The following is a 57,671-nucleotide window of genomic DNA, read 5'->3' on the forward strand; positions in this document are numbered from 1 at the left end:
ACACCACCCGTAACGAAAACAAATTTGGTCATGGAAAGACAGGCTGCGGGAAAGCAGAATGATAGCCGATAAGGTGACCAAAGCCAAAGCACGTCGATCAAAATCCTGCTTGCATATGGAATATCGACTCAATAAACGATGTGGTGAATTTGATAGAATCCCAAGTTAATCAAGCCATCGGAAGCATCTTGAAAAGAGTTCTCGTCGTCAATTATTCGCAAACCGGACAGCTTTCGGATATTGCCGAACGGGTTGCAGCCCCTTTGCAAGCGGCCGGATATCAAGTGCATTTCGAAACGCTGGCGCCGGAAACCCCATACCCGTGGCCGTGGCCGATTGTCGATTTTTTTGACACCTTCCCGGAATGCGTGCAACTTGATGCGCCCCCCCTGCGCCCGCTGAGCATTGCCTCTGACACAGATTTTGATCTGATCATTCTGACCTATCAGGTCTGGTATCTCTCCCCCGCCCTGCCGATGACCGCTTTCCTCCACAGCAATGACGGCAAACAGCTGATCAAGGGCAAACCGGTTGTCACGCTGGTGGCCTGCCGAAACATGTGGCTATCCGCGCAGGAAACGATGAAGCATCTGATCTGCGACGCTGGCGGCCATTTGATTGATCATCTGGCCTTCGTCGACCAAGGTCATCCGCTAGCGACGTTCATAACGACGCCGCGCTGGGTATGGACCGGCAAACGGGACCGTTTTCTCGGCCTGCCCCCTGCTGGCGTGTCACCCGAAGAAATTCGCAATGCCAGCCGTTTTGGCCAAGCGCTGGCCCAAGGACTGGCAGGTAACATGGAAAAATCCGGCCAGCCCATGCTGACCGGATTACGTGCAGTGACCGTCAATCCTCGACTGGCCATCAGCGAACGCGCTGGCATGCGCGCCTTTCGCATCTGGTCAAAACTGATCCGGCTGTTTGGCAAACGCGGGCAATGGCGGCGCCGACCGGCACTATTATTGTTCGCGCTATACCTGATCACTTTAATCCTGTCCGTCGTTCCATTAAGCCTCTTGTTACAATGGGTATTTTCTCCGTTGCTTAAACCTCGACTTGAACGGCTCAAGGCTGAGCTCGAATTGCCTTCCGGCTCGCAGGAATTCAACTTACAAAAATATGCACCCTAGCGGCAAGGTCTACATCAACGGCACCTCGGTCTTTCTGCCCAACGCGCCGGTCGGCAACGACGACATCGAGAATGTACTCGGCATGGTCGGCGGAAAGCCCTCGCGCGCCCGACGCATCGTCTTGCGCAACAATGGCATACAGGCGAGGCATTACGCGATCCACCGTTCAACAGGTGAAATCACGCACACCAACGCCCAACTGACGGCTGAAGCCATCCGTGGCCTGGCTAATGATCATTTTTCCCCGAACGACATCGAATGTCTGGTCACCGGCACCTCGCGCCCGGATCAACTGATGCCAAATCACGGCGTCATGGTCCATGGCGAACTAGGCATTCCCGCCTGCGAAGTCGTATCGACCGCCGGCATCTGCGTATCCGGCATCACCGCCCTGAAATACGCCTGGATGTCAGTCCTGAGCGGCCAGACGAAAAACGCGGTTGCTACGGGATCGGAACTCGCCTCGCTGGGTCTGCATGCGCGCAATTTCGAAGCGGAATCAGTGCATCGCATCGCCGAACTTGAAGCCAATCCGGAAATCGCCTTCGAGAAGGATTTCCTGCGCTGGATGCTTTCCGATGGCTCCGGCGCCTTCCTTTTGGAAGGTAAGCCACGGCCACAAGGCATGTCACTCGCCATCGACTGGATTCATATCCTGTCGCAAGCCGATACGATGCAAGCCTGCATGTACGCCGGGGCCGAAAAGCTGGAAAACGGAAGACTGAAAGGGTGGCAGGAATATTCGCCGGCCGAGTGGAGCCACCGCTCCATTTTTACCGTCAAACAGGATGTTCGCCTGCTCAACGAAGCCGTGGCTTACCAGACGATCGGCAAGTCACTGGAAAGAATCATGGCGACCAGCCATCTGAAAGCGGACGAGATCGACTGGTACCTGCCGCACATGTCTTCCGAATATTTTCGCAAACCGATGGCCGATTGCATGGCTGCCGTCGGCTTCCCGATTCCCGAAGAAAAATGGTTCACCAACCTGCAGACCAAAGGCAATACAGGCTCGGCCTCAATCTACATAATGATCGACGAACTCCTGAAAAGCGGCCGCCTGAAACACGGTGATCGCCTGCTTTGTTTCATCCCGGAAAGTGGCCGATTTACCGGCTCGCTGATGCACCTGACAGCAGTCGAACATGCTTGATAACGAAGTCCCGCAGGAAGGCAACAGCACGCTGGGCGGTCATCGCAAGGCGATCTACGCCCGTGGCGCTGATGGCAAGCTGCACATCGTCCAGTCAGCCGGCTGGGAGGTCGAGGAAATCGTCACCATGCAGGCGGTGGAAGACCTCAATCGACTGGCTGAAGACGCCCGCCAGCGCGTCGTCGCCGGCCAGACCTCACCGCTCGAATACCACATGCACCGCGTGCGCATGGACGTGCCGCTGCTCTCGCAGGTCACCGGCCTGTGGCAGTGGCGCATCCGCCGTCATTTCCGGCCGGACATTTTCCAGGGCCTGTCGGAGGGCCTGCTCCGTCGCTACGGTGAGGCCATGGGCCTGACAGGCGAACAACTGAAAAAGATCGATTGATGGAATTCCAGCATAGTCACGCCTCCCATTGCGAAAGCGGCGTCATGTCGTCTATGCTGCGCCATCAAGGTTTGCCGATGTCGGAGCCTATGGCTTTCGGCCTGTCATCGGCGCTCTCGTTTGCCTACCTGCCGATCATCAAGATCAACGGCCTGCCGCTGGTCGCCTACCGGATGCCGCCGAAATTCATCATCAAGGGCCTGCAGAAGCCGCTGGGCATGAAGATGCATTTTGAAACCTTCCGCAGCCCGGAAGCTGGCGAAAAGCGCCTGAACGAACTGCTCGCCGCCGGCAAGCTGGTCGGCATGCAAACCTCCGTGTTCTGGCTCCCTTACATGCCGAAAAACCTGCGCTTCCACTTCAATGCCCACAACGTGCTGGCCTATGGTCGCGATACGGCAAGCGGCGATTACCAGCTATCCGACCCGGTAGTTGAAACGACCGTCACCTGCGCCCCGGCCGATCTGAGCCGCGCCCGCTTTGCCAAGGGCGTGCTGGCGCCCAAGGGCTTGCTTTACTACCCGGAAGGCAAGCCGGTCGCGCCCGACTGGGCCAAGGTATTGCCCAAGGCAATCAAGAAAACAACGCGCATCATGCTCGACTCGCCAATCCCCATCATCGGCGTGCGTGGCATCCGTCGTCTGGCCAATGCCATCGAACGGCTGGATGGGCAAGGCAAACCGGCCGCAGCCAAGATGTTCATCGGCCAGGTTGTGCGCATGCAGGAAGAAATCGGCACGGGCGGCGGCGGCTTTCGCTTCATCTACGCATCCTTCCTGCAGGAAGCCGCCGAGTTGCTGGCCCGCCCCAGCCTCAACGAACTCTCCGACACGCTGATCGACATTGGCGACGAGTGGCGCGAGTTCGCGCTGGCCACCGCCCGCATGATCCGCGACCGCGATCCGCTTGATCCGTCCGGGCTGGCCGACAAGCTGCGCGCCATCGCCGACCGCGAGCAAACCTTCTTCCGCGATCTGCGCCGCGCCGCCTGATGCTGCACATCGAGGGCATTTCGTACCGTTATCGGGATGCCGCCAGCCCCGCGCTCGATCAGGTCACGCTGAACATTCCCGCCGGTGGCGTCTACGGTTTATTGGGCCCGAATGGCGCTGGCAAGACGACATTGATTTCGCTGCTCGCCGGACTGCTGACCAGCGCAAACGGAAAAATCTCGCTGAACGGCCAAGCGCTGGCCGAAGCCCGCGCCGCCAACACCCGGGCTATTGCGCTGGTGCCACAGGATTACGCCTTCTACCCGATGCTGACCGTGGCCGAAAATCTGCGTTTCTTCGCAGGTGTGCTCGGCCTGAAGAGTGCCGAAATAAAAACCCGGAGCGAAGCCGCCATCAGCTTCGCCCGACTCGAACAGGTAGTCGACAAGCGGGCCGAGCAACTCTCCGGCGGCCTGCGTCGGCGCCTCAACCTGGCCATCGGCCTGCTCGGCCAACCCCAACTGTTGCTACTCGACGAACCGACGGTTGGCGTCGATCCGCAGTCACGCCACTTCCTCCTTGAGGCCATCGCCGCCCTACCCGCCGCTGGTACGACGGTGATCTACACCAGCCACTACATGGAAGAAATCGAAGCCATTTGTCAGCGCATTGCCATCATTGATCAAGGTCGCGTACTGGCCGAAGGATCGCTGGCCGACATCCTGCACAACCCGGAACCGCAGCTTGATCTCGAACTGAATTGCCCCTTGCCGGCCGATATCGCCGAACGCTACGCCGCAACGCCCCTCGGCGATTTCAAATTTCGCCTTTTTTTCCGGTCGACCGTGGGAATGGACCCAGAACTACCGCGTTTGCTCGACGAACTGGCTGCTGCCGGCTGCACAATAAGCCGCCTCAACCTCGGCCAGCAAAATCTCGAACAGGTGTTCATGAACCTGACCCAACGCTCACTCCGGGACTAAGCAATGACGCCCCGCCTCTTCGCCCTCTGGCTCAAGGAAAGCATCGCCCTGCTGCGTGACAAACACGGCCTGATCGCCCTTTTCGTCATGCCGACGCTGTTCATCCTGGTCATGACCATGGCCCTGCGCGACGCCTTTTCGCCGGGCATCACCGTCGATGTCGGCTATGTCATCGTCGATCTTGACCACAGCGAGCATTCGCAGGCCTTGAGCAAGCGCCTGGCCAAAGCCGCCACCTTCAAATTGCAAGCACTCACCGCCGACGCCCAGACACCGGAAGCGGCACGCGAAGGCATCCGCACCGGTCGCCATGCGCTGGCATTGATCCTGCCCAAAGGTTTCGGCAGTCGCCTGCTCACCCCGGCCGGGGCCGATGGCCAAGCCACCGAAGCGCTGACCCTGCTCGTTGATCCAACGCTCAACCCCGCCCTGCAACTGGCCTTCCGCAATCAGGTCATGGCCGCCCTCGGCGCCTTGCGCGCCGACGAACTGACCCACCGCGCCGGCAAACTGTTCGGCCTGCCCACCGCCTCCGGCGCCAGTGCTGAACGCGACTGGCCCGACGAAATCACCAGCGTCGCCGTGCGCAACGACCAGAGCATCAAACCGCCTTCGTCAGTGCAGCAAAACGTCCCGGCTTGGCTCATATTCGCGATGTTCTTCGTCGTCATTCCCATTTCCTCCATCTTCATCATCGAGCGCCAGCAAGGTACACTGCAGCGCCTGCGCGCCATGGGCGTGCCATTCCGCCTGCTGCTCGCTGGCAAGTTGCTGCCCTTCTTTGTCGTCAACCAGTTGCAAGCCTTGCTGATGGTGCTGGTTGGCCTCTTCCTCGTCCCGATGTTCGGCAGCGAAGCGCTGGAAATGCCGAGCGGAGTCGGCCTGCTCAACTGGTGGGCGGTGTCTGTCGCTGTCAGCCTGGCCGCCGTCGCCTGGGCGCTACTGGTCGCCAGCCTTGCCAAAACCTCCGAGCAAGCGACCATCGTTGGCGGCGTCAGCAATATCCTGATGGGCGCCATCGGCGGCGTTATGGTGCCCAAATTTGTTATGCCAGCCTTCATGCAAAAACTCGCCGCGCTGTCGCCGATGGCCTGGGGCCTCGATGGTTTCCACACCGTCATGCTGCGCCACGGCAGCTTCGCCGACCTGCTGCCCAGCCTGCTGCCGCTGCTTGCCTTCGCCATCTTCTCGCTGGCACTGGCTGCCTGGCTTAACCAACGCTCCCTCGCCGCCCGCTCATGAACACTGCTCTCTGCCTCGAACTCAAGGCCTTGATCGTCGAATCCTGCGACAAGGATTGCGCCCCGGAAAGCATCACCGACGACGAAATCCTCTTCGGTCCGGAAGCGCCGCTGCAACTCGATTCGCTTGATGCCCTGCAAGTTTCGATGGCGATCAAGAAAAAATACGGCCTGCGCCTGCCGGACAGCAAGGAAACCCGGCGCATCTTGTCCAGCGTCGCCAACCTGGCCGAACATCTCGATGCCTGGCTGGCCAGCCGCGCATGACGCGTCCGGTCTTCATCGCCAAAACTGCCCTGCTCTGCTCTCGCGGCGAATCGCCGTCGGCCGTCGCCGGTGCCCTGTGGAATGGCGAATGCAACGCCGGACAGCGAAAGATCGGCGAGCGTGCTTTCCCCTATTTTGGCCTGCCGCTTAACGAAGCTGACTGGATGCTTCGCGCTGAACAAGCGATCCGTCAGGTTGGCATTCAACTCAGCCAACTGGTGCCAGAAACGCCCCTCTTCATCGCCTCGTCCTCCTTCCAGATCGGCCAATTCGAACAACTCGGCGCACCATTTGACTTGCCGCTCGCCGCCGCCTCATTCAGCCGAAACATCGCGGCATGGATGGGACTCAACGGAGCCCGCTACAGTTTTTCGAACGCCTGCATCGCCGGCTTTTCCGCCCTCGACGCGGCGCGCAGCCTGATCGGCGCCGGACTGATCGACGACGCCATCGTCCTCGGCGTTGAACTGGCCAACAACAGCACGCTGGCCGGTTTCGCCGCCATGGAATTGCTCTCGCGTACCGCCGGTCGCCCCTTCGATGCGCGACGCGACGGCCTGGTTCTTGGCGAGGCAGTCGCTGCCGTTTACCTCAGCGCAAAGCCTTCCACCTGGCGCATTGCCGGGCTGCGCACTGGCCTCGACGGTTATTCGACCACCGGACCTAATCCAGACGGCTCGCGGATTGCCAGTGTTGCGGTCGACTGCCTGAAAGAGGCAAATTTGCCAGCCGCCGATATCGAGTTGATCAAGTTGCAGGCTGCCGGATCACCCGGCACTGACCTGGCCGAAGCCAACGCCCTGCGCAGCGTGTTTGGCCAGCGCATGCCGCCGCTTATTTCGCTGAAGCCAGCCCTCGGCCACACGCTGGGCGCCAGCGGCATGGCCGAACTGGCCGCCCTGCTCGCCTGCCTGGATGCTGACAAAATCCCGGCCACCGCCGGTTTCTCCAAAGTCGATCCGGAAATTGCCCTGTTTCCGATGGTCGACCGTAGCACTGCCCATATCGAACATGCCCTGCTCAACCTGATCGGCTTTGGCGGCGGTCTGGCCTGCCTGATCGTCGAGCGCCAACGATGATTACGCTGACCAAGGCGCTGAGCCAAAGTTTCGCCCCCGCCGACCTGCCGGCTGCCGTGCGCGCCGCGCTCGGCAAGCCGCTGCGCCGCGCTGCGCCGCTCACGCAGTTGGCACTGGTCGGTGCCCTGGCCTGCCTGCCGCCCGAACGTCGCCATCTGCCGACTGCCCTGCTTTGGCAATCGACCAGCGGCCCGCGCCTGGAAACGCTAGCTCTGCTCGATGAAGTTTGCTACGGCAGCGCTGAGCCCATGCCTTATGATTTTCTCGCCACACAACCAGCCATTGCCGCCGCCCAGGTCCAATCCTTCCTGCCCGGGCTGCAGTCAGCCATGCACCTGCCGCTGGATTGTGAAGGAATAGCGAATTGGTCACTACTGCTCAGCCTCGCCATCATCTGGCTGAACGAAGGCCGCTGCGCCCAAGTGCTGTGCGCCCAGCTCGACCACACCGCCGATGCCGCCAGCAGCCACTGGCTGGCGCTGAGCAATCCGCCTCTTGAAAATTCGCCGGCCAGCCTCCAACTAGTAAACAGCGCTCCATGCAATCCCCTGCCTGATACACCCGATTTCCCGACAAAACTCACCGAATGGCTGGCCTCCAGCGACGCACAAGCCATTTCCCTGCATTCTCCCGTCGCCATGAGCCAGACGGTAGAATTCGCCCGACTCTAATTTATACAGGCCCCACCATGTCCGAATTTGCTTTTGACACGTCCATTCAGGATTTCGAAACCAAGGTTATCCAGCCGGCCGAAACCGTGCCGGTCGTCGTCGACTTCTGGGCGCCGTGGTGCGAGCCGTGCAAGGTACTCAAGCCCCTGCTGGAAAAGCTGGCCGAAGAATACAAGGGCCGTTTTTTGCTCGCCATGGTCAACGCCGACGAAAACCCCGAGCTCTCGCAGCACTTTGGCGTGCGCAGCATTCCCTCGGTCAAGGTGTTGTTCCAGGGCCAGCTGGTCGATGAATTCAACGGCGCCTTGCCCGAGGGGCAGCTTCGTGAATTTCTCGACCGCATCGCCCTGCCAGCCGGCCCCGGCGGCAACCTGCGCGAGGAAGCAGCCGCGCTGGTTATTGAAGGCAAGCTGGACGAAGCGCTTGCCAAGCTGGTCGAAGCCAGCAAGGCCAAGCCGGAAGACCAGGCCATCCAGCTCGATGCGGTGGATGTCATGATTCAACTCGGCCGCAACGATGAAGCCGGCCAACTGCTGTCCGGCGACTACACCCAGGAAGCCGACCGCGCCAACGCCCTGCGCGCCCGCCTGGCCCTCTCTGCCGGTGCTGCCGACACGACCGAACTGGAAGCCAAGCTGGCTGCCAACCCTTCCGATCATGGCGTTCGCCTCGATCTCTCCCGCGCTTACGCGGCACAAGGCAACTTCCGTGCTGCCATGGAAGCTGCGCTTGAAGTCGTGGTCCGTGACCGTGCCTTTGACGAAGGCGCTGGCCGCAAAGCCTTGCTGACCTTGTTCGAAGCCCTGGGCGGCAGCGAGCAGTACGATGACCTGATCCGCGAGTTCCGTCGCAAGATGTCCGCCGCCCTCAACTAGGCATTTCATCGAAAGACATCGGTCGTGCGGCTTTTCTACACCGATGTCTTCGTCTTGCCACTGCCGGCCGGGCATCGTTTTCCCATGGAAAAATATTCCCGGCTGCGCGAGACGCTGCTCGCCAGTGGTGAGTTCAGCCCGGCCAATTTTCACCTCCCCCACGCCGCATCCGACGAAGAACTGGCCCGCGCCCACGATCTGAAGTACATCCACGCCGTCTCCCACGGTCAACTGGAAAAATCGGCCGAAAAGCAAATCGGTTTTCCGTGGAGCGCAGGCATGGTTGAACGCTCCCGCCGCTCGGCTGGTGCCACCATCTGCGCCTGCCGGGCCGCACTGGAAGACGGCGTCGCCGCCAATCTGGCCGGCGGTACGCATCACGCGTTCCGTAACCGTGGCGAAGGCTTCTGCGTCTTCAACGACGCCGCCGTTGCCGCCCGTGCCATGCAGGCCGAAGGTCGGGCTAAACGGATATTGATCGTCGATTGCGATGTCCATCAAGGTAACGGCACGGCCAGCATCCTGCGTGGCGACGACAGTATTTTCACCTTCTCCATCCACGGCGCCCGCAATTATCCCTTCGACAAGGAGCAGAGCGACCTCGATATCGAACTACCGGACCGCTGTACAGATGAGGTCTACCTGCTGCACCTGACCCACGGCCTGAACACCGCCTTCGATCTGGCTCGTCCCGATCTGGTGATCTATTTGGCCGGCGCCGACCCCTATCACGATGACCGACTGGGTCGCCTGGCCCTGAGCTTCGAAGGACTGGCCGAGCGCGACCGGCATGTGTTCGAACACGCTCGCGCCCAACAGACACCAATTGCCATCGTCATGGCGGGTGGTTATGCCCGCCAGATCGAAGATACAGTCAGCATTCACGCCAAAACCATCGTTCTGGCGAAATCCTGCATGACGGCTTAAGCTACCGTTATATGGTCAAAACTCCAGCGATGGCGACGCCAACCCGGCTGATCAACCTGCGCTCCTTGCAGGTCCGGCTCACGCTTGGCGTATTGTTGGTGAGCCTCATTGTGCTTTGGAGCGCGGTCCTGATTCTGGACCGGACGTTGCGTCAGGATATGGAAAACAGCATCCTGGCGCAGCAGTTTTCTACGGTTTCCTTGATTGCGACCGAAGTCGACCGCTCAATTCGCGAACGCCAGCAGATCGTCGAGGCGATCGCTGATGATTATCAATCTGCCTTGCTCAATGATCCTCTCTCTGCTCAGGCCATCCTTGAGCAATACCCGCTACCCCAAGCCATCTTCAACTGGGGGCTGATCATTCTCGATCAACAGGGCGTCGCCGTCGCCAGCGTGCCACGGAACATCCAGCGCACCGGCGTCAGCTTCATCGACTATCCGGGTATTCGCGACATTTTGGCGGGCGGCAAGAGCCTGGTCACCGACCCGTTGTTCAGCGAACACAGCCAACAACCCGTTATCGCCATGGAAGCCCCGATCCGCAACCAGCATCAACATGTCATCGGCGTTGTGGTCGGGGTCGTCAACCTGCAACTGCCCAATTTCCTCGATCAGATCGGCAACTCGAAATACGGCACGACAGGTGACTTCCTGATCACCGCCCCGAAGACCCGCAGTTATGTCGCCGCATCCGACAAGAGCCGGTTGCTGAAACCCGGCCCGGCACGCGGCGTCAACCCCATCTACGACCGCTACATCGACGGCTACGAAGGCTCCGGCCTGGCCCGCAGTTCACGCGGCGTCCTCGAACTGTCATCGAGCAAACAAATTCCCGCCACCGGCTGGTTAATGCAATCGGTACTGCCAGCGGATGAGGCCTTCGCAGCCATCAATGCCATCGAACGACACGTTTTCATCGTCTCATCGGCGCTGACGATGCTACTCGGCCTGCTGTGCTGGTGGTGGCTGCGTCGACAACTTCAGCCCCTGGCCGAAGCCTCGAAATTGCTGACGCAAATGAGCAATGGCGAAATACCGCGCCAAGCCTTGCCGGTACACAAAAACGATGAAATCGGTCAGTTGACATCCGCTTTCAATGATTTGCAAGACTTCATCATTTCCGAGGAATCCAAAGCTGCCGAACATGCCGCTAATACGCGCTTGCGCCAGATCGTTTCCGAAGTTCCCGGCGTCGTCTTCGAGTATCGACTCCATGCCGATGGCCACGGCAGCTTTCTGTTCGCCAGCGATGCCATCAAGGCGCTCTTTGGGGTCTCCCCGGACGATGTCGCTGAAACCACTGAACCCATACGCAAGATGGTTTATGCGCCGGACAACGAAGCTTTCGTCAACTCCCTGCAAGCCTCAGCCAGAAATCTGACGCCGTGGCAGCACGAATACCGCATATGCATGCCCGATGGCCAGATCAAGTGGTTGCTCATCCGTGCAGTTCCCGAACCAACTGTAGACAACAGCATCACCTTTTGCGGCTTCGTCGCTGATATCACTGAAATCAAAGTGATGGAAACGAAGCTCCGCAACGCCCTCGCCGAACATGCGCGCATGGATGCCGAAATCGCGAGCTATCGCGACCATCTCGAACAGCTGGTGGGTGAGCGTACTGCCGACCTTGAAAAGGCGCGTGCCGAGGCAATGCAACTGGCCATGGCGAAGAGCGAATTCCTGGCCAAAATGAGCCACGAAATACGCACACCATTGCATGGTGTTCTTGGCATGACCCATATCGGTCTGCGGGCCAGCGAAGAGGGCAGCAAGGCCCATGATGCCTTCGTCAAGATCCAGCACTCCGGCAAGCTGCTGCTTGGCATCATCAACGACATCCTCGATTTCTCGAAGATGGAAGCCGGCATGCTGAAGATCGACTGTTTGCCCGTCGACCTGGGAACAACGCTCGATGAGACCGTGGAACTGTTGCAGGAACGTGCCACGAGCAAGGGACTGGAACTGCGCCTTGTTCGCAGCGAAAATTTTCCGTCGCATTGCCGCAGCGACGCCCTGCGCCTGCGTCAGATATTGCTTAATTTGCTCTCCAATGCCGTCAAATTTACCAGCACGGGTACGGTGACCCTTGAAGCCCATCTCGAGGACAATCAGTTGAAATTCATGGTCCGGGATACCGGCATTGGCATTTCAGCGGACCAACTGTCAAATATCTTCAACCCCTTCGAGCAAGGTGACAATTCAACCACACGGCGCTTTGGTGGCTCCGGCCTGGGGCTAGCGATCACCGACCATCTCGTCAACCTGATGAGCGGCAGAATCGAGGTTGAAAGTACGCCTGATATCGGCAGCTGCTTCACCGTTCGACTACCCTACCAAGCGCTGGAACGCAGAAAAGTAGTCAGACAGGAAGCCGTCGTTGTCATCCCGCCCAATACAAAAGTCCTCGCCGGATTGCGGATTCTTGTTGTCGAAGACATCGACATCAATCGCCATATTATGGGCGAGCTATTGGGTGAAGTCGGAGCTGAAGTCAGTTTCGCAGAAGATGGCCAGCAGGCGGTTAACGCCGTTCGCCAACACGGATGGCAAGCCTACGATGCTGTGCTTATGGACGTACAAATGCCGGTGATGAACGGTATCGATGCAACACTGGAAATCCACGGCTTTGCCCCTGACTTGCCGATCATCGGCCAGACCGCCCACGCATTGGTCGAAGAGCGGACGGCGTGCTTCGTGGCCGGCATGGTCGACCATGTTTCCAAGCCGATTGACCCCGATACGCTGTTTGCAATCATTCTCAAACATGCACGCCGATCGTCCGGTTCTGGCCTATCCTCTCCATCATGACTCACAACGCCCTTTACCTGAGCGCCAGTCTGCGCGAGATCGAAGCACGGCATGCCAGCGAACCACTGATGCAACGTGCCGGTGCAGCCGCCGCCGAATACGCTCGCGAGCTGGCCGGCGAACGCAACGCCCCCATCCTGATACTGGCCGGCCCGGGCAATAACGGCGGTGATGCATTCGAAGCAGCCCGCCTGCTGCGCGAGCAATTTTTCGATGTCCATGTCGTCTTTGCCGGTAACTGCGAACGTCTGCCGACTGATGCTGCGGCCGCCTTCCAGCGTTTTTCTGCGGCTGGCGGTTCGCCAATCGCCCACATCCCCGACAAACGCCGCTGGTCACTGATCGTCGACGGACTGTTCGGCATCGGCCTGACCCGTGCCCCGGAAGGTGACTACGCGCAATGGATCGTCGCTGCCAATCGACTGGCCGAACGCGACCATTGCCCACTCCTTGCGCTCGACTGCCCTTCCGGCCTCAATGCAGATACCGGCACCACCTTCAGCCCGAGCATTTGTGCCAGTCACACAATTACTTTCATTTCGGCCAAGCCCGGACTATTCACTGGCGATGGCCCTGACCATTGCGGCGAAATCAGAGTGGCGGGCCTGGGCCTCGACCCTGCCCGGGAAATCGCCCCGGATGGCCACATATTGGCTATTCAGGACTTTGCTGATTGTCTAAAGCCACGTCGCCTCAACACCCACAAAGGCAGCTTCGGCAGTGCCGGCATTCTGGGCGGCAGCAAATCCATGGTCGGCGCTACCTTTCTGGCCGCCCGCGCTGCACTCAAACTGGGTGCCGGCCGCGTCTACCTCGGCATGCTCGACAGCGATGCGCCCAGCGTTGATCTGGTTCAGCCAGAATTGATGATGCGTCAGGCCGATACCGTGCTGCAGGCTGACCTTCAAGCGCTGGTTTGCGGTCCCGGTCTCGGCCGCTCATCTGAAGCACTTCAGCTGCTTGAGCAATCGCTCAAGGCTCCCCTGCCCCTCGTACTCGATGCCGACGCCCTGAATCTGCTGGCAGAAAACACCCCCCTGCAACGGGGCCTCCATAACCGCCTTGACGCGACTATCCTGACACCCCATCCGGCCGAAGCTGCCCGCCTGCTGGACTGCTCGGTAAGCGACATCCAGAGCGATCGCCTCACGGCAGCGCGCAAGTTGGTTGAGCACTATCACAGCCACATTGCTCTCAAAGGCTGCGGCACCATTATTGCCACGGTCGACGGCAAAATCTGGCTGAATTCCACAGGAAATCCAGGCATGGCCACAGCCGGCATGGGCGACGTACTTTGCGGCTTGATCGTCGCCCTGCTCGCCCAGAACTGGCCGCCTGAATACGCACTGCAGGCCGCCGTTCACCTGCATGGGGCAGCGGCTGATCGGCTGGTCGCCAACGGCATCGGCCCGATCGGCCTGACAGCCGGCGAAGTCATTGATGCTGCCCGCCAACTTTTCAACGAATGGGTCGGCAACAGCGGCACGCTGTAAAATTCCGTCCTCCGTGACTGCCACAACACTGCCATGACCATCGAATTTGATACCCCGCTCGCCGCTGAAATTTCCCGCAACGTCGACGCTGCACTAACCGAAGACGTTGGCGCCGGCGACCTGACCGCCAGCCTTGTTCCCGGCGACCGCCAGGTCAAGGCCACGGTCATTTCCCGCGAAGCTGGTGTGCTGTGTGGCTGCGCATGGTTCGATGAATGTGTCAGCCGCCTCGACCCAACAGCTCGCGTCACCTGGCATGCCGCCGATGGCGACCGCCTTGTGGCCAACCAGCTACTTTGTGAAATTGACGGCAATGGCCGCGCCCTGCTCACCGCCGAGCGCAGCGCCCTCAACTTCCTGCAACTGCTTTCCGGCGTGGCCAGCAAGGCACGCATCTACGCCGACGCCATCGCAGGCACCAAGGCGCAGGTGGTTGATACCCGCAAGACACTGCCGGGGCTGCGCATTGCCCAGAAATATGCGGTTCGCGCAGGCGGCGGCGGTAATCACCGTCTGGCCCTGTGGGACGCCATCCTGATCAAGGAAAACCACATTCACGCAGCCGGAAGTATTGCCCTGGCCATGGATGCAGCCAGGAACGTGGCGGCTGGCGCGGCTGATCGCTGCAAGTTCATCCAGGTTGAAGCCGAAAGTCTCGACGAATTGAACCAGGCCCTCAATGCCGGCGCCAGGATGATCCTGCTCGACAATTTCGACAACAACCTGCTTCGTCAGGCGGTTGCCATCAATGCCGGTCGCGCCGTGCTCGAAGCTTCCGGCAATGTCACGCTGGATACGATCCGCGCCATCGCCGAAACCGGGGTTGATCGCATCTCGGTCGGCGCTCTGACCAAGGACGTCAAGGCGCTTGACCTGTCAATGCGCTTCGTCGGCTAGGCGTTTCATTTATTTGTAGTCATAATCGTTGCCGAACGATCAAATAAATAAATAATCAAGGGGCCTTTGATGTTGTTTGCGCTGTTTTATATCGTCGCCATTTCCATCCTGGTACTGCATTTCACGGGCTTTCTCGCCCGCCGCAATCTGGAATGGCTGGTGCTGGTGCTGGCAGTGGCCGTTTTTCCGGCCGTCATCTACCTTTAAGGCTTGCGGGCGACGAGGTCGATCAGGGCCGAGCGCCCGGCATGGGCCGACCCTTCGGTGATCGTATCTTCGTGCTCATGGAGCGCGATAATCTCCCAGTCGGCAAAGACCTCGGCCAGCATCTCTGCGGTATAAAGATTTTCCACTGCTGACGGACCACCCGTCCGGTATTCCAGCTGTTTCGGGGTATAGCCCTCCAGGAACAACAAGCCCCCCGACTTTACAGCCTGTTTCATCCCCGCCAACTGACGCGGCCGCTCGGCCGCAGTCGCAAACTGGATGAAGATACCGACCACCGCATCGAATTCGGCATGCGGCCAGTCCCAATTCAAGATATCGGCCAGCAAAAAATCCACCGTGACGCTTCGGGCACGCGCCAATTTGGCCGCTTTTTCGAGTGCCACCGGGGAAATCTCGGTAGCAGTCACCGTACAGCCCTGCTCGGCCATCCAGACGGAATTGCGTCCTTCGCCGTCAGCGACAGAGAGAACGCTTATGCCAGCGCCAAAATGCTCCGCCTGCGCTGCGAGAAACTTGTTCGGCGCGGTGCCGAACAAGTACTCATCACCCGCATCACGATAGCGGGCCGACCAGTGAGCTTCGTGGTCAAAACTCATACGTGTTCCGCGACAAACTGCTTGATGGCGTCGACGTCAGGCGCCATGACCACCACGCGCTGCGGCAAATTTTCGATGCCAGCCAGATCAGCCGGACGAACCGGTTCGGTGCCCAGCGCTTCGCGAATGGTTTCCTCGAACTTGGCCGGCTGCGCAGTTTCGAGCACGATCATCGGAATATTCGGCAAACGATGCTCGAGCGCCACCTTCAGGCCATCCGCCGTATGGGTGTCGAGCATGACGTTGTAGCGCTGCTGTGCCAGGCGGATGGTGCTGATGCGATCACTATGCGTACTCTTGCCGGAGATAAATTCGAATTTCGGCATATTTTTCCAGTAGACCGTGGCGGACAGATCAAAAGCCTCGCCCTTGTCCACCTTGGCCCACAATTCGCGCACGACCGCCGGATCGCGACCGACCAGGTCGAAGACGAAGCGTTCAAAGTTGGAGGCCTTGGAAATATCCATCGACGGGCTGGAGGTAATGCTGGTTTCCGCCGTGTTGCGCGGGCGATAGACGCCGGTGCGGAAAAACTCGTCGAGCACGTCGTTTTCGTTGGTGGCCAGCACCAGCTTGGCAATCGGCAAGCCCATCTGGCGGGCGATATGGCCAGCGCAGATGTTGCCGAAGTTTCCGGACGGCACGGTAAAGGCCACCTGCTCGTCGTTCGATTTCGTCGCCAGGAAATAGCCCTGGAAGTAATAGACAATCTGAGCCGCGACACGCGCCCAGTTGATCGAATTGACGGCGCCGATCTTGTACTTGGCCTTGAACTCGGCATCGTTGGACACCGCCTTCACGATGTCCTGCGCGTCGTCGAACATGCCGGTGACCGCGATGTTGAAGATGTTGGCGTCCTGCAGCGAATACATCTGGGCGCGCTGGAAGGCGCTCATCTTGCCGTCCGGCGAAAGCATGAAGACCTTGACGTTGTGCTTGCCACGCATGGCGTATTCGGCCGCCGAACCGGTATCGCCGGAGGTGGCGCCGAGGATGTTGATCGATTCGCCGCGCTTGTCCAGCACGTACTCGAACAGGTTGCCGAGCAACTGCATGGCCATGTCCTTGAAGGCCAGCGTCGGGCCGTTGGACAATTCCTGCGTGTAGAGGCCGTCTTCCAGCTTGGTCAGCGGTGTAATCTGCGTGGCATCGCCGCCGTTGCGGGTGTGGCAATAGACCTGGGCGGTGTAGGTCTTGGCGACCAGCGCCTTGAGGTCAGCAGCCGGAATATCGGTGATGAACTTGGACAGGATTTCGTAGGCCAGGTCGGCATACGACAGCGTGCGCCAGGCATCGAGTTCTGCCCGGGTGATCTGCGGATAGCTTTCCGGCAGGTAGAGGCCGCCATCCGGGGCCAGGCCGCCGAGGAGAATGTCGCAAAAAGCTGGAGTTGCGGCATGACCGCGGGTCGATAGATAGCGCATGGCAAAGCCCTGAAAAGCGAAAAACCGTGATTTTACCGCGTCGACCGTGGCACGCGCACAGCTTGCAGCAAGCCAATGACAAAGAGAGCCAGGGCAAAAGCCAGCAGAGCCGCTCCCAATTGATGCAGACCGGTCATCATGGCCATCGCAGCCAACAGAAACAAGGCCGCTCGCACCAGACCGGAGGCCGCAAGTTTTTGCCGCATCATCAGGCGAGCCGGGATCTGCGGCCCCGGCCAGCGCCAGACCGGGAGCAACTGGCTGAGCGCTCCGGTAACCAGCGGTAGCAAAAATCCACATGCCCAGGCAGGCAAAGACGGCTGTGTCGACATCAGGCCTGCGCCATGCAGCAAACCGAAAACCAGCGCCAGCAAGAGTCCGAGTACCGCCGCCAGCAAGGATGCGGTCACGCCATCCCGCAGCAATGACGCGAGGCCAAATCGTCGCACCCATTGACCAAGCAGGCCAAGCGCGGCAACCAGCAACAGAGCTGTGCCGGGTGCGGCAAACTCCCATTTGGCTGCCGACCCCAACGCGATGATCAGAACACCGGAAGCAGCCAACCACCAGCGCCAATGCAGCCAGCTACCAACCTCCGGATCGGATTTCCCTAATGCCGTCGGCAGCAGAAGCGGCAAAGTGCCCAGCACCGCCAGTCCAACAAAGCCAAGGGTATTCAGATGCAGATGAAAAAGTCGCAGGCTACGCCACCAAGACGGCCAGATGGTCATTAGCAGGATGGCCAGCAAGGCCAGCATCAGACAGCCCGTGGCTGCCAAGTACCAACGCCAGCCAGGATGCGGGGAACCCAGCGATGCCCTCGCCCGCCCGATCATCCAGTAAATCAAGATCGCTGCCAAAATCAGGTCGACCGTCGCGGCCAAATGCACGCCCCCATAAGGCAGCCAACCCTGCATCGCCGTCACCGCCAGCAGGCCACTGGCCTGTGCTGTCGATGGCAGCAGCGCCAGATGGTGTGCCGGATCGCCGGTGCGCGTCAGCACGGGCACAAAATGGATCATTGCCGCAAAAACCAACGGCACAATGCTGACGGCAAAAGCCAGATGCGCAACCGCCAACGGCGAACCCAACCCGCTCAGCGCCAGGGCGGCACTGGCTATCAAAGACACGATGGTCAGGCTCGCAGTGAGTATCACTCAGCCAACGACAGTAAAGTCGATCACGATGGCACCCGTTTCACGTTGCTTGTATTCAATGCTCAGGTTGGCACCATAGCGAGCCTGCAACTGAGCCAACAATGGCAAGGGATCGTGATCATTGCAAAAACGCATCGTTTCGCCGGGCTGTAGCGCGTCCAGTGCGCCAAAGATGGCCGCATGACGGAAACGCTTGGCGATTCCTCTGGCATCAAACGGATACAAGGCTTCTGGGGTGGTGTGGTTGCAGGCGTGAATGGTTTGCATGGTAGTTCCTTGACAGGCTTGCCGGATTGGCAATTGCCTGAGATTTTGCGCGACTGGAACGCCCATTTCCTTGATTCTGATTGGAATAGCCTCACGGCTTTCAGGTGATCTGTACAAAAAGCCGACGATTGATTATTTCTCTGTCCTCGACTTGCGCGCTTCTTCTAGTGCCTTCTGAATCTGCTTCCGATCCCTCGCCCTCAAGCCTTCCACCATCGCCCGCGATGCGTCCCGCTGCTGTTCTGCATAGTTCCGCAAATGCTCTGCGGTCTGCGCAGAAGGTAAGCGGGCATCCTGCGGCAGCGAGGAAAGCTCTTCAAAGCTATGCTCATAGCGTTCGACGACGACCGACTCGATGACATCGGCCAACTCATCGAATGAAACCCCTTTTCGTCTTCCCTGCAGCAACAGGCTTTCCCAGGCGCGACTGATTGCCGCATCCTGTTGGAGAAATTCGCCAATCTCCTGCCTTACCTGCTTCTCGTCGCTCCAGCGATAGGCCGGCTCGGGAATTCTCGCCACCATACCACCTACCAAAAGTACCAGCGCGCCCCCCGAGAACCATTGACCACGTCGTCGAATGACGAGGTCTTGTTCCTCCGACTTGACCAACAACACGCCCATCAACAGGCCGGCAATCAGGCCACCGATATGCGCCGCGTTATCAATACCGGGAATCAAGAAGCCGAAAACAATGGTGGCCACGGAAAAACCGATCGCTGCCCAGAACAACCAGCGGAATTCACCACGGTGTATGCGTGAGCGCTCCAGCCAGAGATAACTAAGCAAGGCACCATAGAGCCCGAAGATCGCACCGGATGCCCCTCCGGACACAGCATGGCCGGCATGAATCACCAGAGACAAAAGGTTACCGGCTAGCCCGGCAGAAAAATAGATTACTGCGAAACGAAAATGCCCGTACATGCGCTCGACCCATTGGCCAGCGTCCCACAAGGCAAACATATTGAGAGAAATGTGAAGCAGACCAAAGTGCAGGAAAAGCGCACTGCCCAGACGCCACCACTGACCATCCTGCGTTGCTGGCCCAAAGTTGGCCCCCCAGGCAAGCTGGACGCCGTTTTGGGAATGCCACAAGCCTGCACCATTGAACAACATCGCGACAAAGACGATGACGTTGGCCGCAATCAACAACGGGGTAATCCGCAATTGAGGCATGCGCAGGCGAAGCTGGTCGTAAAGTGAGGTCATGTTCCAGAGAGGCTGACAATCAAAGAGTCTCGAGGCGAGATTATGCGCGACAATCCACTCTAGACCGATCAATAGACCCGCCATGACCGCCAAGATTTTCTGCCGAACACTTGCATTGCTAGCCGTCAGCCTCCTTTCATGGTCGCATCACGCTATTTCAGCGCCGCAAGTCCTGCTGCCCAGAACCGGGATCACGGTCGACGAACTTGCCCTGCTGATCAATGACGATGATCCGCTCTCGCGCCGGACCGGTGCCTATTATCAGCAGGCTCGCGGCATCCCCGAAGAAAACGTCATTCATTTGCACTTCCCGGCGGGCAAAAGCGCACTCAGCATTCAGGAATTCGAACCGCTGAAGGCTGAAGTTGACCGACTGACGCCCAAGCATGTCCAGGCCTATGCCGTCGCCTGGACGCAGCCTTATCGGGTTGGATGCATGTCAATGACATCGGCGCTAGCCATGGGCTTCGACGAAAAATATTGCTCGTCAACATGTGGCCCGACCGCCGCCAGCGGCTATTTCAATTCGCCGAGCACCTACCCGTTCAACGACCATAAGTTGCGCCCGGCGATGATGCTGGCCGGCACCAGTTTCGAAGAAATCAAGGCACTGATCGATCGTGGCATTGTCTCCGATGCCAGTTTTCCTGATGGCAAGGCCTATCTGCTCAATACCTCGGACAAGGCCCGTAGTGTTCGGACCGTCCAATTCAACATTACAAAGACTGAATTGGACGGCCTCATTCCTATTGAGGAAATTGATGCTGACTCGATCAGTGATCGCAAGGATGTACTTTTTTACTTTACCGGACTAACTCAGGTACCGAATCTCAACACACTCGAATTCAAGCCGGGCGCATTGGCCGATCACCTGACCTCATTCGGCGGACAGCTGACCGACTCCAGGCAGATGAGCAGCCTGCGCTGGCTGGAAGCCGGTGCCACAGCCAGCTACGGCACCGTCACCGAACCCTGCAATCACCCACAGAAATTCCCGGTACCGGCTGTCGCCATGTTTAACTATCTACTAGGCGCCACGGCCGTTGAGGCATACTGGAAGAGCTTGGCATGGCCGGGCGAAGGCGTATTTATTGGCGAACCACTGGCCCGCCCCTTCGTCCCCACACTGACGATCACGGCGAATGGCACATATGATTTGAAACTGATTTCGCCGGGAAATAGAACATTGCGGATCGAACAGTCAGCCTCCATGATCGGACCGTTCCACCTGCTGCCCGGTGGCTTGCCAGTGCTGGCCGGCAAAAATGTGGTGCGCTTTTCACTACCACGAGACAGTAAGGGCTATCTTCGTTTGGTTCGTTAATAAAAAACGGGGGCCACGGCCCCCGTTGTCAGCTGTCGCTAAATCGTCAGATTTACTGAAGCTCTTCCAGACGAATGCGCTTGACCTTGCCCTTTTGGGCAGATAAGCCTTCGATCTTGGCGATGGCAGCATCAGCAGCGCTCTCCTTGCAGACATGGGTCAGGATGATGATGTCGGTTTCGCCCTCGCCCTCTTCCGGCTCACGCTGCAGCATCGCATCGATGGAGATGCCCTGGTCGGCCAGGATGCGGGTGATGTCGGCGAGCACGCCCGGCTTGTCTTCGACGCGCAAACGCAGGTAGTAGCCGGTTTCGATCTCACTCATCGGCAGGATCGGCAAGCTAGACATGGCATCCGGCTGGAAGGCCAGATGCGGCACGCGATGTGCGGCATCGGCCGTGGCCAGGCGGGTAACATCCACCAGATCAGCGATCACGGCTGACGCGGTCGGCTCGGCGCCGGCGCCCTTGCCATAGTAGAGGGTGGTGCCAACAGCATCGCCCTTAACCATGACCGCATTCATGGCGCCCTCGACATTCGCCAGCAGGCGCTTGGCCGGAATCAGCGTCGGATGGACGCGCAATTCAATCCCTTTCTCGCGACGCTTGGCGATGCCAAGCAGCTTGATGCGGTAACCGAGTTGCTCGGCGTACTTGATGTCGGAGGCTTCCAGCTTCGTAATACCTTCGATGTAAGCCTTGTCGAACTGGACCGGAATACCGTAGGCGATAGAAGCGATAAGCGTTGCCTTGTGAGCTGCATCAACACCTTCGATATCGAATGTCGGATCAGCTTCGGCATAGCCCAAGCGCTGGGCTTCTTTGAGCACGTCATCGAATGACAAACCCTTGTCGCGCATTTCGGACAGGATGAAGTTGGTCGTGCCATTGATGATGCCGGCGGCCCATTCGATGCGGTTGGCGGTCAAACCTTCACGCAGCGCCTTGATGATGGGAATGCCGCCAGCCACAGCGGCTTCGAAAGCCACCATGACACCCTTTTGCTGTGCGGCCGTGAATATCTCGGTGCCATGAACAGCAAGCAGCGCCTTGTTAGCTGTCACCACATGCTTGCCATTGGCGATGGACTGCATCACCACTTCCTTGGCCACGCCATAACCACCAATCAATTCGATGATGATGTCGATTTCCGGATCATTGACCAAAGAAAATGCGTCGTCAGTTACGCGAGCAGTACCGCCGGTAATCTGCTTGGCCAGTTCAACGTTCTTGTCGGCCACGGCCGTAATACGAATCGGCCGGCCTGCGCGACGGGTAATTTCTTCTTCGTTGCGTTTGAGAACGGTCCAGGTGCCACCGCCGACGGTGCCGATGCCGATTAGGCCAACATTGATGGGTTTCATGTTCAGTCTTTACTTGGTTTGGTTAGTGTTATGACGCTTGCGATAGTTTTCCAGGAAGCGCGCAATTCGCCCGATTGCTTCCCGCAAATCATCCTCATGCGGCAGGAAAACAAGGCGGAAGTGATCCGGATGCGGCCAGTTGAATCCCGTTCCCTGAACCAGCAGCACTTTTTCTTCCTGCAGCAGTTCGGAAATGAATTGCTGGTCGTTCTTGATCGGATATACCACCGGATCAAGCTTCGGGAACATGTATAGCGCTGCCTTTGGCTTGACACAGCTGACGCCAGGAATGGCTGAAATCAGTTCATGCGCGATATCGCGCTGGCGACGCAGGCGACCGCCATCCTTGATCAGGTCATCAATGCTCTGATAACCGCCCAGCGCTGTCTGAATGCCATGCTGCCCCGGCGCATTCGCGCAAAGCCGCATCGAAGCCAGCATGTCGAGACCCTCAATGTAGTCCTTGGCATGGCGCTTGTCACCAGACACCACCATCCAGCCGGCACGATAGCCGCAGGAGCGATAGTTCTTTGAAAGGCCATTGAAGGTAATCATCAGCACGTCTTCAGCCAACGAGGCGATCGACGTATGCTTTTCACCGTCGTACAGCACCTTGTCATAGACCTCATCGGCATAGATGGTCAGGTGATGCTTGCGGGCAATGTCGATGATTTCGTGCAGCAGATCATCCGGATAAAGCGCGCCTGTCGGATTATTCGGGTTGATCAGCACGATCGCCTTGGTATGGGCGTTGATCTTGCTGCGAATGTCATCCAGATCAGGCAACCAACCCTTGCTTTCGTCGCACAGGTAATGCTTTGGCGTTCCGCCGGACAAGCTGATTGCCGCCGTCCATAAAGGATAGTCTGGCGCCGGCACCAACACTTCGTCGCCAGCGTCCAGCAAGGCATTCATTGCCATTACGATCAGCTCAGACACGCCATTGCCGACGTAGATATCATCGAGCGTCACGCCTTTGATACCCTTCTGCTGGGTGTAATGCATGATCGCCTTGCGCGCCGCGAAAATACCTTTTGAATCCGTATAGCCAGCTGCGTTTGGCAGGTTGCGAATCATGTCCTGCTGAATTTCTTCGGGCGAATCAAAGCCGAACGCGGCCAGATTGCCGATGTTAAGCTTGATGATCTTGTGGCCTTCCTCCTCCATCTGCTTCGCTTTTTGCAGCACGGGGCCGCGAATGTCATAGCAGACGTTGGCGAGTTTGGCGGACTTCTTGACGTGTTTCATGGGAATCTTCCGGCGTGGCGGCGTATGGCCCACTAGGGCCAAAGGTATAATCCTACTTTATCGTATGGTGCACGGCAATTTTGGCGGCCCTTTTGGAATGATCGCGCAGTGAAACTACACACAACCAACACAGCCGGACTCAACCTGTTCACCGCCTATGGCGACGACTATGCTGCGGTCAACCAGGAAAAACACCAAAAAAACATAATTTTGCTACCGGAATCGATTATTTCGGAATGGACATCTGCAACAGTAAGCACGCTGACAGAAGCAGACATGCAAATCTTGCTTGGTTTGGGCACCGAAATCATCCTGCTTGGCACCGGCAAGCGCCTGCGTTTTCCGCCCGGTGAACTTCTCCGTCCATTTGCACAGGCCGGCGTTGGCCTCGATGTCATGGATTTGCAAGCCGCCTGCCGTACTTACAATATTCTTGCAGCAGAAGGCCGCAAGGTTGCTGCAGCCCTCCTCTTCGACTAAGAACTGTACTTATTCGAGCTTTTTCAGGTATTCCTTGGTAAAAATCTTATCCGGCAAATCCCGCAGCTTCATTTCGCTGTAGTCAAGGATCGATTTTTCACCATTGCGTAAAGCATCCTCCATGACCAGGCGAGTCGGGCGCACCCGTCCGGCCAATGTCTTGAAATTTTCAAAACTACACTTTTTCATCAGCCGATTTGAAAGCGAATAAAACTCAGCCTTCAAAGGCCAGCCTGATTTCTCATTCACCCAGTAAACGACACGCTGATAAGTGACGCTTCGATCCACCGCAGTCAACTCCAGAACGTGATAGCTGTCGTGGCCAATCTTCTCGGTAGAAACAATTTTCGGATTGTAATCGCCGGAAAAATTGGCGCGCGCCAAGTCACCGTTGGCCACCTGACCCGTCAAACGTTGCGCTAGGGAAATCCGCACCGGCTGCGACACTTCGGGCATGAATACCCACAGGTCACGACCTTTCATCAAGATGATCTGCCCACGCTCTGAAGCAGGCTCAGTCACCATAACGACAGTATTCTCATTCCCCTTGGAGAGCACTCTGTATTTCCGGGTATCAGCCTCCTTATCGGGACGCTGCGAGTTAATCTCAATATCAACCTGAAACCCATCAGTCGGAAAACGAACCTTGTCTGCCTTTTCCACTATACTGCGGGCTAGCGCATCATCGTTCGGCGCAACGCTGGTACCCTGTGCTGCAACAGTCAACGACTGGAGCAAAAGAAAAATGCCAGACGCCAACAAAAAAAGCCAGTTGCCATTCCGAACAGCATTATTTGGTAACATGAATATTCTCCCGCAATATCCTGAATTAAATTTTGACGGTAGCAACCCATCATGAGCGTTGTCCGAGTAGAACATGTCTTCAAGGATTACCAGCTTGGCGAGCAGACCGTCCAAGCATTGAATGATATTACATGGTCCATTGAGCCCGGCGTGTTTCTCGCCATTTCCGGCCCATCCGGAAGCGGCAAAACCACCTTGCTCAACCTGATCGGTTGCATCGACAAACCGAGCCGCGGCAAGATATTTATCAACGAAGAAGACGTCTCGGAAAAATCCGCGAATGAACTGGCTGACCTCCGTGCCCATTCGATTGGCTTCATTTTTCAGACATTCAATCTGCTGCCGGTTCTTTCCGCTGCTGAAAACGTCGAATATCCTCTGCTTCGACGCAAAGACATCTCCGCAGAAGAACGAAAAAAGCGCGTCGATTATTTTCTTGAAATTGTCGGTCTGACCAAATTTGCCGATCACCGCCCGAATCAGCTCAGCGGAGGACAACGACAGCGGGTCGCCATCGCCCGCGCCTTGGCGATCAAACCGAGCATCGTCCTCGCCGATGAACCCACCGCGAATCTTGACAAGGCAACAGGTCGAGAAATTCTCAGCCTGATGAAGCAAATCAACCGTCGCCTTAAAACCACCTTTATTTTCTCCACCCATGACCAGAAGGTGATCGATCGCGCCGACCGCCTGGTACAGATGGAAGACGGCTGCATCACCGCCTTTGGTGTCCGCAACGATATCGACAAGACTTGGAGTCTGGCACGCATTCGCCCAGAGACCGAATCTGAAGACGAATAGCATATTCGAAAATTCCAACAGGAATACCCAGTGACCCACCTGAAACTCCCGTTCCATTTGAGTATCCTCGCGGCATGTTGCCTGACGTTTAGCGCCAGCGCCGCAGAGGACGACCTGTTAAGCCGTGACTCGCTATTTGGAGACGACCTTCCCAAACTTTCTTCTGCGCGTAGCGAACCCGGCCTTGGTATCAAGGGCTTCATCCAGTTCGAAGCGGCACGCACAATAGCTGAGCCAGAACACTGGTCGAAGCTGCGTAGTCGCGCCGAACTCGGCACTTCCGGCAAACTTGGTGACAGCATGAAGTGGAAAGTCGGGGCTCGTTTCGACTATGACTTTGCTTACGCAAGCAACGATTTTTATCCCTCGGACGTCGAAAAAAATCAGCGCCACGGTATCGAACTACGCGAAAACTACTTTGATTACAGTTTGGGTAACTGGGATTTCCGTGTCGGCAAGCAGCACGTCGTCTGGGGCGAAATGGTCGGACTTTTCTTCGCCGACGTAGTCTCCGCTCGCGACCTGCGGGAATTCGTCCTCCCTGAGTTTGATCAGATGCGGATTCCCCAGTGGGCAGCCCGGGCCGAGTATTTCGCCGACGACTATCATGCTGAGTTTCTATGGATTCCGGTGGCCACTTACGACAACATCGGCAAGCCCGGCTCGGAATTCTATCCAATGCCTACAGCCCCGAACGTACGCTACCTTCAGGAAGTCCGACCACAACGTGACGCGGACAACATGAACTACGGACTCCGCTTGTCAACACTGAAAAACGGGTGGGACATCTCGGCTTTCTACTATCGCAGCACCGATGTCAGCCCAACCTTTTACCGTCAATTTGACGGCCCAACAATGGTCTTTCAAGCTCGCCACGACCGAATCAATCAATACGGAAGCACTCTTTCCAAGGATTTTGGAGACGTGGTCTTGAAGGCCGAAGGTGTATACACAACAGGCCGTAGCTTCAGCGTGCTGGATCTTGCCGACAGTGACGGTGTCGTCCGGCAAAACACGCTCGACTGGGCCGTCGGTCTCGATTTCACCCTTCCGGCCGAAAGTCGTTTCAACGTCCAACTCTTCCAACGTCGTTATTCCAACTATAACGCCACCCAGATTCCCGACAAGGAAGAAAATGGCTACAGTCTTTTGTTCAATACCAAGTTCATCAACAACTGGGAAGCTCAGGCTATCTTCATTTCCAGCCTGAACAGGAGCGACTGGCTACTTCGCCCACGCGTAACTTGGAACTTTGAACGCAATTGGCGCTTAATGTTCGGTGCGGACCTCTTCAAGGGGGCACCAACCGGACTATTTGGTCGCTATGATCAAAAGGACAGGATATACAGTGAAGTCCGCTACACTTTCTAGCACTATGCTGATTGCCATTTGAAGTGTCGACATTCTTTACACTCCTCTGTCATCAATTCGATACGCCCCCCCCAAACCATTGATTAAAATCAACTATTAATTAATGGCATAACGCTTGCTTAGTTATGACACACAAGCCTCACCCCTAAACGCAGTTGCCAAGAGCAACAATTTGGAATCAAGGAGATTTACAATGAAAACCTCGCTTATACGTAAAGGCATTTTGGCATCTGCCGTTGCAGCCACACTCGGCTTGGGTTTTGCCCCGCAAGCCATGGCGGTTCCTGGTGTGTTCGAAGTCAGCCCGAACAACTTGGGCTTGACCGGCTATTCGCCGTTCAACGCTGATCAGATGCTCGGAAACTCTTCCGTTCTGCTGACGGCCACTGACGCCACACACGAAACCGGCTCAGGCTGGATCAACTTCACCAGCTTTACGTTGAACAACACGCCGATTTTGGCCGGCGCAAGCGGCATCAATCTGGGCGGTGCTAATTCTTACGCCCTGTACATTACCTTCGATCAAGCAGCAACTTTGACGACTGGTACAATCAATACACCGGGAAGCTCTGGGGTTCTGACGTCGTTGAATTACACCCTGTGGGCCGACGTGGGTTCAGACAGCGTCTTTACAAACGCTTCAGCATCAACCGCTACTGCTGCTACCGTAACCCAAAACACGGCGGACAAGAAATTGGCTACCGGAAGCTTGATTTCAGGCGTAAACGGCATCAATGCTCTTGGTGGCGCTTTCTTTAATTCGGTTACCACCATCAGCCTGACGGCAGACGGCAGTAGCTACTTCACCAAACCGATCCCTTTCTTTGAACTGGCCTTTGAACAGTTTAATAACACCAGTCAAGGTATCGAAATTGTTGGCAACTTGGTTTCAATTAACCAAGAAACAGGCTCGGTCGACTTCAACCGCATCCCGGAGCCGGCCTCTCTGGCGCTGATGGGACTTGGTCTTTTGGGCTTGGGTGCTTCCCGTCGCCGTAACAAATAAGTCCAAGTAGCATTTAAAAATCCCCCTGTTGATTATTTGTCAACAGGGGGATTTTGCGTTTACCAATATGTGTTTATTAATTGATACGTTTCGCCGGACATCCAACCCACGTTTCGTCACGTTTGATATGACTGCCCTTTGGCACTACTGACTGAACGCCGACCAGTGCACCATCATCAATAGTCACCCCGGCCATAATGATGGCTCGAGCCCCGATGGTGACATTGTCCCCAATCACGATTGGTTCATATGCGAGGACATCCCCTTCAATAATATGAGCAATCAACATTGCATCATTCCCGATTAGGGAATTCTTCCCGATTTGGACGAACTGGGGATCCATCATCAGGCCTGAGCAGAAACTGTTCGTTCCTATTTTCGCCCCCAAGGCCCGAAGTAGCATCCCCAAGACCGGATATGGCAAAAATCTAGAAAATATTAGAGGATTAAAGAGCAGGATATAGTGGAGCATATACACAAATGCAGTGTTCTCCGCTGCACTACCTGGTTTGATATTTCCATTTGGAATCGGCGCAATACGTTGGCGCAATCTAAAAAGCAATATCGTCAAAAAATAAAACACTACGAAAGCGCTTGCCAGCGTCAGCACCCCACGAAAATCATCAGGGAAACTATCTTTAGCAGTCCAAGCAGCAAGGCACGTGATTATCAGATTGGAACTAGTCATACCAAAAAACTGTACGACCGCTTTGGTTGATATCTTTCTCACCCAAAATCTCCCATTTTCTAATTGGTAGCTTAGCTAGTCGCCAGAATTCGTTTCTATTGCTTTGTAATATCGCAACTTTCCAAAGCTTCTCGATTAAGCAATTTGGCGAGAAACCATTCGAGCGAACGGCTATCAAGGCATTGCTTGGCAGACTGGGCCAGTTTCACCGCATTGATTCGGTAACAATCCTTAGTCCAAAGTTGATTTGCCAAGTTGAGCACAGACTCTCTTGTGATACGGTCAGCACGCATTGTCAAGCCTGCACCAATTTTCTCAATGGCTCGCATATTCATGAATTGATCCATGTTTTTTGCGATACCTAAGACAGGAACACCGTTCACCAATGCTTGATTGGTCGTAGGACTTCCGCCATTGCAAACGACCAATCGCGCTGCCTTACAGACCAAATCGCCCGGAACGAAATCAAATACTTTAACGTTAGAAGGAAGACTACCATCCGGCCACCTCCATCTAGCTGCAGTTGAAACAATGACTTGAGGACCAAGCTTTGCCAACGCCATCAAAATATCAAACAAAACATCCGTATCACCCGAGCTACCCATAGATACGTAAAAATATTCGCTACTCAGGTCGGCAGATAAAGCAAAATCTGCGTTATTTTCTGGAGACCAGGCTACCGGGCCGATGAAAGCGCAACTTTCGCTCTCCTCAACGTCAGGGAACAATGCAGGAATATTAGCAAACAGTCTGAGATCAGCGTCGGTATAGCATTTTTGTAAATCATAGCCCAACGATGACAGGCCATATTCGGATCTCAAGCGTTCATGAGGTATTGCATGGATTCGGAAAGCCAGCGGCGAAAACACCCTAAAACAAAGTTCGGCAAAGCGAATCGGAAGATAACGTGTAAATGCAAATACTGGAAGCACAGATTTTACGGAATGCTCTGGACTCCAGTAAGCGTCACACAAATTAATGAATGGAATTTTTCGAACACGCGAACTGACCGACAGTGACAATCGAAAATCCCCGATGGTCACATCAGGACAAACCAAATCAATCAGCGAAAGATCATCCCGTACATAACTTTTCAACGTCGGATAATCATATAAAGGCAAGCCTCTTTCCAAGCGCCTAGAAAACTCATTGGGATCTTGACACGACAGATCAATGATCTTGAACGATTCATTTTTCGTCAGCCATTCGTAATTTTTTGGGCGTGCAAAAACCACATCAACCCTCGCCGGGTCCAAACTTCTTGCAAGAACCAAGGATCTGGCAACATGAGCAAGAGTCGCCCCCTCTGCAAAGAAAAGGATTTTCTTACGGCCGTCTTGGTCTTCAATCATCTGATGCCCTGGTCAAATCCACGATCAGCACAGTCACTTCATAAGCTTTTCAAGATCAACTCTCAATGAGCGTGATGTGGGCCGAGTAGATTGCCCCAATCTTGCAAAGAAGCCGAAAGGCGTGTCTGGCGTTGCGCTACACATTTTTTCGAATTCAAGTGCCAAAACCGAAGCTCGTTCTGCAATTCCTAGCTTTCGAGAGAATTGTCGTCCTGATCGCGTGTACCAGCGAAAAATAACCGGAGTCATTTCCGGTTGAACGTAATAGCCGAGTGCTGTCGCAGTTAGCCAGAACCGCTGCATCGATACCCCCATTAATACCCAATCCATTAGTTTCGATGGTGCATTTTTTGGTCGAATCAAGACATGCGATGAACACATAATTGCGGGTAATAAGTCCAACTGTATCCGTGGCAATATTGTTCCAAAAGCATATTTGTTGAAAAAGTCAACGCGCTCCCAACTCTGCATCACCCATCGCATTAGCCTCGCGGTAAAAGGATCAACACCAACAGCCTGCTCAGGAATCCTGTCTTTGCTGAATTGCGCGCTCCATTCGATAACGTGTTTATGAACAAGGTAAGCCTCTGGGGAGACCAACCGTAAATAAGCACTTTTCCAAAGGAGTCTTGCCACGCTTAATCTACGCCCTAGCGTCTCGAAGAAATGAAGATCAAATTGCTCCCCTACTGATTTGATCAGGGTATTCTTCTCATCATTACTCAGTGGCACTATTCTCATAGAGCGCCTTTGGACTACGCGAGACTGGATATAAATAGCTAGAGGGTCTCGTTCCAATCCATTCGCTGGTTTAAGGGATACCCTATAAACAGGGAGTCGATCATCTGACATCGGATCAATTTCCCAAGAGGCTAACATACCCTCCAAACTCGCTGCTATGCGAATGGTCTCCAAGAGTGCCCCATGCGCCATATGGCTTGCATGGCCATCGAAGTCGTAAAGCACATTATCTCGGGTATCATGGCCATACACGGCTACGTTAAAGTCATCAACAATTCGAAAACGCCAAGGTTGAGTGTTATCACCGCTAGGCGCCCAACGAGCCAAATCCAAAATTCTTTCCAGCGCTTGACTACTCATCGCTTTACCACCTTGGTCATAACCTGAAGTTGACGGCGCACCAATGAGCGCATTACAGCTTGCAACGGATTTCTGTACCCTCCTGGACGCCACGTTTTCTTATAGATCATTCGATAGGCATCGAACTGGCTTCCCCATGGCGCAAGCTTGACCCCTCCACGACCAAGTAACAGTTTTAGTGCCTCAACAGCAGCAACGCCAGCACACAACTGACAAGCCGCAATGCTTGAGGGACCACGGCGCTCCGCAAGACTGATACGGCTCATGTCAGCCACATATCCTCTTTGCAGCATGCCTGGAGAAAGCCCTACCAAGAAGCGAATTGCCATCTCCATTTCATCACAGCCTTCAAACCCAAAATAATCCTCAAACGACATTCCACTTGGCGCAAATACCAATAATGCCGTTCCCAATCCCAATGGTGCTGCCGTTACAACCGGAATCCCCATACGTTCGCATGCAGCAAAAGTCAAACGCCGGGCAGAAAAAGCAAAAAAATCCAGCCCGTCGACATAGAGGTCCACTCCACGAAGAAAGTCGTCCAATGAATCATGCTGTATTCCAGCAGGAAAGAGCTTCAACTCAAGGCCAGGGTTGATTTGACGTGCCATATCTGCAAGCACATCAATCTTGGACTGGTGAAGCGTATTTATCGTAGCCCCAACTTGTCGGTTAAAATTAACAATATCAAAAACATCAAAGTCTGCAATATTAAATTTACCCACTCCTAACCGGGCAAGAGTCAAGAGATGGACCCCTCCAACCCCACCAAGCCCCCCGATCGCCACCCGGGCATTTCTGAGCTTGAGCTGTTCTGATTCTGTAACCCAACCTATGTTCCGCGAGAATGCCGCCTCGTAATCGAACATTTCTTAGCTCCTCAAGATACCTGCCAATTAGTATTACAATCGTTTTGACAACCTTACCTTAAGCTTCATGTCACGCCAATGATCAATATCGTTACAGAGGCTCTTGTTGCGCTACGCAACCTGAAGCGAAATAAAAACAGAACGACAATTGCACTCATTACAGTTGCAAGTGGCCTGATTGCCTATATGTTGGCTGGAGGCTTCATCGAATGGATCTTCCAAGGCATGAGGGAAGGCGCCATTCGCTCACAACTGGGCCATATTCAGATCGTTCGACCAGGATATTTCGAACGAGGCATCGCCGACCCATACAATTTTCTGCTTCCGGCAAATTCAAAAGAATTAAGTCAGATCGCCACATTGCCAGATGTGCGAGAAGTATCGGAAAGACTTTCGTTTAGTGGACTTATCAGCCTTGGTGACACAACCGTAAGTTTCATTGGGGAAGGAATACAACCAAATCAAGAAACAATTATTAGCGATGCCATTTACATGCGGGCCGGCACAAATCTGGAGTCGAACAACCAGCGTGCCGCCTTACTTGGGGAAGGCTTGGCTAAAAACCTTGGGGCCAAAATAGGCGATAACATCGTCTTGCTTGCGACAGCAAAAAATGGCACCCCTAATGCAATTGAAGTCAAAGTCTCAGGAATATTCTATACAGCCTCCAAGGACTATGACGACAACGCATTGCGCCTCCCCATTGATTTTGCCAGAAAACTTATGCGTGTCGAAGGTTCGACTGTGTGGGTACTAATTTTGAAAAAAACCTCATTAACCGACTCTGTGGTTGTCGCCTTAAAAAAATTTCTTCCGAATACAAATTTTCAAATCTTTGCTTGGATTGAGCTCGCAGATTTCTATAAGAAAACCGTCAGTTTATTTGGAAAACAAATCAGTCTTATCAAGATGATCATCGCATTAATTATTGTATTAACAATTTCCAACTCGCAAAACATGAGCGTTATGGAAAGAACTACAGAGATTGGCACAATGATCGCTATAGGTTCCCGTCGCTCAGCAATACTTCGAATGTTCATTCTGGAAGGACTAATGCTTGGCATTCTCGGTGGGATAGTTGGTGTCTCGCTAGGATATTCGCTGGCGGCAACACTATCTTTCATTGGGATTCCCATGCCCCCTCCACCGGGTATGGAAGTTGGATTCACCGCAGAAATACTCGTTACACCACCTCTGGTGATTGATGCTTTCGCTCTCGCCATGATCACCACAGTGTTTGCAAGTCTAATGCCAGCGATTAGAGCCAGTCGCCTAAATATCGTGGACGCTTTGCGGAGCAATCAATGAAATCTATTATCTCGATGCGGCTATCTTTAGCCGTTCGAAATCTCATAAGACAACGCTCTCGCACCGCAACATCTCTGGGCGCCATTATCTTCGGCGTCGCGTCCATGATCATCGTTGGTGGATTTGTCAATGACATATTTATCCAACTTGGGGAGGCGACAATTCACTCGCAAACGGGTCATATCCAATTGGCCAAGAGCGGCTTTTGGGCTGCGCGATCTCGCGCATCTGATTCATTCATGATCCAATCTACGGAAAAGCTAAAGCTGACAATCGGAGCTCTTCTGGAAACCGATCAAGTGGTATCACGAGTTAATTTTGTTGGTATGTTAAACAACGGAAAACGTGACCTTGGCATTTTCGGTGACGGCATTGAACCAGATGGCGAAGCACATATTGGTAGCTTCATGCGTTACATCCAAGGTCGCCCACTAGCAGACAAAGATACAGATGGCATGGTAATTGGTCAGGGGGTTGCACAATCGCTGAATTTAAAAGTAGGCGATCACGCAACCTTAGTGATTAGTTTGGCGCAAGGAGCAGTCAACACGCTGGATTTTAAGGTTATAGGTATATTCCAGAGTTTTTCGAGAGAATTTGATGCTAGGGCAGTCCGAATTCCGCTACCAGCCGCGCAAGATCTTCTTGATACTCGTTCAGTGCACCTAGTTATCACAACACTCAAGTTAACAAATGACTCCGAACGAATCGCAAACATGTTGAAAAAAGCTCTCAATGATGAAGGCCTTGACATCATGACTTGGCGAGAGCTCTCAGACTTCTATGAAAAAACTGTTCAGCTTTATGAGGCACAGTTTGGAGTATTGCGACTGATAATTTTTCTAATGGTATTACTAAGCGTAGCGAACAGTATCAACATGAGTCTTTTCGAACGAACCAGAGAGTTCGGCACTTTGCTTGCTCTCGGAGAAACGCCGAACGGAGTATTCAAACTTATCTTGACCGAAACCACCTTGCTTGGTGCATTTGGCGCTTTCCTTGGAATTCTAACCGGTGTCGGTGTCGCTTGGGTCATCTCGTTAGTTGGCATCGAAATGCCGCCACCACCCAACTCAAATCTTGGGTATTCAGCTTTAATCCGACTTGACCCCATAGCTATCCTCACATCGGGCGCAATTGGATTCTTTGCTACTGTTTTCGCATCATTGTATCCAGCACGCCGCTCAACGAAGATCAACATTATCGATGCTTTGCGGCACGGCGTTTAACCTACAACGTGAATTCCTTCTCACCGCATAGTCTTCAATGTCGGGTTTTGCTCCCGTTTCCGCTATGATATCGCCCTATTGATTGCCTGCAATGGCACTTACCATCCGCAACCTGATCGAGATAAAAACCATGTCAAACCTCTATTCCAACTTGGTTACTGCATCAAAGTTATTAATTGCATCGACTATCGTTTGGTCCTTGATTGGTTGTAGCTCCAACCCTCCAGCACCACCTTTGGCCGCAACAGCAGATTACAGCTACAAAATTGGGCCAGGCGACACTCTCAATATTGTTGTTTGGCGCAATCCAGAACTATCCATGAGCGTTCCGGTGCGCCCTGATGGGAAGATTTCCGCCCCATTGATCGACGACTTAGCGGCAATGGGCAAAGATCCAACCACACTGGCTCGCGACATCGAGAAAGAACTGGGCAAGTTCATTCGTGATCCAGTTGTCACAGTTATCGTGACCGGTTTTGTTGGCCCATACAGTGAGCAGATTCGTGTCATCGGGGCAGCCACCAAACCGCAAATTCTTTCATACAAGCAAAAAATGACGATTTTGGATGTCATGATCGCTGTCGGAGGTATCACTGACTTTGCAGACGGCAACAAGGCAACCATCCTACGAACTTCTGAAAATAATGCCCAATACAAAGTACGCCTCAAAGATCTTGTCAAAAATGGTGATGTTTCAGCTAACGTGGAAATGAAACCTGGCGATGTAGTCATCATTCCGCAAAGCTGGTTTTAAACGGTCCTGATCAACCTCTACGTTCATCCTATATTTACGGTGACCGTTAATTAATTGAGCATATTAGATGGATGAAATTCTTCGCCAAGCTTTATCGGTCTTGCGCGCAACATGGAAGCATCGTCGGCTCGGCATGCTTGTCGCTTGGGTTGTCGGGGCCATTGCAGCCGGAGTAATTTTGCGTATTCCAAACCAGTTCGAAGCATCAGCCCGTATATATGTTGACACCCAATCTATCCTGAGACCGCTAATGTCGGGACTCGCTGTTCAACCGAATATTAAACAGCAAATCATGATGCTGAGTCGGACCCTTATCAGCCGCCCGAATATTGAAAAATTGATCAGAATGGCCGATCTTGATTTGAATATCAAAAGCAAAACTCAGCAAGACGCACTGATCGACTCTTTGACGAGCACACTAAAAATTCAGAGCTTGGGTAGGGATAACCTTTACACAATTTCACATCGCGACCCCGACCCAGCCAAGGCACAACGGGTTGTGCAAGCACTTGTGTCAATTTTCATTGAATCCAGCCTTGGCGACAAACGTCAGGACACCGACTCAGCCAGAAAATTTCTAGAAGAACAAATTCGTAATTATGAGAAAAAACTGGAGCAGGGCGAAAACCGTTTGAAAGAGTTCAAGTTAAGAAATATTGATCTTGCTACCAGCGAAGGAAGAAGTGGCATTGATCGCTTAAGTGAACTTACAACAAAGCTAAATACCGCTCGGCTCGAACTACGTGAAGCAGAACAATCGCGCGATGCCCTGCGACGGCAAATTGTGGGAGAAGAACCGGTGCTTCTTCCGGAAACATCGGGCAGTCAGTCAAGTATATCTCTTCCAGAAATCGATGGCCGAATCGATGTTCAAAAGCGAAATCTTGACACCTTACTCCAGCGTTACACCGAACAGCACCCTGATATTATTGGAACGCGACGCTTGATTAAGGATCTTGAAGATCAAAAGCGGCAAGAGCTCCAAGCTCGTAAAAAGTTTGCGGTCGCAAATCCAGGGGCGTCTGTAAGCAACAACCCAGTCTACCAGCAACTTAAGGTTTCGCTTGCTGAGGCAGAAGCTAATACAGCCTCGCTTCGGGCTCGAGTAAGTGAATACGAAGAGCGCTACAAGCGCACTACCGCAGTTATGAAGACACAGCCGCAGTTGGAAACTGAACTTGCTCAACTTAACCGAGATTATGAACTAGACAAGAAAAACTATGAACAGCTAGTTACTCGGAGAGACTCAGCCGAACTTACCGGGGATCTTGACTCGGCTGGTTCGATGGCAGATTTCCGCCTAATTGACCCTCCTCGAGCGTCGTCCACTCCAGTTGCACCCAATCGATTGCTTCTTTTCCCTCTCGGTCTGGTTTTCGCTATTGTTGCAGGTCTTTTTGTCGCCTTCGCAGCAAGCCAGATTCGCCCTGTTTTCTTTGATAGCAAAACCCTACGCGACACGACTGACTTACCTGTCCTTGGTGTGGTATCCCTAATTCCAAATGAAACTCGTCGAATTAAAGAACGCACTAGCCTACGTCGCTTTTTGCTAGCCACAGCCGGTTTAGTACTGTCTTATGCAATCGGTTTAGGACTTCTTACATACTTGGCCCAACGTGCCACCTGAGGTTGACTTATGAGTCTGATAGAACAAGCTGCCAAGCGCCTCGAACAACTTCGCCAAGCAGGCGTCGAACTCCCCGATGAACCAGACAAGCGCACGACAGGCTCGTCGGAGTTTACTATTAGTCAGCCGGCTCCCCCTATCCCCACAGAATATTTAAATTCACCAAGAACCCAAAATCCGACAACATCTGGATTTGTTAGCGCACAAACCATATTAGATCTGGAAGCCATTTCCGCATCTGGCCTACTTACCCCCAATGCTGCCCGTAGCCAGCTCGCGGATGAGTTTCGCGTGGTCAAACGCCCGCTAATTGCCAACGCGATGGGGCGAGGTACTACACCAGTGCCGAATGGTAACCTGATCATGGTAACCAGCGCGCTGCCGGGGAAGGCAAAAGCTTTTCGGCGATTAATCTAGCGATCAGCATTGCTATGGAACTCGACAATACCGTAATGCTAGTTGATGCCGATGTAGCTCGACCTTCAGTGCTAAATATGTTGGGCCTGCCGCCAGCCGCGGGCTTGCTGGATGTTTTAGAACAAAACTCCGTCGATATTTCAAGTGTTCTGTTACGAACAAATATTGAAAACTCTCCATACTTCCAAGCGGCACGCCACACCCACGAGCCACGGAGTTACTGGCGAGTGATACCATGATTCGCCTTCTTGACGATATGGCTAGCCGTTATAGCGATCGCATCATTGTCTTTGATTCACCACCATTGCTTTTAACAACAGAAGCTCGTGTTCTTGCTACACACATGGGGCAGATAATCATCGTGGTAAACGCAGAAAATACTGCTCAGGCCGCAGTGAAACAAGCAATTGCCACTATTGAATCATGCCCGCTCAAGATGATGTTACTGAATCAGGTACGGGCCTCTAAGACAGATGGGTACGGGTACGGGTACGGGTACGGGTACGGGTACGGGTACGGGTACGAGCATGAAAAATAAAGCCACACTCTTCATTGTGGTCAGCGGCTTATTTTTCGGACTCGTATCAAGCTCTGTATCAGCGCAGTCCGAAGAACAAAGTAGCAGAAATTTCTCTATTAGCCCTCGCATTAAAATGACAGAAACTTGGAGTGACAATGTTTCGATAAGCGCTGGACAAAGTGGTAAAGAAAGTGGCTTCATTTCGGAACTGACACCCGGCATCCGGATCGATGCAAAAACTGCCAGACTCAAGGCTTATTTCGACTACGCTCTGACGGAGCAGAATTACTCAACATCGTCTGGAAGAAATCGTTCGCAGAATTCTCTAAACACCTTTGGAACGTTTGAAGCTTTCTCTAACTGGCTATTTCTGGATTTCTCCGGAATAATTGCCCAGCAGGCTATCTCTGCGTTTGCTCCCCAATCTCCCAGTGGCACCAGTATCAATAGCAATAGCACGGAGACCACCACCTACCGTCTATCTCCTTATATTCGCGGCCAGATTGCTGGAAATGTCGATTACTCATTGCGTTACAACTGGTCGACAACAAACTCTAACGCTTCGGCGGTATCCAGCATCGATATTTCTGACTGGTCAGGCCAATTGCGCGGCAGTACGGGGCTCCAGAATCTAAAATGGTCGCTCGATGCAACCCAACAGACATCAAGTTATAGCCTAGGACGCACAACAGACGCTGAACGAATGTTCGGGATGGCGACATACACAATTGTTCCGCAACTACGAGTTTCGATGAGTGGCGGTAGAGAAAGCAACAACTACGCATCCCAAAATACGGAGACCCGCGCCACTCATGGCTTTGGCTTTGACTGGAGTCCAACGGAACGAACTGAGATTTCCGCCTTTAAGGAACGCCGATTTTTTGGCAATGGTCACCGATATAGTTTTAGTCATCGTTTTCCGCTGAGCAGTATTCGATACTCTGATACAAGGGATGTATCGGTATTACCAAATCAATTTACGACGATTGGTTTGGGCACGATATTTGATATGTTTTATCAAATATGTAGCCAGCAGCTCTCCAGTTTGTATAGCGATGCTGTCCAATTGAATCAGGCCGCCAACACGTGTGCGGTAAATCTCGTAGGACAGTTTGGGGTTCCGCCCAACGCACAAGTTACTAGTAGTTTTTTGAGTTCTCGTGCCACCGTTCAACGTAGCCAGCAATTAGCCCTCGCCTTCCAAGGCGTACAGAATACCGTGACAGTGATGTTTATTCGCAGCGAGAGCCAGTCTATATTTGCCGCAGGTGCAGTGAATGATACTTTTTCCCAGAACAATACGACCAGCATTCTTCAGCGCGGCTTCAGCATAAATATTGCACATAACCTGAGTGCCATTACCAACGTCAGCTTGATGACTTCTCGGCAGAAGAGTACTGGGACCGGCAACAACGGACTAGAAGCCACAACTTCAATGTATCAGGCAAATTTAAATTCTAAACTTGGAGCTAGAACAACAGGTTCTGTCACCATCCGCCATACAAAATTTGAGAACTCGACTAACCCCTTTACCGAGAATGCAATCATCGGTACTGTTTCAGTAATTTTCTGAGTTTATGTATCAATCATACTACGGCCTGACTAGCAAACCATTTCAGCTCAATCCAGATCCGGCGTTTTATTTTGGAAGCAAGCAGCACCGTCGCGCCCAAGCATATCTTGAATATGGTATGCATCAAAATGAGGGTTTTATTGTCATTACCGGTGAAGTAGGTGCTGGAAAGACTACTATCGTTCGTGGGTTGCTTGACAGCCTTGACCCTGAAAAGGTGATTGCAGCCCAACTTGTCAGTACGCAACTTGATGCCGATGACACGTTACGATTAGTTGGCGCCGCTTTTGGCCTGCGGACGAAAGATCTTGCGAAATCTGACGTCTTGATGTCACTTGAGGCCTTTCTAATTAGCATGACTACGAAAGGCAAACGCTGCCTTCTGGTCGTCGACGAAGCTCAAAATCTATCCGCAAGAGCAGTTGAAGAACTGCGAATGCTCTCTAATTTCCAGTATGGCAATCAGGCCCTGCTACAGAGTTTTCTGGTTGGCCAACCGGAGTTCCGCCAAATTTTGCAGAGCCCCCACATGATGCAGTTTCGCCAACGAGTAATCGCTACTTGCCATATCGGCCCCTTGGATGTGGGTGAAACAGAGGCCTATATCACCCACCGACTGCACCATGCAGGCGCCATAGACTCTCCCAGCATTTCCAGCCTTGCCTTCGAAGCCATTTTCAAGGCTAGTAGCGGGATTCCACGGCGCATTAACTCTGTTTGCGACCGCTTGTTACTTTTCGGATATCTCAATCAACAGAAAAACTTTGATGTGGCGGATGTCGATGAAGTAGCCCGCGAAATATTTGAGGAAACGATTGGTGGCACGACACAAGCATCGCAGCAATACTATCTAAATGCTGGAAATTCAAATTCGCCCTATTCAAGTTCCAGCACTGCAGTCGGATTTCAGGACAGGCCGCAAGTCCAACAATCATTGATTGCCACCTTAAGCGCTGAGCATCTCGCAGAGCGCTTGGCTCGGTTGGAGAGCAGTTTGGTACAACTTGAGCGAATAAACAGCGCAACACTGAGCTTGATGCAACAGTTTGTGAGCAAAGATAGCATACCAGCCGAATTACAGACGGAAAACGTGAAAGTTGATGTCTGACCGCTATTGTGACTTACTTGACGAAGCGCCAACATCAAAACAGATGAATCACCATGAACATGCCGCAATCCAATCCATTCAACGCACTGACCATTGACGTTGAGGACTATTTTCAGGTCTCGGCGTTTTCACCGTATATTCCGCGTACTGACTGGCCTATTCGCGAATGTCGTATCGAGCAAAATATAGATCGCATTCTCGCCATGCTTGACGAACACGATACCAAAGCCACTTTCTTTACCTTGGGCTGGGTAGCAGAACGCTACCCGAATGTCGTCCGACGTATCGTTAATGACGGCCACGAATTGGCAAGCCATGGGTATGGCCATGAACGAGTTAGCGATCAAACTCCAGACAGTTTTTTGCAGACATAAATGTTGCCAAACTGATTTTAGAAGACATTTCCGGGACAGCAGTCAGGGTTACCGCGCGCCCAGTTTCTCAATCGGCGAGAAAAATCTTTGGGCATTTGAAACACTGGAAAAAGCAGGCTATCACTACAGCTCCAGTATTTATCCGATCCACCATGACCATTATGGGATGCCCAATGCACCGCGGCACGCACATCGGATAGGCAATCTGCTGGAAATTCCAGCCACTACGGTGCGATTTTTCAATCGTAATTGGCCCGCTAGTGGCGGCGGTTATTTTCGTTTGATGCCCTATGAGCTATCTCGCTGGATGATACGACGCGTTAACAGCGTTGATCAGTTATCGGCAATTTTCTATTTCCATCCATGGGAAATCGATGCGGGGCAACCTCGTATCGACGGCATAGGAGCCAAGACTCGTTTTCGCCACTACGTCAATATCGATCGAATGGAAAGTCGCCTGCGTCGCCTACTTGCCGATTTTTCATGGGGTCGGATGGATAAATTGTTCCTGAAACAGGCCTAACCCCATGATCATCAAACATTTGGATGCTTCCGATCACGGAAGCGTATTGCGCTGGAACGAATTCGTATTCGCTTGCCCGGACGCAACATTCTTTCACCGGGCAGAGTGGAAGCAAATCATCGGTAAGGTTTTCCGACACCCCACATTTTTCTCTATGCCGAAAAGGCAAGTCAGATTGTTGGTGTTCTACCACTGGCGCACGTCAAGAGCCGCCTTTCGGCAATGCCTTGGTCTCGCTTCCTTTGCCGTTTATGCCGGCATCGCATCAAATGACGTAGATGCGCAAGCTGGCCTTGAAGCAGAAGCGCAACAACTGGCAGTCAAACTCGACGTTGATCACCCTGAATTCAGAAACGTTTTAGCCAAACACTCAAACTGGCCAACACAAGATTTATACGTAACCTTTCGAAAGGAAATCCTGCCTGATGCCGAAGCCAACATGCTTGCCATTCCACGTAAACAGCGGGCAATGGTCCGAAAAGGAATTAAAAATTGCCTAAAAAGTCAGGTTGACCGGAGCAGCGACCGATTTTTTTCACTGTTTGCAGACAACGTTCATCGCCACGGCACCCCGGCCTTGCCCAAGCATTATTTTGACACCCTTCTGGAGGTTTTCGGCAACGATTGTGAAATTCTGACCATCACCTCACCGGAAGGTAAGCTGCTGAGCAGCGTTCTTTCGTTCTACTTCAAGAAAGAAGTGCTGCCTTACTATGCTGGCGACGATGAGGCCGCTCGTAATCTCGCTGCCAACGACTTCAAATACTGGGAACTGATGCGACTGAGTTGTGAGCGTGGCCTGCGCACCTTTGACTTTGGTCGAAGCAAGATCGGAACGGGCCCCTACTCTTTCAAGAAGAATTGGGGCTTTGAACCAAAGCCGCTGCACTATGAATACTGCCTGTACAAATCTGACAAAATTCCGCAAAATAATCCGAACAACGCCAAATACAAACTATTCATCAAAGCTTGGAGGCACATCCCAATCGGACTCGCCAACTGGCTTGGCCCACATATTGTGCGCAATTTGGGCTGACAATGGCGAACATCCTTTACCTCGTCCACCGCCTCCCCTACCCGCCCAATAAGGGCGACAAGGTACGTTCGTTCCATTTTCTGAAACACCTAGCTGCGCGACACAAGGTTTTTCTTGGCACATTTGTCGATAACCCAAACGACATGCAGCACATTGAAACTGTCCGTAATTTTTGCAGCGACCTGCATGTCGCTCGCCTCGACCCGAAATTTGCCAAGATACGTAGCCTCAATGCTTTGCTGGCTGATGAACCATTATCCCTGCGCTACTACCGAGATATCGGAATGCAGCGCTGGGTTGATGACATCCTCCATCAACAAAAATTGATGCCGTTGTGGTGTTCAGCTCAGCGATGGCGCAGTACGTTGAAACGATTACCCGAGTGCCATTACTTGTAGACTTTGTCGATGTTGATTCAGCAAAATGGACTCAATACGCGCCCGAGCACCGCTGGCCGATGTCTTGGCTATACCGACTGGAAGGTAAGCGACTACTGGCCTATGAACGAGAAACCTCGATCCGCTCCACACGTTCATTTTTTGTAACCGATGCGGAGGCAGATCATTTTGCCCACCTGGCACCTGAATGTGCCGTCCGTGTCCAAGCACTTTGCAACGGTGTTGACGCCGACTATTTCACCCCTGACGACAATCGTACATCTCCCTACATCGCCGATGAGATACCCATCGCATTCACCGGTGCCATGGACTATCTGCCAAATATTGATGCCGTACGCTGGTTTGCCACTGACATGGTTCCTACACTATTCCAACGTTGGCCAAAACTTCGTTTCTACATCGTAGGCAGCAATCCACCTCCGAGGTTCTGGCACTGGCGTACCAATATCACTGTGACCGGAACAGTTCCCGATATACGTCCGTATCTGCAATATGCAACAGTCGTCGTTGCTCCGCTAAGAATCGCTCGTGGCATCCAAAATAAAATTCTGGAAGCGATGGCGATGGCCAAACCAGTGGTCGCCTCTACCGAATGCGCTACAGCGGTCGACGCCATTTATGGGCAGGAATTGTTAACTGCTTCTGCAACTTCAGACTTCATCGCGGAGATCGAAACCCTTCTGCAAGATGAGGAACGTTGCGTCAGAATCGGTGCAGCAGCCCGCGAAAGGGTATTAAAACACTATAGCTGGGAAGCGCATCTCAGCGGCATAGATCAATATCTTCCCTGTCCCAACAAGGTCAGTCAATGACCCGCACTGGAGAAAATCACCTGCTCGGCTGGAAACCGACTCTATACGCGATAGGTCTACTACTTTCATGGATCGCTTATTGGTACTGGGGTTCCGTGGAGGCAATGGCAGGAATCTGGTGGCGTTCAGAAACATATGCCCATGGACTAATTGTTCCACCGATCACCCTATGGCTCGTCTGGCGTGATCGCCATCGTCTAGCCGTTTTGCAGCCGCGACCGACTTTGTTGTTTGCCCTACCGCTCGCTGTCGTTTTTTTGCTGGCTACTCGGTGATCTGACTGCTGTGAACGCCTTGACCCAATTCTCGGTCATAGCTATTGCCATTTTGACCATCTGTTCCCTGGTTGGACTCGTTATCGGTAAGGAAATGGCCTTCCCGTTTGTTTTTCTGTTTTTCGCAGTACCCATCGGCGATTTTCTGCTGCCCCAATTGATGGAATGGACTGCCGACTTTACGGTACACGCCTTGCGGCTGACAGGCATACCAGTATTCCGCGAAGGTCAGAATTTCGTCATACCCAGCGGCAACTGGTCGGTGGTCGAAGCCTGCAGTGGTATTCGCTACCTGATCGCTTCGCTGACCGTCGGTACGCTGTACGCCTATCTCACCTACACCTCACTCAAGCGCCGTCTGACATTCATAATCGTTGCATTGCTGGTTCCCATTGCTGCCAACTGGCTACGCGCCTACCTGATTGTGCTCCTCGGTCATATCTCAGGCAATAAACTTGCAACTGGGAGACCACCTGATCTATGGCTGGGTATTTTTCGGAGTCGTCATCGCTATCATGTTTGCGATTGGAATGCGGTGGGCTGAACCCATTCGGGCAGATCAACCGGGCAACCCGATCTCAACTGAGAACAACAGACCCACGAAAAGTCCATGGCAGATCGCAATTCTGCTTAGCCTGATCATCGTTGCTGCTCCTCTGTACAAAACCTATGTCGAGAAAAAGTAGCACATCAAAAAACGTCAAGCTTGTTCTTGTAGAGACTACCACCCCATGGCATATAACGGATTCGCAGATCGACTGGCGGCCTCGATTTGCTAATCCCTCAGCCGAACTAGACTCGACTTACAGGAATCCAGAAGGGTGGGTTGGGCTTTATATTGCTTATTATCAAAACCAGAACTATGACAATAAACTGGTCACATCAACCAACGTACTCGCAACATCAAACGATAAACTTTGGCAAGTCGTCACTAGCAGTTCGGTGAAATACACCTTTGGCGGCGTCGAGCATCCTGTACGGGAAGCAGAACTACTACATAAGCAGAGCGGAGCAGACGATCGCTATATTGTTTGGCAGTGGTACTGGATCAATGGCCACCTGACCAATAGCGATATCGAGGCAAAATGGCTAACAGCTTGGGCTATGCTTACAGGCCACGGTGATGACAGTGCGGTTATCATCATCTACGCACCCGCGGCAACTGCTGCCGACGTCCTGCCAGCCTTCGCCACTGAACTAGGTGCCGAAATCCTTTCAAAGTTTGGCCGGGGCTCGGCAGAAATGAGCGACTCTCGCCCATTGGTTGCCCACATCATGCACCGCTTCGATACTGGCGGACTGGAAAACGGCGTCGTCAACCTGATCAATCACATGCCTGAGGACGCCTACCGGCACGCAATAATAGCACTGACTGAAATCACCGACTTCAAGAAGCGCATTCACCGCGCAGATGTCCAGTTCTTTGCACTGAATAAACGCCCCGGTCATCTATTCTGGTTTTATCCACAACTCTATCGCCTGTTCCAGCAGATTCAACCTTCGATAGTCCACCTGAAACTTGGCCGCGCTTGAAGCGGCGGTTCCGGCTTGGGTTGCTCGCGTATCAGTGCGAGTCCACGGTGAGCATGGTCGCGATATTGGCGATTTGGATGGCGCCAATAAAAAATATCAATGGGTACGGCGGATTTACAGCCCGTTCGTGAAACATTACATAGCGCTATCTCAAGATCTGGCAGACTATCTTATACAATCCATTGGCATTAGTGAAAAACGCGTGACACAGATATACAACGGGGTAGATTCGAACCTATTTTGCCCAGCCCCACGACGGCAAAATATCCCTGACTGTCCGTTCAATAGCGCCGATCACTGGATTGTCGGCACAGTGGGCCGTATGCAAGCTGTTAAGAACCAAACCAACCTGGCACTAGCCTTTGTCCACGCACTAAAACTAGCGCCGGAATTGCGCAACATCCTGCGCTTAGTCATGGTTGGTGAAGGCCCGCTACGAGCTGAATCGCTAGCTATCGTTAAAGCTGCAGGTCTTGCAGAACTTGCATGGATGCCTGGAGCACGTAACGACACGCCAGAAATTATACGAGGGCTCGATTGCTTCGTTCTACCTTCGCTCAGTGAAGGCATATCGAATACTATTCTTGAGGCCATGGCCAGTAGCTTACCGATCATCGCCACGGCCGTTGGAGGCAACGTTGAACTGGTCCAAGACGGGCTAAATGGATACTTGGTTCCCCCTGCCAATCCGGAGTCCTTGGCAAAAGCTATCGTAGTTTTTGCACAACAGCGTGAATCGGCCAAGCGCATGGGCGAAAAGAGCCGCCAATTGGTGGAAAACCATTACAGCATGTCTGCAATGGTCTCCAACTATCAACAGCTATATGACCGCCTGCTTGGTCATAGCACGCGACAGCTCAACGCCTGACAGAGAAAAATCCCCCATGTGTGGAATTACCGGCATTTTTGATACTCGAGGCAAACGCGACATTGATCGTTCAGTCCTTCACCGCATGAATGAATCACAGTTTCATCGCGGTCCTGATGAAGGTGGGTTGCATATCGAACCCGGCGTCGGACTTGGTCATCGTCGCCTTTCAATTATCGACCTCTCTACCGGGCAGCAACCCCTGTACAACGAAAATAAAAGCGTTATCGTTGTCTTTAATGGCGAGATCTATAACTATCAGGAACTGATCCCCGAACTTCAGACGCTAGGTCATACCTTCCACACCCGTAGCGACACAGAAGTGATTGTTCACGCTTGGGAATCCTGGGGTGAAAAATGCGTAGATCGCTTCCGCGGTATGTTTGCCTTTGCCCTTTGGGACCGCAACCGCGAAACCTTTTTTCTCGCCCGTGACAGGCTTGGTGTAAAGCCACTCTACTACGCCCTGCTCGACGACGGCACCTTCCTCTTCGGTTCCGAACTCAAATCCATTCTGGCCAACGGCGGGCTCAAGCGTGAAATTGACCCCTGCGCCGTCGAAGAGTATTTCGCTCTGGGTTATGTCGCCGAACCACGGGCAATCTTCAAACAAGCCAAAAAACTTCCCCCTGCCCACACGCTTTACTGCGTCGTGGCCAATCGATTGGCCATCCTCGAGAATACTGGGACATTAAATTCACTCTCGACAATCCGATCAACGATGCCACCGCCTGTGCGGAACTCACGCATCGCCTCAAAGAGTCGATCAAACTCCGGATGATTTCCGAAGTTCCCCTCGGGGCCTTCCCTCTCGGGCGGCGTTGACTCAAGTGCCGTGGTCGCTCTCATGGCAGGACTCTCAAATACTGCAGTCAATACCTGTTCCATTGGCTTTTCCGACCCGGCCTTCAATGAATCCGAATTCGCCAAGACTGTGGCAGACCGTTACCAAACCAATCACTATCTGGACATTGTCGAAAGTGACGACTTCGACCTCATCGATACCCTTGCCAAACTGTACGACGAACCCTACGCTGACAGTTCCGCGATCCCCACTTACCGCGTCTGCCAGCTAGCGCGAAAGCACGTCACCGTTGCGCTTTCAGGTGATGGCGGTGACGAGAGCTTTGGCGGCTATCGCCGCTATAAACTACATCTGATGGAAGAAAAAATGCGCTCAGCCCTACCGCTGAGTTTGCGCCGCCCAATATTTGGCGCCTTGGGCAAGCTCTATCCCAAAGCTGATTGGGCACCTCGTGTTTTTCGTGCCAAGACTACGTTTGAAGGTATTGCCCGTACCGCGGTTGAGGCTTACTTTCACTCCGTCTCAATTCTGCGTGCCCCGATGCGCAATCAGTTGTTCAGCCCCTCCTTCAAATCAGCACTTGGCGGGTACGATGCTATTAAGGTATTCAATCATCATGCAGCAAAAGCCAAAACGGATGACCCGCTAGCGCTCATCCAATATCTCGATCTCAAAACCTACCTCGTAGGCGACATCAACACCAAGGTCGATCGAGCCAGTATGGCTCATTCGCTAGAGGTCCGCGAACCACTGATGGATCACGAACTAATCGAATGGTTGGCAACACTCAATTCATCCCAAAAGATTCGCGGCCAGGAAACCAAATACCTGCTCAAAAAGTCGATGGAGCCCTACCTCCCCAACGACGTCCTCTATCGCCCCAAAATGGGCTTTTCGGTACCACTCGCCCGCTGGTTCAGAGGCCCACTCAAACAACGCGTCCAGGATGCACTGCTCGGCCCCCGACTTGCCGAAACAGGTTGGTTTAATCGCGAATACCTGCAGCATCTGGCCGATGCCCACAACAATGGCAGCCGTGACTACAGCGCCAGCATCTGGACCATCCTAATGTTTGAAGCCTTTCTGCGCAACGTCATGGAACAAGGCGAACTCGCATGATTCGCACACTACACGTTCTCGACCACTCGATCCCCCTGCACAGCGGCTACACCTTTCGCACCGCCGCACTTTTGCGTGAGCAACGTGCGCTAGGCTGGGAAACCTTTCATCTCACATCGCCCAAGCAAGGCGAGATATCCGCCCCCTTTGAAGATGTCGACGGACTGCGCTTTTACCGCACTCCCCTGGCAACCGGCGCCCTTGCCAAGCTCCCCCTGGGCAAAGAGCTAGCTCTAATGAAACAACTGGAACAAAGGCTTGAGGAAGTCGCCAGTGAAGTTCGCCCGGACATCATTCACGCCCATTCTCCAGTTCTAAATGCACTCCCGGCCATCAAGGTTGCGCGCAAACTCGGCATCCCGGTTGTCTACGAAATCCGCGCTTTTTGGGAAGATGCAGCCGTTGATCATGGCACGACTAACGAAGGCAGCCTGCGCTATCGCGCCACCCGTAAGCTTGAAACCCGTGCCATCCAGCAAGTGGACCATGTCTTCACCATTTGCGAAGGATTGCGGGCCGACATCGTTGGGCGTGGCGTTGCTGCTGATAAAGTGACTGTCATCCCCAACGCAGTCGATATCGCTTCATTCAATCTGGCCAGCCCGCCAGACCCGGAACTGCAGAAAAAGTGGGACCTGACCGGCAAAACGGTCATCGGCTTTATCGGATCCTTCTACGCCTACGAAGGTCTTGATCTGCTGTTGGAAGCCCTCCCCGCCATCATAGAAAAAACCCCCGATATTCGCGTCCTGCTGGTCGGCGGTGGTCCGCAGGAAGCCAATCTGCGTCGGCAAGCTGAGAAACTGGGGTTGAACGATGTCGTGATCTTTACGGGCCGCGTCCCGCATGGTGAAGTCAGCCGCTATTACGACCTGATCAACGTCCTCGCCTACCCGCGCTACCCGATGCGCCTGACGGAACTCGTCACCCCGCTGAAGCCACTCGAAGCCATGGCCCAAGGTCAGCTTTTTGTCGCCTCGGACGTTGGCGGCCACAAGGAACTCGTCGAGCACAATAAGACCGGCATCCTCTTCAAAGCCGGAGACCGGCAATCGTTATCGCACGCCATCCTGGAATTGCTCGGCAACCGCGACCGCTGGCCAACACTCAAAGCCAACGGCCGTCAATTCGTTGAAAACACCCGCAACTGGCGGAACAGTGTCGCGAACTATCGCGAGCCATATTCCCGCCTGGTGAAGCACGGATAATGGCAGATCAACCGATGCACATTGGGCTGGTTGGCCCCTTGCCCCCCACCCTTCGGCGGCATGGCCAATCAAACCCGCCAGTTGGCCGAACTTCTCCGCGGAGAAGGGCTCACGGTCTCCGTTGTCCAAACCAATGCGGAATATCGCCCGCATTGGGTTTCCGGCCTTCCCGTCATTCGCGCCTTCTTTCGCCTTGTTCCATATCTGCTAAAACTCTGGAACATCGCTGGTCAGTGCAACCTCCTGCATGTCATGGCCAACTCCGGGTGGTCGTGGCATCTTTTTGCAACGCCTGCCATCTGGATCGCCAAGCTCCGCAAAACTCCGGTTATTGTCAATTATCGGGGCGGCGAAGCAGCAACATTCCTGGCTAATTCATCGCAATCAGTCGGGTTGAGCATGCGCCAGGCATCCGCACTAGTCGTTCCCTCCGGGTTCCTGAAAACCGTATTTGCCAGCTTTAACATGGCAGCGAAAATCGTACCCAATATTGTCGACATCGAACATTTCAGCAATCCGACACCGCACCGGACTTCCCGGCGCCATCTCTTGATCGCAAGAAATCTCGAACCCATCTACGACAACGAAACTGCAATTCGAGCCTTTTTTACGGTTCACCGTAGCTATCCCGATGCAACGCTGACCATAGCAGGCTCAGGCCCGCTAGCTGAGCAACTCAAAGCCTTGACCGAAAGCCTGGGCCTCGCCGGAGCGATCACATTCGCCGGCCGCCTCGACCGAGACGCGATGGCCGTAGCCTATCGAAATGCCGACATCGCCATCAATCCAAGCCTCGTCGACAACATGCCTAATTCCGTCCTTGAGGCATTGGCCAGCGCTGTACCTGTTGTCAGTACAAATGTCGGTGGCGTTCCTTACATCGTCAAGGATGGCCAGACCGCATTGCTGGTTCCCCCCGGTTCGCCAGACGCAATGGCAGAGGCCATACTTCGATTGATGGACGATGTAGCCCTGTCAGAACAGTTGGTCAAAAATGGCCTGTCAGAAGTGCAACAATATACATGGCAGCGAGTATGGCCGCTGCTATCCAATGTGTATGAGCAAGCCAGCTACGCACGCCGTTTGGCGGCTTAAGGATATTTCCATGGGACTCCAAACCTCGCTCGTCGCCAATGTTCTGTTTCCTTTGCAGGAAAAGCTGAAAAAGCACGACACCGTCGCAATTCGCCAAGCGATGGACCATTCCCAATGGTGGTCAGCAGAGAAACTGGGAGACTTCCAGCTCGAACGCCTGCGCAGCCTTCTCACAAAAGTCGGTACACACGTCCCCTACTATCGCGACTGCTTCAAGAAGCTGAGCTTCGATCCGCAGAAGATTCAATCGCTAACCGATCTTCAGAAAATTCCCTTCCTGACCAAATCGGTCATCCGAGCCGAAGGCGACCGGATGAAGTCAGATATCGCTCAAGGTCTCGCCCGTTTCAATACCGGCGGCTCCTCTGGCGAACCACTGATCTTTTTCATAGGCACCGAGCGCGTCAGCCACGACGTCGCGGCAAAATGGCGAGCCACCCGCTGGTGGGATGTGGACATCGGCGATCCGGAAATTGTTGTCTGGGGATCCCCGATCGAACTAGGCACCCAGGACAGAGTTCGTGCCATCCGCGACAAACTGATGCGCACCGAGCTCATGCCAGCTTTCCTGATGAACGACACCAATCTGGACCAGTTCGTTGCTCGAATCCGCGAGCGACGCCCAAAAATGCTCTTTGGCTACCCGTCGGCAATCAGTCATATTGCTACCCATGCGCAAAAAAGGGGCATCCTTCTAAACGATCTCGGTATCAAGGTTGTCTTCTGCACCTCCGAGCGACTGTATGACCATCAGCGCGAAGCTATCTCAAGCGCATTCGCCTGCCCGGTCGCCAATGGCTACGGTGGCCGTGATGCTGGCTTCATTGCCCACGAATGCCCTGCTGGCAGCATGCACATCACTGCCGAAGACATCATCGTCGAAATAGTCGATGAGCAAGGCAATGTGCAACCAGCGGGCATCTCGGGCGAGATTGTTGTGACCCACATGGCAACCTCCGATTTCCCATTTATTCGCTACCGTACCGGCGACATTGGAACGCTTGGAAACACCTCTTGCAGTTGTGGTCGCGGCCTACCGCTACTCAAGGAAATTCAAGGACGGAGCACGGATTTCGTAATTGCCTCTGACGGCACGGTGATGCACGGACTCGCCCTCATTTATATCCTGCGTGACCTGCCAGCCGTTCGCGCCTTCAAGATCATTCAAGAATCGCTGAACCTCACTCGTGTTCAAGTCGTGGCAAACCCGAGCTTCGGCATTACTGATGAAAAAACCATCCGCGAAGGCTTGCAGGCCCGGCTCGGGAACGACGTAGAAATCGATATCCAGCTTCTAGCGGAAATACCCCCGGAGAAATCAGGTAAACATCGATACGTTGTGAGTCAGGTCAAACCCTGAGAGCAACCCTGAAAATCTTTGGGCAAGACCGAATAGAGGAGTTAAGACGTGGAATCAATCTTGTGGGTTTTTGATATTTTGGCGATGGTAATCCTCGTCAGATGGAGTGCGCACCTTGAAACAGAAAAAAATAAAAAGCGGACACCATAAATGATGAGCAAGCTAACTGCAGAATTGCAGCAGAAAAGCCATACCACGGTATACACGCATGCGTGACATAGCCCTATTCTCCGGATTTTTCGCCATGTTGGTGATGGGGCAAGTATTCCGCTATCCACACGTTGGCGTATTGCTTTGGTGCTGGACAGCGCTCGTCATTCCAAATTTCTTTGCCTACGGTTTTGCAGCTGCAATCCCATATAACAAGATCGTTGCGATCATTACGCTTCTTGCTTGGCTACTGTCGCGTGAACCAAAAAAACTGCCGCCAAACACCACACTTTTTCTTCTCGCCTTGTTTGGTGTATGGGGAACGATCTCCGCGTTAACCGGTATCTCATCAACCGATGACGCTATGCGCGAATGGGAAAACTTTATCAAAATACTCGTCTTTGCCTTCGTCGTCGCAGGACTCATGACTTCCAAGGAACGGATTATTGCCTTGCTTTATGCGGTAGTACTTTCACTCGGTTTTCATGGCGTAGTGGCTGGCGCCAAATTTCTAGCATCAGGTGGCACATCTCACATTTACGGCCCAGGTCTATCAATTATCGGAGACAACAACCATTTTGCTCTGGCAATGATTGCTTTGATCCCCATAGTTTTCTATTTATATAACCAATCCCCCTACAGGTTGGTGAAATTCGCACTATTGGGGTCTATGCTTCTGCTGTTAGCGACAATCATGGGTACATTCTCCCGTGGCGGACTGTTAGGGATAGTAGCTGTAGGCAGTCTCGCATTCATACGCAACCCAAAAAAGATCAGGAATACCCTGATACTCATTCCTTTGGTTATTGCGGCAATTACCTTTGCGCCTAGCCGCTGGTCCGACCGGATGGATACAATTACTGAGGCTGGTCAGGATAACTCATTTATGGGACGAGTCATTGCCTGGAAACAAAGCACATTGCTTGCGATGGATCATCCCATTTTTGGTGGAGGATTTTATGCCGTACAAGATTTTACAATTTGGACAAAGTATGCGCTGGAATTCCACAAGCTTCGCTTCATTCCGACGGATGAACCTCACCCAACTAGGGCATTTGCAGCCCACAGCATTTACTTTCAGACACTTGGCGACCTCGGTTTTGTTGGGTTGGGCATTTTCCTCGCCATCCTGATTAGCTCCTGGCGCAACGCATCAGCGACGATACGGGCAGCTCGTGATCGGCCAGAATGGCACTGGGCACGCGACTTGGCCAAGGCGCTTCAATATACACTTTTTGCCTATGCAGTTTCCGGAGCTGCATTGAACATGGCATATTTCGATTTTATGTATATGATTTTTGCGATTCTCGTCGCCCTGCGCCATTTGGTATGCTGTGAAAGCCGCACAATCAATTCAAACAGCACGGTATTGGCATGACCGTCAATAATACCCATGAAACACTCAAAGCGTTACTTGGGCGTAATTCGGAACGGATCAAAGGTATTTTGATTGTTATCGTTGCTACCGACCATAACGACTGGTTCAGACTACTAGCTCCAAGCCTCTTTGAGCCACTGACGTTTCACGTTCTTGGATTTTTTCTTCTTGCATTTACTTTTGGCACAAAGGAATGGAATTTTCGCTTCATTGCTAACCGTATTGCCAGATACCTGATTCCATACTGGTGGGCCTTGTCAGCGGCCACTCTGGCATTCTTTCTAATGTATCGTGACCATTCCAGCGCCAGCGATAGCCTGTTTGCGTGGGGGCTTGCGATGCTCATTGGAAACGCCCCTTTTACCAAATCGGCGTCTGGGCTTTTGATGCTGTGGTTCTTGCCGGCTCTTTTTGGCCTAACGTGCCTATTGGCCATGTATGACTCATTACTCTCCCATCGCGTAAAGCATTTTGGATTGGGAATTGCCTTAATAGTTCATTTGGCAACTCCACTTTTGTCGCAATCCGTTATGTTGTGGCCACCTTTCGGATTTTCCATTGCAATAAATATTTTCTTCCTTGGATTTATTTGGTGAGAAATATTAAATCGCCAATTACCACGGACATGGGGACCGATTGTCACATCTATCTTTATTTTGAGCTACGGCATTTTGGTTTCAGGCCCCACTCATCTGGAAATAGCTACATTTGAACTTGCCGGAATAAACAAACCAAAAATCCTATTTTTCCAAGACCTATCCGGAATCATGGGAGTTATGACAGTGGCCTGGCTCACCTCCCTTCCTAAACAGCTTCAATGGTTTGAGGCGATTGGAGAAAATTCCTTATTGATATATTTAATACACCCGGTAGCCTATGTGCTTATCGGCAAGCTGATACCGATTGTATTTGGAAATGTTTCATCGCCACTTATGTTTTTCTTTTGTGGGTGCGTAACAACCGGTGCAGCGATCGGCCTATCTTATGCAGTATCAATTCTTGTAACACGGTCTCCAAAACTTTCGGTGTGGATTGTCCCAAAAACATGGGAACAATGGCCTCCCACAAAATTCTTTCCGCGTTTAGCGAAACCGTAGTAATAAAAAGGTGATTAAGGTTAACTTGTTCAACACGACTCGCTTGCATAGTCTAACCTGATGAATTTTCCATTACTTTTTGCAGTTGACCGCAGAAATTTCGTACGTCGCTGCTTTTGATTTGTCTTTTCTATTGGAAAGCAACGATAGAGGCGTCAACAATGGAAGAGTTCTCCAGAGCGCACATTTGGCGACAAGCGGATCAATAAACGCCAATAGGTGATGGCTATGCTGATTTTTCTGAATTTTGTCGAGAAATTGGAAACTATGGAGCCCACCTGACATGCCAATTAGATTTTGTGGTACGGTACGTTCAAAAGTGCTAGGCTGTAAACAGGTTTTACAGTACGTAACTATCGGTGGCATATCGTTGCCCCTCCAAGTCATACATTCTTGATCGCCAATGACAAATATGCGCAATCGCTTTGACTGAAATTTTGAATCAAGCTTGGATGAAATACAAATGCTGAAGCCTTGTAAAACCGGCAGGACTTTATTTGATTTTAAAATTCATCGATGGGTGAATGAGTGCGATGAATAGCGCAAATTCAAGAGACACAAATTCTAGAAGCCCGGTAAATATAGCCATACTATCCTCCCGGGAGGATATAAATGTGCTTGAGCTTACTGTAAAACATGCAATCTTGGCCATCCCTGATGATTCGATTATCGATATAGTCATTAATGGCAATGAGAGCAATGTTGAACGGTTCGTAGAAAGGCTAGCCCTAGTCAAAATATATAGGCCAATTGAAATTTATGTTTGGTCCATCAAATTGGCTGACAAAGGGAACGCGTGGAACACCCATATACATAAAATATGGCGTGATAATGGCCTCGATGTCGTTTATATTGATGGGTATGTCAGAGTAGACCCATCAAGTATTGACTCAATATGTCGCTCTATGTTGCTCCCGGAGGCACTTGGAAGTTCGGGGCTTCCAAGTATAGGCAAGAGTGCGAAGGCGATAAGAAAAGAAATGTTGAAAAATGGCGGCTTCCATGGAAATTTCTGTGGGATTTCTCATCGAGCCATGAAAGTAATAAAAACTAAAGATATACGTATTCCGATTGGCATGTACCGGGTTGACTCGATCATGGGAGCTTTTTTGTCTTTTGGACTAGACAATGTGACCAATCCATGGCTTCCGAAAAAATATATACCAATAGCCATTGATGCGACTTGGCATGTCGATGAAAAGCGCTGGTTTAGGGTAAAAGACATATTAGCATTCTTCAAGAGAAAGCGTCGCCAAGCAAAGGGAATTATTGAAAATGCCGCGCTTAAATATCACTTGGTTATACTTAAAATTCCACTAAACGAATTGCCAAGACATATTAATCAAATCATTTCCCGTTGGTATTTAGATAACGAAGATGGAGCAAAGACAGCAATTAACGAATCAAAGCTGTCTTTTCACGAATTCGATGAATTAATTTCAAAAAACTTCACAGACGACAAAATAAATCAGGTGGAGCTAAACAGGAAATTTACTAATTAACTTCAATAACCTAGGCATTGCGAAAAATATTGAATGCTACTTTTTGAGAAAATGAGTTGTATGAAACGGTATCCGATAAAATAGCAAATTAGTCAACAAATCTTTTTTAACGATTACTTTTCGAAAGTTGAACCAAATATGTCGCGAATACTGATTGTCATGATTATTGGCTTTCTCTTGGTCAATCAGGTTCAAGCCGTCGAGATGACCAAGGAAGAGTATCAGTTGCTTCCAACCTATTGCAGAAATCAAGGGAACGTCGCATCTAACTTTTTCAAACCAGACAACGAGGCTGGATGGCGTGCTCGGCTTGGTAACGATTTCATGCATATTCACCACTATTGCTGGGGCTTGGTTTCCTTGGCAAGGACTTATCGCGCAGGTCAAACCGATGCTGCTCGTAAGTCTCTATTTAGAGGAGCTATTGCAGATTTCTATTTCTCAATTGAAAGGTCAACTCCCGAATTTGCTTTGCTACCAGAAAATGAGGCTAAAAGTCGGCCAAGCATACCTCGGTTTGCAGGATGACAAAAATGCCGAAGTCGCTTTCAAAAAAGCGTGGGAAGCAAACCCAGAATATTGGCCAGCTTATCTATGGTGGGCACAACGCCTGATGCAACAGGGGAAGCAGCACGAAGCCGCGACTGTTGCGGAAGAAGGTTTGAAAAACGCCCCAGGTTCCAAACCTTTAGAACGACTCATCGCTGAAATGCGTGGCTCCGGCAAGGCTACTCGGAAATGACCTTGGGATTAATGAAGCCAGTGCTTAACCTCCTGTCTCCAGGAGGTGCTCGCGGAAAGCTTCAGGTATTCATTTTTCACCGCGTCTTGGCCAAGCCGGATTCATTGTTGCCTGGCGAACCTGACGCCAAGCAATTTGACTGGATGGTTCGCCTCATCGGCAGGAATTTCAACGTACTACCTTTCGGTCGAGCTGTCAGCCTTTTGAAGAGTGGTTCGCTACCAAAAGCAGCTGCATGCATCACGTTTGACGACGGATACAAGGACAACTTTTCGGTCGCACTGCCGATACTCCAGCGACATGGCCTGAGCGCTACCTTCTTCATTGCTACGAGTTTTCTTGGCGGGGGGAGAATGTGGAATGATGACATCATCGAGGCCATCCGACTGTTACCGAACGAAACGGTGGACTTGAAAAAGTTTGGACTAGACCAATACGACTTGACGACCCCGACAAACCGGGTCAATGCCATCGGAACGATCCTGGGCAAACTCAAGTACCAACCCCACGGCCAGCGCGAAGCTACTGCTCGGAAAATTTCACGGCACGCCGGCGTCGATGATCAATCCGGATTAATGATGAGTGCCGATGATGTCAGAGCTATGCGCGCCGCAGGAATGGAACTTGGCGGGCATACCCACACGCATCCGATTCTTAAATCGCTCACAGACGATGATGCCTATTCGGAAATAACACGCGGCAAGATCGAGTTGGAAACAA

At 53.0% G+C, this 57,671-nt stretch carries 49 protein-coding genes and 7 pseudogenes (2 of these 56 cut by a window edge); 43 read left to right on the top strand and 13 right to left on the bottom strand.

Annotated features, from left to right (window positions below):
- On the bottom strand, positions 1-32 hold the beginning of the coding sequence (locus tag IPJ12_01985) for a CTP synthase (protein ID MBK7645966.1). It extends 1,609 nt beyond the left edge of the window; 32 of the gene's 1,641 nt are visible here — the first part of the coding sequence; the start codon lies at positions 30-32; the stop codon falls past the left edge of the window.
- Between the two features lie 156 nt (positions 33-188).
- Between IPJ12_01985 and IPJ12_01990 the strand changes: the two genes are divergently transcribed.
- From IPJ12_01990 to IPJ12_02060, 15 genes are all read left to right on the top strand, one after another.
- Positions 189-1,133, top strand: coding sequence for a dialkylresorcinol condensing enzyme (locus IPJ12_01990; GenBank protein ID MBK7645967.1), 945 nt, complete (start codon positions 189-191; stop codon positions 1,131-1,133).
- Entirely contained in the window at positions 1,123-2,286 is a 1,164-nt protein-coding gene (locus tag IPJ12_01995) for a beta-ketoacyl-ACP synthase III (GenBank protein MBK7645968.1), read from the top strand. The genes IPJ12_01990 and IPJ12_01995 overlap by 11 nt, the downstream gene beginning before the upstream one ends.
- Positions 2,279-2,674 carry a hypothetical protein gene (locus IPJ12_02000; GenBank protein MBK7645969.1) on the top strand — a complete coding sequence of 132 codons (396 nt, stop codon included), beginning with the start codon at positions 2,279-2,281 and terminating at the stop codon, positions 2,672-2,674. The genes IPJ12_01995 and IPJ12_02000 overlap by 8 nt, the downstream gene beginning before the upstream one ends.
- On the top strand, positions 2,674-3,666 hold the full coding sequence (locus tag IPJ12_02005) for a BtrH N-terminal domain-containing protein (protein ID MBK7645970.1): 993 nt from the start codon (positions 2,674-2,676) through the stop codon (positions 3,664-3,666). Before IPJ12_02000 ends, IPJ12_02005 begins: the two co-directional genes overlap by 1 nt.
- On the top strand, positions 3,666-4,589 hold the full coding sequence (locus IPJ12_02010) for an ABC transporter ATP-binding protein (GenBank protein ID MBK7645971.1): 924 nt from the start codon (positions 3,666-3,668) through the stop codon (positions 4,587-4,589). The genes IPJ12_02005 and IPJ12_02010 overlap by 1 nt, the downstream gene beginning before the upstream one ends.
- A gap of 3 nt (positions 4,590-4,592) precedes the next feature.
- Positions 4,593-5,831 carry an ABC transporter permease gene (locus IPJ12_02015; GenBank protein MBK7645972.1) on the top strand — a complete coding sequence of 413 codons (1,239 nt, stop codon included), beginning with the start codon at positions 4,593-4,595 and terminating at the stop codon, positions 5,829-5,831.
- Positions 5,828-6,097: an acyl carrier protein gene (locus IPJ12_02020; protein MBK7645973.1), complete on the top strand. Its 270-nt coding sequence runs from the start codon at positions 5,828-5,830 to the stop codon at positions 6,095-6,097. The genes IPJ12_02015 and IPJ12_02020 overlap by 4 nt, the downstream gene beginning before the upstream one ends.
- On the top strand, positions 6,094-7,176 hold the full coding sequence (locus IPJ12_02025) for a beta-ketoacyl synthase (protein ID MBK7645974.1): 1,083 nt from the start codon (positions 6,094-6,096) through the stop codon (positions 7,174-7,176). The genes IPJ12_02020 and IPJ12_02025 overlap by 4 nt, the downstream gene beginning before the upstream one ends.
- A complete protein-coding gene (locus IPJ12_02030; GenBank protein ID MBK7645975.1) occupies positions 7,173-7,847 on the top strand; it encodes a hypothetical protein in 675 nt (224 codons plus the stop codon). Before IPJ12_02025 ends, IPJ12_02030 begins: the two co-directional genes overlap by 4 nt.
- Positions 7,848-7,864: 17 nt before the next feature.
- Positions 7,865-8,722, top strand: coding sequence for a tetratricopeptide repeat protein (locus tag IPJ12_02035; protein MBK7645976.1), 858 nt, complete (start codon positions 7,865-7,867; stop codon positions 8,720-8,722).
- 24 nt (positions 8,723-8,746) lie between these two features.
- The gene (locus IPJ12_02040) at positions 8,747-9,649 is read left to right on the top strand and encodes a histone deacetylase (GenBank protein ID MBK7645977.1); all 903 of its coding nucleotides are present in this window, start codon (positions 8,747-8,749) and stop codon (positions 9,647-9,649) included.
- Positions 9,650-9,660: 11 nt separating this feature from the next.
- The gene (locus IPJ12_02045) at positions 9,661-12,462 is read left to right on the top strand and encodes a response regulator (protein MBK7645978.1); all 2,802 of its coding nucleotides are present in this window, start codon (positions 9,661-9,663) and stop codon (positions 12,460-12,462) included.
- Positions 12,459-13,955, top strand: a complete 1,497-nt coding sequence (locus IPJ12_02050) for an NAD(P)H-hydrate dehydratase (protein MBK7645979.1) — start codon at positions 12,459-12,461, stop codon at positions 13,953-13,955. Before IPJ12_02045 ends, IPJ12_02050 begins: the two co-directional genes overlap by 4 nt.
- 33 nt (positions 13,956-13,988) lie before the next feature.
- Positions 13,989-14,852, top strand: coding sequence for a carboxylating nicotinate-nucleotide diphosphorylase (locus IPJ12_02055; protein MBK7645980.1), 864 nt, complete (start codon positions 13,989-13,991; stop codon positions 14,850-14,852).
- Positions 14,853-14,921: 69 nt separating this feature from the next.
- On the top strand, positions 14,922-15,059 hold the full coding sequence (locus IPJ12_02060) for a hypothetical protein (GenBank protein MBK7645981.1): 138 nt from the start codon (positions 14,922-14,924) through the stop codon (positions 15,057-15,059).
- Here the strand turns inward: IPJ12_02060 and IPJ12_02065 are convergent.
- The 5 genes from IPJ12_02065 to IPJ12_02085 all read right to left on the bottom strand — a co-directional run bounded on the left by IPJ12_02065 (position 15,056) and on the right by IPJ12_02085 (position 19,733).
- Positions 15,056-15,676, bottom strand: a complete 621-nt coding sequence (locus IPJ12_02065) for a class I SAM-dependent methyltransferase (GenBank protein ID MBK7645982.1) — start codon at positions 15,674-15,676, stop codon at positions 15,056-15,058. The genes IPJ12_02060 and IPJ12_02065 overlap by 4 nt on opposite strands.
- Complete coding sequence (locus IPJ12_02070; protein MBK7645983.1) at positions 15,673-17,100, bottom strand: threonine synthase; 1,428 nt, start codon at positions 17,098-17,100, stop codon at positions 15,673-15,675. The genes IPJ12_02065 and IPJ12_02070 overlap by 4 nt, the downstream gene beginning before the upstream one ends.
- Positions 17,101-17,132: 32 nt before the next feature.
- Entirely contained in the window at positions 17,133-18,230 is a 1,098-nt protein-coding gene (locus tag IPJ12_02075; protein ID MBK7645984.1) for a hypothetical protein, read from the bottom strand.
- A gap of 27 nt (positions 18,231-18,257) precedes the next feature.
- Positions 18,258-18,524, bottom strand: a complete 267-nt coding sequence (locus IPJ12_02080; protein ID MBK7645985.1) for a DUF2249 domain-containing protein — start codon at positions 18,522-18,524, stop codon at positions 18,258-18,260.
- A 132-nt stretch (positions 18,525-18,656) separates the two neighbouring features.
- A complete protein-coding gene (locus IPJ12_02085) occupies positions 18,657-19,733 on the bottom strand; it encodes a rhomboid family intramembrane serine protease (protein MBK7645986.1) in 1,077 nt (358 codons plus the stop codon).
- An 82-nt stretch (positions 19,734-19,815) separates the two neighbouring features.
- On the opposite strand from IPJ12_02085, the gene IPJ12_02090 reads away from it, so the two are divergent.
- A complete protein-coding gene (locus tag IPJ12_02090; GenBank protein ID MBK7645987.1) occupies positions 19,816-21,057 on the top strand; it encodes a TIGR03790 family protein in 1,242 nt (413 codons plus the stop codon).
- Between the two features lie 52 nt (positions 21,058-21,109).
- Here the strand turns inward: IPJ12_02090 and IPJ12_02095 are convergent, their stop codons facing one another.
- Together IPJ12_02095 and IPJ12_02100 are read right to left on the bottom strand one after the other, a co-directional pair.
- The gene (locus tag IPJ12_02095) at positions 21,110-22,420 is read right to left on the bottom strand and encodes a homoserine dehydrogenase (GenBank protein MBK7645988.1); all 1,311 of its coding nucleotides are present in this window, start codon (positions 22,418-22,420) and stop codon (positions 21,110-21,112) included.
- 9 nt (positions 22,421-22,429) lie between these two features.
- Entirely contained in the window at positions 22,430-23,668 is a 1,239-nt protein-coding gene (locus tag IPJ12_02100; protein MBK7645989.1) for a pyridoxal phosphate-dependent aminotransferase, read from the bottom strand.
- Between the two features lie 108 nt (positions 23,669-23,776).
- On the opposite strand from IPJ12_02100, the gene IPJ12_02105 reads away from it, so the two are divergent.
- A complete protein-coding gene (locus IPJ12_02105) occupies positions 23,777-24,148 on the top strand; it encodes an Mth938-like domain-containing protein (GenBank protein ID MBK7645990.1) in 372 nt (123 codons plus the stop codon).
- Positions 24,149-24,157: 9 nt separating this feature from the next.
- Here the strand turns inward: IPJ12_02105 and IPJ12_02110 are convergent, their stop codons facing one another.
- Positions 24,158-24,874, bottom strand: a complete 717-nt coding sequence (locus tag IPJ12_02110) for an outer membrane lipoprotein-sorting protein (protein MBK7645991.1) — start codon at positions 24,872-24,874, stop codon at positions 24,158-24,160.
- A gap of 129 nt (positions 24,875-25,003) precedes the next feature.
- On the opposite strand from IPJ12_02110, the gene IPJ12_02115 reads away from it, so the two are divergent.
- From IPJ12_02115 to pepA, 3 genes are all read left to right on the top strand, one after another.
- A complete protein-coding gene (locus IPJ12_02115) occupies positions 25,004-25,753 on the top strand; it encodes an ABC transporter ATP-binding protein (protein ID MBK7645992.1) in 750 nt (249 codons plus the stop codon).
- A 30-nt stretch (positions 25,754-25,783) separates the two neighbouring features.
- Positions 25,784-27,124, top strand: coding sequence for a hypothetical protein (locus IPJ12_02120; GenBank protein MBK7645993.1), 1,341 nt, complete (start codon positions 25,784-25,786; stop codon positions 27,122-27,124).
- 193 nt (positions 27,125-27,317) lie between these two features.
- Positions 27,318-28,130, top strand: a complete 813-nt coding sequence (pepA, locus tag IPJ12_02125; protein ID MBK7645994.1) for a flocculation-associated PEP-CTERM protein PepA — start codon at positions 27,318-27,320, stop codon at positions 28,128-28,130.
- 76 nt (positions 28,131-28,206) lie between these two features.
- Here pepA and IPJ12_02130 read toward each other — a convergent pair whose 3' ends face one another.
- The 4 genes from IPJ12_02130 to IPJ12_02145 are packed head-to-tail and all read right to left on the bottom strand — an operon-like array spanning position 28,207 to position 32,140.
- Complete coding sequence (locus IPJ12_02130) at positions 28,207-28,860, bottom strand: acyltransferase (protein ID MBK7645995.1); 654 nt, start codon at positions 28,858-28,860, stop codon at positions 28,207-28,209.
- Positions 28,861-28,913: 53 nt separating this feature from the next.
- Complete coding sequence (locus tag IPJ12_02135) at positions 28,914-30,170, bottom strand: glycosyl transferase UDP-glucuronosyltransferase (protein ID MBK7645996.1); 1,257 nt, start codon at positions 30,168-30,170, stop codon at positions 28,914-28,916.
- 33 nt (positions 30,171-30,203) lie between these two features.
- On the bottom strand, positions 30,204-31,271 hold the full coding sequence (locus tag IPJ12_02140) for a nitroreductase family protein (GenBank protein ID MBK7645997.1): 1,068 nt from the start codon (positions 31,269-31,271) through the stop codon (positions 30,204-30,206).
- Positions 31,268-32,140: a ThiF family adenylyltransferase gene (locus IPJ12_02145; protein ID MBK7645998.1), complete on the bottom strand. Its 873-nt coding sequence runs from the start codon at positions 32,138-32,140 to the stop codon at positions 31,268-31,270. Before IPJ12_02145 ends, IPJ12_02140 begins: the two co-directional genes overlap by 4 nt.
- Before the next feature lie 78 nt (positions 32,141-32,218).
- Between IPJ12_02145 and IPJ12_02150 the strand changes: the two genes are divergently transcribed.
- The 23 genes and pseudogenes from IPJ12_02150 to IPJ12_02260 all read left to right on the top strand — a co-directional run.
- Positions 32,219-33,448, top strand: a complete 1,230-nt coding sequence (locus IPJ12_02150; protein MBK7645999.1) for an ABC transporter permease — start codon at positions 32,219-32,221, stop codon at positions 33,446-33,448.
- A 14-nt stretch (positions 33,449-33,462) separates the two neighbouring features.
- Positions 33,463-34,677 (top strand): ABC transporter permease, encoded by a 1,215-nt coding sequence (locus tag IPJ12_02155; GenBank protein ID MBK7646000.1) that lies wholly within the window; start codon positions 33,463-33,465, stop codon positions 34,675-34,677.
- A 130-nt stretch (positions 34,678-34,807) separates the two neighbouring features.
- The gene (locus IPJ12_02160) at positions 34,808-35,431 is read left to right on the top strand and encodes a polysaccharide biosynthesis/export family protein (protein MBK7646001.1); all 624 of its coding nucleotides are present in this window, start codon (positions 34,808-34,810) and stop codon (positions 35,429-35,431) included.
- A 67-nt stretch (positions 35,432-35,498) separates the two neighbouring features.
- Entirely contained in the window at positions 35,499-37,058 is a 1,560-nt protein-coding gene (locus tag IPJ12_02165; protein ID MBK7646002.1) for a chain length-determining protein, read from the top strand.
- 9 nt (positions 37,059-37,067) lie between these two features.
- Positions 37,068-38,013, top strand: a pseudogene (locus tag IPJ12_02170) (tyrosine-protein kinase family protein).
- Positions 38,003-39,568 (top strand): TIGR03016 family PEP-CTERM system-associated outer membrane protein, encoded by a 1,566-nt coding sequence (locus IPJ12_02175; GenBank protein MBK7646003.1) that lies wholly within the window; start codon positions 38,003-38,005, stop codon positions 39,566-39,568. The pseudogene IPJ12_02170 and the gene IPJ12_02175 overlap by 11 nt, the downstream one beginning before the upstream one ends.
- A gap of 4 nt (positions 39,569-39,572) precedes the next feature.
- On the top strand, positions 39,573-40,676 hold the full coding sequence (locus tag IPJ12_02180; protein ID MBK7646004.1) for an AAA family ATPase: 1,104 nt from the start codon (positions 39,573-39,575) through the stop codon (positions 40,674-40,676).
- 53 nt (positions 40,677-40,729) lie between these two features.
- Positions 40,730-41,573, top strand: a pseudogene (locus IPJ12_02185) (DUF3473 domain-containing protein).
- 4 nt (positions 41,574-41,577) lie between these two features.
- Positions 41,578-42,609 (top strand): annotated as a pseudogene (locus tag IPJ12_02190) (FemAB family PEP-CTERM system-associated protein).
- Positions 42,610-42,611: 2 nt separating this feature from the next.
- A pseudogene (locus IPJ12_02195) lies at positions 42,612-43,819 on the top strand (TIGR03087 family PEP-CTERM/XrtA system glycosyltransferase).
- Positions 43,816-44,094: an archaeosortase/exosortase family protein gene (locus IPJ12_02200; protein ID MBK7646005.1), complete on the top strand. Its 279-nt coding sequence runs from the start codon at positions 43,816-43,818 to the stop codon at positions 44,092-44,094. The pseudogene IPJ12_02195 and the gene IPJ12_02200 overlap by 4 nt, the downstream one beginning before the upstream one ends.
- 10 nt (positions 44,095-44,104) lie before the next feature.
- Positions 44,105-44,638, top strand: coding sequence for an exosortase (gene xrt, locus IPJ12_02205; protein MBK7646006.1), 534 nt, complete (start codon positions 44,105-44,107; stop codon positions 44,636-44,638).
- A 125-nt stretch (positions 44,639-44,763) separates the two neighbouring features.
- A pseudogene (gene epsI / locus IPJ12_02210) lies at positions 44,764-45,309 on the top strand (EpsI family protein).
- A gap of 27 nt (positions 45,310-45,336) precedes the next feature.
- Positions 45,337-46,495, top strand: a pseudogene (locus IPJ12_02215) (TIGR03088 family PEP-CTERM/XrtA system glycosyltransferase).
- Between the two features lie 16 nt (positions 46,496-46,511).
- A pseudogene (locus IPJ12_02220) lies at positions 46,512-48,419 on the top strand (amidotransferase 1, exosortase A system-associated).
- Positions 48,419-49,627, top strand: a complete 1,209-nt coding sequence (locus tag IPJ12_02225) for a glycosyltransferase, exosortase A system-associated (protein MBK7646007.1) — start codon at positions 48,419-48,421, stop codon at positions 49,625-49,627. The pseudogene IPJ12_02220 and the gene IPJ12_02225 overlap by 1 nt, the downstream one beginning before the upstream one ends.
- A 60-nt stretch (positions 49,628-49,687) precedes the next feature.
- The gene (locus tag IPJ12_02230; GenBank protein ID MBK7646008.1) at positions 49,688-50,722 is read left to right on the top strand and encodes a glycosyltransferase family 4 protein; all 1,035 of its coding nucleotides are present in this window, start codon (positions 49,688-49,690) and stop codon (positions 50,720-50,722) included.
- A gap of 10 nt (positions 50,723-50,732) precedes the next feature.
- Positions 50,733-52,082, top strand: coding sequence for a phenylacetate--CoA ligase family protein (locus tag IPJ12_02235; protein ID MBK7646009.1), 1,350 nt, complete (start codon positions 50,733-50,735; stop codon positions 52,080-52,082).
- A 208-nt stretch (positions 52,083-52,290) separates the two neighbouring features.
- Positions 52,291-53,610: a putative O-glycosylation ligase, exosortase A system-associated gene (locus IPJ12_02240; protein MBK7646010.1), complete on the top strand. Its 1,320-nt coding sequence runs from the start codon at positions 52,291-52,293 to the stop codon at positions 53,608-53,610.
- The gene (locus tag IPJ12_02245) at positions 53,607-54,206 is read left to right on the top strand and encodes a hypothetical protein (GenBank protein MBK7646011.1); all 600 of its coding nucleotides are present in this window, start codon (positions 53,607-53,609) and stop codon (positions 54,204-54,206) included. Before IPJ12_02240 ends, IPJ12_02245 begins: the two co-directional genes overlap by 4 nt.
- 1,115 nt (positions 54,207-55,321) lie before the next feature.
- Positions 55,322-56,209: a hypothetical protein gene (locus IPJ12_02250; protein MBK7646012.1), complete on the top strand. Its 888-nt coding sequence runs from the start codon at positions 55,322-55,324 to the stop codon at positions 56,207-56,209.
- Positions 56,210-56,510: 301 nt separating this feature from the next.
- Positions 56,511-56,951, top strand: coding sequence for a hypothetical protein (locus tag IPJ12_02255; GenBank protein ID MBK7646013.1), 441 nt, complete (start codon positions 56,511-56,513; stop codon positions 56,949-56,951).
- Positions 56,948-57,671, top strand: partial view of a polysaccharide deacetylase family protein gene (locus IPJ12_02260; protein MBK7646014.1) — the 5' portion only. The gene runs 236 nt beyond the window's last position; only the first 724 of its 960 coding nucleotides appear in the window; its start codon is at positions 56,948-56,950; its stop codon lies off the right edge, out of view. Before IPJ12_02255 ends, IPJ12_02260 begins: the two co-directional genes overlap by 4 nt.

This window comes from Betaproteobacteria bacterium (assembly GCA_016709965.1).
In the GTDB taxonomy this organism is placed as follows: domain Bacteria; phylum Pseudomonadota; class Gammaproteobacteria; order Burkholderiales; family Rhodocyclaceae; genus Azonexus; species Azonexus amarohabitans.

Coding starts and splice junctions, on each gene's coding strand:
- pepA (MBK7645994.1), top strand. CDS start 27,318: ATGAAAACCTCGCTTATACGTAAAGGCATTTTGGCATCTGCCGTTGCA.
- IPJ12_02065 (MBK7645982.1), bottom strand. CDS start 15,676: ATGAGTTTTGACCACGAAGCTCACTGGTCGGCCCGCTATCGTGATGCG.
- IPJ12_02090 (MBK7645987.1), top strand. CDS start 19,816: ATGACCGCCAAGATTTTCTGCCGAACACTTGCATTGCTAGCCGTCAGC.
- IPJ12_02010 (MBK7645971.1), top strand. CDS start 3,666: ATGCTGCACATCGAGGGCATTTCGTACCGTTATCGGGATGCCGCCAGC.
- IPJ12_02005 (MBK7645970.1), top strand. CDS start 2,674: ATGGAATTCCAGCATAGTCACGCCTCCCATTGCGAAAGCGGCGTCATG.
- IPJ12_02035 (MBK7645976.1), top strand. CDS start 7,865: ATGTCCGAATTTGCTTTTGACACGTCCATTCAGGATTTCGAAACCAAG.
- IPJ12_02145 (MBK7645998.1), bottom strand. CDS start 32,140: ATGTTCGATTACGAGGCGGCATTCTCGCGGAACATAGGTTGGGTTACA.
- IPJ12_01995 (MBK7645968.1), top strand. CDS start 1,123: ATGCACCCTAGCGGCAAGGTCTACATCAACGGCACCTCGGTCTTTCTG.
- IPJ12_02240 (MBK7646010.1), top strand. CDS start 52,291: ATGCGTGACATAGCCCTATTCTCCGGATTTTTCGCCATGTTGGTGATG.
- IPJ12_02045 (MBK7645978.1), top strand. CDS start 9,661: ATGGTCAAAACTCCAGCGATGGCGACGCCAACCCGGCTGATCAACCTG.
- IPJ12_02095 (MBK7645988.1), bottom strand. CDS start 22,420: ATGAAACCCATCAATGTTGGCCTAATCGGCATCGGCACCGTCGGCGGT.
- IPJ12_02115 (MBK7645992.1), top strand. CDS start 25,004: ATGAGCGTTGTCCGAGTAGAACATGTCTTCAAGGATTACCAGCTTGGC.
- IPJ12_02230 (MBK7646008.1), top strand. CDS start 49,688: ATGGCCAATCAAACCCGCCAGTTGGCCGAACTTCTCCGCGGAGAAGGG.
- IPJ12_02080 (MBK7645985.1), bottom strand. CDS start 18,524: ATGCAAACCATTCACGCCTGCAACCACACCACCCCAGAAGCCTTGTAT.
- IPJ12_02175 (MBK7646003.1), top strand. CDS start 38,003: ATGAAAAATAAAGCCACACTCTTCATTGTGGTCAGCGGCTTATTTTTC.
- IPJ12_02060 (MBK7645981.1), top strand. CDS start 14,922: ATGTTGTTTGCGCTGTTTTATATCGTCGCCATTTCCATCCTGGTACTG.
- IPJ12_02155 (MBK7646000.1), top strand. CDS start 33,463: ATGCGGCTATCTTTAGCCGTTCGAAATCTCATAAGACAACGCTCTCGC.
- IPJ12_02100 (MBK7645989.1), bottom strand. CDS start 23,668: ATGAAACACGTCAAGAAGTCCGCCAAACTCGCCAACGTCTGCTATGAC.
- IPJ12_02150 (MBK7645999.1), top strand. CDS start 32,219: ATGATCAATATCGTTACAGAGGCTCTTGTTGCGCTACGCAACCTGAAG.
- IPJ12_02245 (MBK7646011.1), top strand. CDS start 53,607: ATGACCGTCAATAATACCCATGAAACACTCAAAGCGTTACTTGGGCGT.
- IPJ12_02020 (MBK7645973.1), top strand. CDS start 5,828: ATGAACACTGCTCTCTGCCTCGAACTCAAGGCCTTGATCGTCGAATCC.
- IPJ12_02165 (MBK7646002.1), top strand. CDS start 35,499: ATGGATGAAATTCTTCGCCAAGCTTTATCGGTCTTGCGCGCAACATGG.
- IPJ12_02180 (MBK7646004.1), top strand. CDS start 39,573: ATGTATCAATCATACTACGGCCTGACTAGCAAACCATTTCAGCTCAAT.
- IPJ12_02160 (MBK7646001.1), top strand. CDS start 34,808: ATGTCAAACCTCTATTCCAACTTGGTTACTGCATCAAAGTTATTAATT.
- IPJ12_02135 (MBK7645996.1), bottom strand. CDS start 30,170: ATGATTGAAGACCAAGACGGCCGTAAGAAAATCCTTTTCTTTGCAGAG.
- IPJ12_02050 (MBK7645979.1), top strand. CDS start 12,459: ATGACTCACAACGCCCTTTACCTGAGCGCCAGTCTGCGCGAGATCGAA.
- IPJ12_02070 (MBK7645983.1), bottom strand. CDS start 17,100: ATGCGCTATCTATCGACCCGCGGTCATGCCGCAACTCCAGCTTTTTGC.
- IPJ12_02015 (MBK7645972.1), top strand. CDS start 4,593: ATGACGCCCCGCCTCTTCGCCCTCTGGCTCAAGGAAAGCATCGCCCTG.
- IPJ12_02025 (MBK7645974.1), top strand. CDS start 6,094: ATGACGCGTCCGGTCTTCATCGCCAAAACTGCCCTGCTCTGCTCTCGC.
- IPJ12_02000 (MBK7645969.1), top strand. CDS start 2,279: ATGCTTGATAACGAAGTCCCGCAGGAAGGCAACAGCACGCTGGGCGGT.
- IPJ12_02140 (MBK7645997.1), bottom strand. CDS start 31,271: ATGAGTAGTCAAGCGCTGGAAAGAATTTTGGATTTGGCTCGTTGGGCG.
- IPJ12_02030 (MBK7645975.1), top strand. CDS start 7,173: ATGATTACGCTGACCAAGGCGCTGAGCCAAAGTTTCGCCCCCGCCGAC.
- IPJ12_02200 (MBK7646005.1), top strand. CDS start 43,816: ATGACCCGCACTGGAGAAAATCACCTGCTCGGCTGGAAACCGACTCTA.
- IPJ12_02085 (MBK7645986.1), bottom strand. CDS start 19,733: ATGACCTCACTTTACGACCAGCTTCGCCTGCGCATGCCTCAATTGCGG.
- IPJ12_02055 (MBK7645980.1), top strand. CDS start 13,989: ATGACCATCGAATTTGATACCCCGCTCGCCGCTGAAATTTCCCGCAAC.
- IPJ12_02235 (MBK7646009.1), top strand. CDS start 50,733: ATGGGACTCCAAACCTCGCTCGTCGCCAATGTTCTGTTTCCTTTGCAG.